Source organism: Bacillus sp. 7705b, from assembly GCF_002289525.1.
Taxonomy (GTDB): domain Bacteria; phylum Bacillota; class Bacilli; order Bacillales; family Bacillaceae; genus Bacillus; species Bacillus halotolerans.
The window spans coordinates 57,672-113,396 of the sequence record NZ_NSDH01000014.1 but is presented as its reverse complement, the minus strand read 5'-3'; the positions used below and the strand labels follow the sequence as shown (position 1 = coordinate 113,396).

Sequence of the window (55,725 nt, the reverse complement as noted above, 5' to 3'; positions counted from 1 at the left end):
AAGTGCCTTAACGCTTCTTACAACAAACGGCATTGTTGCCGGCAGCTTTACAGCTGTTGTCTTGAATGTGATATATAATATGTTTTCGAAAACTGAAAAAACAGAACAGAAAGCTGATGTCAATCAGCAAAAAACAGCAGTGTAAACTCCGCTTCGGTGGAGTTTTTTTGCATATAAAAAAGAAAGTTGCGGCACAATGTATGCTAAGAGGTGATCATATGGCGTTTGTTTTGTCGATCGGGACAAGTCTTCCTGAGAATGATGTGGATCAAGAAAAGGCGGCGGAGTTTGCCAGATATATGTTTCAGCATTCCTTTAAAGATATAGAACGGCTGTTAACCTCCTTTAAAAACGGGCAAATTGAATCGAGACAATTTGTGAGACCGATTGAATGGTATAAAGAAGGGCACAGCTTCGAAGAAAAAAATCAAATTTACATAGAGGAAACACTCAGGCATAGCGTCAGTGCTGTTCAAAAGTGTCTCGCAAATGAAGCCTATCTTCAAGAACCCATTCCTTATGAAAAAGTGGATGCTGTTTTTTTCGTCTCCAGCACGGGCCTTTCCACACCAAGCATTGAGGCGCGGCTGATGAATGAACTCCCGTTTTCTCCTTATACGAAGCGAATTCCGCTTTGGGGACTCGGCTGTGCAGGAGGGGCGAGCGGGCTTGCGCGCGCTGCTGAGTACTGCAAAGCGTATCCGGAGGCTTTTGTTCTTGTCATTGCTGCTGAGCTGTGCAGTCTGACATTTCAGCCTGAAGATAAAACGAAAAGCAATTTGATCGGCACATCACTTTTTGGGGATGGCATTGCAGCGGCATTATTATGCGGGGAGAAGGCGGACCGCCGGCTGACAAAGCTCCAGCTTTTGCCGAATATATCGGATTCGCAATCTGTATTGATGAAACAATCTGAAGATGTTATGGGCTGGGACTTTACCGATCATGGTTTCAAAGTCATTTTTTCAAGGGATATTCCGACTTTGGTTGAAAAATGGTTGAAGACAAATGTCCAGGCTTTTTTGAATGGACATCAGCTTTCATTCAGCGATATTACGGTCTTTCTGGCTCATCCAGGCGGAAAAAAAGTCATTGATGCATACATTAAATGTCTTGAACTGTCACCTGAGCAGCTTGCGTCTTCGCAAACTATCCTTAAAAAACACGGAAATATGTCATCAGCCACCATTCTGTATGTAATCGACCACCATCTGCAGAACGGAAGCAAAAACGAAGCAGAACGGGGGCTGATCGGTGCATTGGGGCCGGGATTTTCATCAGAATTGCTGCTGTTCAGCTGGGAAAAGGGGGCATAACTCATGTTTTGGATGCTAATCACTGTGCTCACTGCTCAAAGAGCAGCGGAAATGGCTGTGGCGAGACGAAACGAACAAAAGGTGAAAAAACAAGGTGCGATAGAGTTCGGAGAGGGTCATTATCCGTATATCATCACCATGCACATTCTTTTTTTTCTGTCTTTAATTGCCGAAGTACTATTGCTGCACAAACAGCCTTCAAACTGGTGGTCAGGCATAGCAGCGGCTATATTAGCAGTACAGGCGATTCGATATTGGGCGCTTTGTTCCTTGGGGGCATACTGGAATACAAAAATTCTTGTTGTTCCGGGTGTTGAACTTGTCAAAAAAGGGCCATACAAATGGCTGAAGCACCCAAACTATACAGTTGTCGTATTAGAAATCATCCTGATTCCGCTCTTGTATCAAGCGTACTTTACCATGTGTCTGTTTTCTCTTTTAAATGCCGTTATGCTGTCTGTCAGAATACGTGCAGAGGAGCAAGCATTACGAGAATATACAGCAAAATAGAGATTGAATATCATTCTCATCCATGTTAGAATGAACTTGAAAAAGATTCTCAATCAGGATGGTGAAGCAAATGACAATGCTGTTTTTGCTTGGGGCAGTTTGTACATATAGTGTATTAATTGGTTTTGTATTGAAAGGAATCTCTAATAAATCTGTTTAAAGAATCTGGAACTTGTAAAAAAGTTGCAGATTTTCTTTTATAGAAGCTGCCGTCTTCGGCAGCTTTTTTCTATTCTCATAAAGAAATTTGGGTCATTCTTGTGTAAAATGGAAGTGGGATTTATTCAGATCTTTCAAAAAAGATTCATAATTGAAACGGCACAAAGGGGTTCAGACTTATGACAGAACGCAGCAGACAAGAACTTTTGTACAAAACTGGGGCACTTTATGAACAATTGATTGAGAACCAGGATGAAAAAAGGGCGGCTAAACTGGCTTCAGTTGTTAAGAAAGCCGCAGATGAAGAAATTTATATCGCGTTTACAGGGCATTATTCAGCGGGGAAATCGTCATTGCTGAACTGCCTGTTAATGGAGAATATTCTGCCGACAAGTCCAATTCCGACCAGCGCTAACCTTGTTGTGATCAGAAACGGAGAAAAGCGTGTTCGTCTTCATACAACAGACGGAGCGTGTGCGGAGCTGGAGGGTGCCTATCATAAAGACAAGGTGCAGCAATATTGCAAGGATGGGGAGCAGATTGAAACTGTAGAAATTTTTGACCGGTATACTGAAATCGAACCAGGAGTTGCGTATATTGATACCCCCGGGATTGACTCAACAGATGAGGCTCATTTTTTATCGGCGGCATCTATTCTTCACCAGGCAGATGCGCTGTTTTATGTCGTACACTATAACCATGTCCACTCTGAGGAAAATGTACTGTTTCTTAGGTCAATCAAAGACAGCATTCCGAATGTCTATTTTATCGTTAATCAAATTGACAGACATGATGAGACTGAGACACGCTTTGAAGATTACAAAGCGCAAGTGGAGGAGATGCTTTGTCAAGAAGGAATTCCGAAGGATGCACTCTTTTTTACGTCGGTGACGGAACCGAATCACCCATTCAATCAAATCGGTATCCTGCGAAAAGAGTTAAAAAGAATTGAACAGCATTCAAAAAGAAATTTGCATTCCATTACTGAACAAAAAGTACAGAATTTACTGAGAGAGCACACAGAGATGCTCATGAAAGAGGATACGGACAGTCCAAGTTCTGGAGAACAGCTTGAAAAACAAGCGCGGCTGGTGGATTCCCTGCAGCTTCAATCAACCGAAGCAGCAAATAAACCGATTGAGGCAGAAAGCACGATGCAGGAGGAAGTCAATCGAATTTTAAGAAACGCTAATTTGACGCCTTTTGAAATGCGTGAACTGGCAGCAGCTTACTTAGAATCACGTGAACCCTCTTTTAAGACCGGTTTTTTCTTTTCTAAAGCAAAGACTGCACAGGAAAGAGAAAAAAGGAGAAATGAGTTTTTCTCGGATGTGAAAAAAAGAACGGAAGCTGAAGCGGATTGGCATATCATAGATATTTTGCATAAACACGCCAAGGGATTCGATATTCAATCAGCTGAAAGTGAGAAGCTGATCCAGGCCTATCGCACGCCGCTTCATATTGATATCATTGAACGCGCAGTCAAGCAAGGTGCAGCATTTTCTTCTGAATATGTCTTGCAATATACAAAAGATTTGGCGGAGCTGATCCGTAAAGAGGCGAAAGCTGAAGCGTCAGACATCATCAAAACACTTACCTCCACGGTAAAAGAGAGTACTTCTATAGAACAGGAATCGATCAATGGCCGGCTCGCGCAGGAATCGGAAAAGCTGGCTTATCTTCAAGAACAGGCCAGTCATGAACAACATGCCCGTGAGAAAGCCGACCGGATGTGGGCGATCTGGGAAGAGAAGTCTGCAAGCCCAATAAACATAGATCCGGACTGGTTTAGAACGAAGAAAAAAAAGGTCGAGGCTCCAGAACAGAAACAAAGCCAAGCACAGCATACAAAGCAGCAGACGCTAAAAACAGAAGTGAAAAGCGGGAAAGAGCTGCCGCTTCAAGAGCAGATAAAACGCTTTTACACACTGTCTGATCTATTGGGCGGATATCGTATGCTGTCAAAACAAACCTCAGCTTTTCGTGAAAGGATTAAAAGGCTGGAAGACCGAAAATTTACACTTGCTCTATTTGGCGGATTCAGTTCAGGAAAATCCTCATTTGCCAATGCGCTGGTTGGTGAAAGAGTGCTGCCGTCATCACCGACACCGACAACAGCAACGATTAACAAAATAACGAAACCGGTAAACGGCAAATCTCACAAAACAGCGGATGTCATGTTTAAGACGGAGGGTGACATAACAGCTGAAATCATGCAGCTCACAGGAATGCAAGAGGAACCACAAGGACGGTCATTTGCGGAAAAATGGAAAAAGGCAATCAAAAAAGAGCGTCTGCAAGAAGAACAAATCAACATGATCAGTCATTTCCTGCTTGCATATGAAAAATATCAGCAATATATTCAGGCCCAAAAGATATTAACGATTCCGCTCTCCGAATTAAAACCGTATGTAGCTGAGGAGACAACGGCTTGTGCTGTAAAGGAAGTGACCGTTTATTATAAAAGCCCGCTGACTGAAAAAGGGATTACGATCGTTGATACACCTGGAGCCAGCAGTCTGAATAAACGGCATACAGAACTTGCGTTTCAATATATCAAGGATGCCGATGCGTTTTTTTACATGACTTATTATCAGCATTCTTTCTCGAAAGGAGACCGCTCATTTTTACGGAAGCTGGGACTCGTGAAAGAATCGCTTAGCATGGATAAAATGTTTTTTGTCATTAATGCCGCTGATCTTGCGAAAGATAAAGCAGAGCTCGAAACGGTCACGGATTATGTCAGATCAGAGCTTTTAAAAGAAGGAATTCATGATCCGCAGCTCTTTTACGTGTCAAGTAAAGAAGAGCTCTTAGGAAAACCGGAAACGTATCATAATCAGTTCTCAAAAGCAAGAGCACATTTAGACCAGTTTGTTGAGGTCGATGTAAAGAAAGCGGCTGCGGCCCAGCTTAGCTCAGAAGCAGACAAACTATGTGAGACGGTCTTACAGCTTCATCAATCTCAGCATCAGTCCAAAGAAGAAAAGGAAGCGCAAAAAAAGCGCCTTCTGTTATCGTTTGAGCGGGCAGCTGCTGATATCAAGGAACGCCGCAATTCAGAAACCATTATTGAGAAAGTAAAAAAGGATACAAGGGAGCAGCTTTATCACATTACACAGCGTTTGTCCTTTTTTGCGAATGATTTGTTAAAATCTGCATATCATCCGGGTCTTCAAAATGGAGATTGGAAAAAGAATATCAGTGCGGCGATGAAAAGCGCATTACATGATTATCAATTTGAATATATTCAAGAGATCAAAACGCTCGACATTCGAATGAGCGGTTTCATCGAACGGCATATCACTGAAGAGTGGCTGGAAAGCTGTCAAAAAACATTGGAAGAAGACGGATATTTCTCCATTTATGCGGATGATCAGCTCTCTAACAGTATACAGCTCAAAGAAGTTGAACCTGAAATCGATGAACGTGCCTTTGAACAGGAGCAAAAACAAATCAAATCTCCGAAGCAGTTTTTTGAACAGAAAGGAAAAGCAGGCTTCATTGAAGCAGTGCGGACGAAGCTTATGAAAATAACGGAGGCCTGGATTAGAAGTGAAGAAGAAAGCCTTATATCTCATTATGCTGAATATGTCAGACACCAGCAGTATGGAATGGCGGAAAAAGCATTGGCGCAAATAGAGGGCCAAAGAGATACGTATGCAGAAGGATACGCAGAAGGGGAACATGTGAAAGAGATAGAAGATGCATATCAAGCATGTATTTCTTGGCAGAGAACAGGCGATACAATCAAAATGTAAAAATTCAGTTGGCTTGCATTTCAAGTCATGATAGACTAAATAGAAAAAGCGAGATGAACGATTGATGTCAGAGGTACATAAAGCAATTTCTGCACATTCTGCAAAACAGCACGAGCATATTAAAACATTTATGCAGCTTGAACACCTTCGTGAAATGGCGATTGAAGAAGCTGTTGCTAAATGCAAAAACGATGAGCCATTTTCAACAGATGCCATTAATGAAATTACAGAAAAGATGAATCAGCTGGCCAAGAAAGGCATCGTACCGACTAGACGTCTGGTATCAAAAGAAATGGTCAACGAATACGTCAGCCGCACATAAGCTGGATGATCCTGCCTCGAGTGTAGATCCTCCGTTACGCGCATACTATATGTATCCGACGTAAGGGGGGATTTATGTTGGGCAGAACAAAGCTGGGTAACAGAAATGCACAGGCCAATAACAATGCCAAAAAGAAAAACGGGTTTCAAACCCATTTCGACTCTTACGCAGGACGCGAAGCTGAAAAGCTGATTGCCAGCAATAAAAGACACAACGATTAATTTAACCGCAAACAGTATCTCTATACAGAGATGCTGTTTTTTATTTTCGCGGCACTTATGGTAAAATAGATCGACTGATAGAAAAAGGAGTTATCATATGAAAAATAAATTATTGCTTGTTGACGGCATGGCTCTATTATTCAGGGCATTTTTCGCCACAGCCGTGCATCGCAACTTTATGATAAATGACAGCGGGGTTCCGACAAACGGCGTTAACGGTTTTTTGAAACATTTAATCACAGCCGTGGAAACATTTCAGCCTACACATGTTGTATGCTGCTGGGACATGGGCAGCAAAACGTACCGGAATGATCTGTTTCAGGATTATAAGGCGAACCGAAGCCAGCCGCCGGTTGAGCTGATCCCGCAATTTGATCTGGCAAAGGAAGCGGCCGCTGAACTTGGCATCATGAATATTGGCCTTGCCGGGTACGAAGCGGATGATTGTATTGGAACACTTGCAGCTTTGTTTTCTGAAGAAACGGATATTACGATCGTAACAGGCGACAGGGATTTACTTCAGCTGTTAACGGACGAAGTAAGCGTTGCGCTGCTTCAAAAAGGAATCGGCAATTATAAAATGTATACAAAAGAAGTATTTTACGAAGAAACAGGTGTCCTGCCCAAGGCTTTAATTGACATCAAAGCGCTGATGGGCGATTCCAGTGATAATTATCCCGGAGTAAAAGGCATTGGAGAAAAAACCGCGTATAAACTGATTCGTGAATACGAAACAATTGACCGCTTGCTGGAGAATCTGTCTCTTCTTCCAAAGGGACAGCAGGGGAAAATTCAGCAAGGTTTAAGCGACTTGGAAATTTCGAGGAAGCTTGCTGAGATTAACTGCTCTGTGCCGTTAGCCTGTACGCTGACAGAAGCCGTTTTTACATTGAATATGGAGCAGGCGGCTGTCATGCTTCGCCGCCATCAGATCAAAGGAATAGAGCGTATGCTTGAAAAACTGAACGCTAGAGAGATCGTTTAAGATCTTCTCTAGCGTTTTGTATTGCTTTTTTTAGCTCTTTCCTCAAGCTCTGTTTTAGGGTCATTATGTGTATTTCCTTCTAAATCGCCTTGCGGGGAAACACCGCCGGTCAGCCGGCCCTTATCTTTCTTTTTCATGTTTGTTCACCTCATCAATAGGATGAACCATTCAGCTTGATTTAATTCTTATCATTCATCCGAATCGCTTCTTTTGCCAGCTGGTCGGCTTTTTGGTTTTGCTTTCCCGGAATCCATTTGATGAAAAAAAGAGGGAAGGCCATTTTTAATCGGATGATTTCTTCGACAAATGACTGAAACGCTTTATTTTTCACGATCTCCAGATCGGCTGCGCGTTCCACGATATCCGAGTCAGTTCGAAAGGAGACCGATTGATACCCGCGCGCTGCACACAGTTTCATGCCTTCAATTAACGCGAGAAATTCCGCTTCCTGATTGGTATGCATTCCAATTGGAATCGAGAAAGATTCTGCTTTTCCTTCATGTTTGATAAAAATGCCGATGCCGGAAGGCCCTGGATTACCGGCGCTCGCTCCGTCAACATAAATTTCTGTAGGCATCATGTACTCCTTTCGTCACTCGGAATCATTTTTTTCGCCGCATAAGCATAGGGCAGAGAAATCAGAGATACCGCAAACTTAATCAAATATGTAGAAATAAAAATATGTAGCCAAACATCCGCCGGATATGTACCGAAAAAAGCGACTCCGGTAAAAATGAATGTATCAAACAGCTGGCTGACTGCTGTACTGCCGCCGTTTCTCAGCCATAGAAGCCGATCGGAAGGAAATATCCTTCTAATTGCCGAATATACATAAACATCCAGTGTTTGGCTGAAGATAAAGGCAAGCAGACTTCCCAAAGCAACTCTCGGGAGAAAACCGAAAATCGTTTCCAGTGCTGTTTGTGAAATATCGCTCGAAGCGGGTTCGAAAAGCAGAACGCCCTGCATAACAAAAGTCAGTGTTAGGAGAGTCGAAAACCCGAGCCATACAGCTTTTCTCGCTTCAGCTGGCCCATATTTTTCATTCAGCACATCTGTAGCAAAAAAGATTGTGCCGTACATCACATTCCCGAGCGTTGCTGTTAAGCCAAACAGTTCAACCGTTTTGACGACTTGAAGGTTGGCACAGACTGTTGCAAAGCCGATCCACACAAATAAACCCATTTTGCCAAATCCTTTATAAAATAAAAGAACAATGATAAAATGAATGATCGCAAAAAAGATCCAAAAAGAGTTATTAAACAAAATGAAGAAGCTTCCTTTCCGGGTTAAGAATGGTTTGATTATAGCACAAGCCCGGCAACTAATGAATGGTAAGGTGATTATATTGAATCTCAGACCGCACATGAAAATAGAAGCAAAAGGGACAGGGCCTGTCTCGTTTTTGGGCGAAAACTGGCTGACTGTTCAGGAAGCACGTATGCTCGCGAGGGAACTCGGCCGTTTTCCTTATATGAAGGAACTTGAATTCGAAGATGAGAAGGGCGGCGTCTGGACGCTGAAGGAATTAGAAAAGCTGACTGAGGAGCTTGCGCATGAACCTGATGACATTACCGTTTATTTTGACGGCAGTTTCGATAAGGAAAGCCAGCTGGCCGGGCTCGGAATCGTCATTTATTATACATTGGGAGGGACGCGCCACCGCTTAAGAAAAAATAAAAGCTTCCGTCTGAAAACCAATAACGAAGCTGAATATGCCGCTCTTTATGAAGCGATAAGAGAAGTAAGAGAGCTCGGAGCTAGCAGAAATTCAATCACGATCAGAGGGGACTCTCTTGTTGTGCTGAACCAGCTTGACGGCAGCTGGCCTTGCTATGATCCCTCCCATAATGAATGGCTGGATAAAATAGAAGCGCTTCTTGAGTCACTAAAGCTGAGTCCGACATACGAAACGATACAGCGAAAAGAAAATCAGGAAGCTGATGGCCTCGCAAAAAAAATCCTATCTCATCAATTCGTAGAAAGCCACATGAAATTAGACTGTAACGGAGATGACAATATTGGATAAGAAAGCTATATATAAGGAACTGACAGAACTGCAAGATGAATATTGCAAAGACTGTTTTATTAAGAAGCAGTTTCGCAAGGAATTTGGCAAAACATACGCACATTCATTTTGTATCAATAAATGTACCGTGGGGGAAAAGCTTAAATCATATGGAGATGTCTTAACCAAGCACTAAAAAATAAAACCGCAGAAGCTGCGGTTTTATTTTTTAAATTCATCCAGCTGATGCTGGCAGGCATCTAACAGCTGCTGTTGCTGCTGTACAAATTCAGGATCATCAAGAGCTGCCAGTTCTTGAGACAGTGAAAGCTCCCTGGCGTCCTCGATGGCTTGGTATGCGGAATTGAGTAATGTTGAGCTTCGGCCTCTTGTGGCGGCGCCGGTCGTTTTCTGCGCTGTTTCCACCGCTAGCTCCAGCTGCCGTTTATCGGTAAATCCAGTCTGATCCTCTTCATGAAATTCTGAGTTCACAAAAAAACACCTCCGCAACTATTTTGCAGAGTTTTTTTAAATTTATGTGCCAAAATAGAAAATAAAATAAAAAATAAGCCGATATAACTATTGAACCTGAATGAGTAGGTCTGTTTTACTATTTGAGGTATCTTGGTAGAGAAGGGGAGCACAGCTATGGATGATAAAGACTTAAAATCGATCCTTCACAAAACATTTATAGAAATATACAATGATTTAGAAGAACTTGCGGATATTGCGAAAAAAGGAAAGCCGTCAATGGAAAAGCATATTGAAGAGATTGAGCAGAGGTGCAAACAAAACATTTTAGCGATCGAAATTCAGATGAAAATCAAATAGGAGAGGCATTTGCCTCTCCTCTATTTGTCAACTTATATTGAGTTTAGAGTTTTACAACATTAGAAGCTTGAGGTCCACGATTACCTTCGACAATTTCAAAAGAAACTTCTTGTCCTTCTTCTAATGATTTGTATCCTTCTCCTTCGATAGCTGTGAAGTGAACAAATACATCGTCTCCGCCTTCAACTTCAATGAAGCCGAATCCTTTTTCGTTGTTGAACCATTTTACTTTACCGTTTTGCATATTGCTTAATTCCTCCTAGTACTGTAGCACCTATGTGCTAAAAAAAATTTTGTATCATTTAACTTCGTTTCGTTGTTAAATGATGGTTCAACTATACACCATCTGGCAGCACGCGTCAAGTTGCGAAACTGCTTATTTTTGAAAAAAAGGGCAAGTTTCTCAAAAAAATGTAACCGCTTTTACGAAAAGATGAATGCGAATAAAAAGAGCACACGATTTTTCGTGTGCTCCTGCAAGAACATCAGTTAAGAAAGCGCCTTGGCTTTTTGTTTGGTCGTCATCATTTCTGATTCCTTCAAAATATCCTCCAAAATCACTTCAGAGGAGTGTGCCAAATGAAGACTCTTAATGTTTTTCTTCATTCGCTGTAAGGTATCTTCATCTGAAAGAAGGGAGGTGACAGACTCGAGAATCTCTTCATGCCGGTTCACGACAATGGCAGCTCCGCGGTCCTCAAAGAAATTTGCATTTTCTTTTTCTTGTCCGGGCACTGGTTTGTACAGAATGACAGGCACGCCGATAGCAGTGGCTTCTGTCAAAGTAATACCGCCTGGTTTTGTAATCATGCAATCTGTGACCCGGAAGAGCTCGTCAATTCGCTCTACATAGCCGAGAACCTTTAAGTTATCGCTGTTTTCTGCTTCAAGTGTGCTCAAGGATTCTTTTAAAGCCGTATTTTTTCCGCATACGACCACCACTTGCACCTGATCATCCATAACAAGGTTTTCGCACAGCTCTTTTACGTTCTTTAATACACCGTGTGCGCCAGCCATGATGAGCAGCACTTTTTTGTCAGGCGAAAGATCGTACTTTTTATAAATCGGCTCAACCGGCAGAGATTCTTCAAATTGAGGCCTGATCGGAATTCCCGTAATTTTCACGTTGCTGGGATGGGTCCCGATCTCAATCAGTTTTTCCTTCACATAATCTGTCGCCACATAATATTTATCCACATTTTCGTGAACCCAAATTTTATGAAGACAAAAATCAGTCATGACGTTGAAGGTAGGAATAACTCTTCCTGTTCTCCGTCTGTATTCGGGTACGACGATCATCGGAAATGTATTAATAATGATGTCGGGCTGATGTTCATCGACAAGTTCGCCCAATCGTTTATTTCCCATTTTAAAGTAAATATTAAATTTACGTTTATTATAGATTTTGTCAACTCCGTAATAAAACAAACGATAAAACTGTTTTCCGATTGAGAAGCTTTTTAAATAAAGGTACTGAGTTACCTCTGAAACAATCGGATTTGACTCTTGATACAAATTAGAAACTGTTACATGCTGAAAGCCGAGACGTACACATTGTTCATAAAGCGTTTTGGCTACCTGTACATGTCCATTTCCGTAATTTGCAGTCAAAATTAATACTCTTTTATTGGTATTCAAGTAAATTCACCTCAATGTAATCAACAACAAGCAAGCTTCATGCATCGTAAGGAGTTATTGTCTATACATAAACATAACACAAATACATAATCGAATTATTAATGCAGTGAAAAAATTAAACTAATTTTAAAAGATTCGGATTCCAGTATTTTAAATTTTTGTTATACGCATACTGAATCAGATGTATTTTATCATATTTTTTGCTCAGCGTATCACTTTAAAAAGAAAAATTAGTCCCATTCATAAGGAGTTTCTTGGTAAACATAATAATTAAGCCAGTTCATAAACAATAATGTCGCATGTGCTTTCCAGCGATTGACAGGTTCTTTGCTGTCTTCTGCGAAATAATGTTTCGGCGCCTCGACAGTCGAAAGGTTTCGTTCCAGATCTCTTTCATACTCTTGAAGCAACGTATTTGTATCATATTCAGGGTGTCCTGTTAAAAAGACTTGTTTTTCGTCTTTTGACACAATTAAGCAAACCCCAGCTTCCTTTGATGCAGTAAGAATGTTTAACTCGGGCACTGCTTGCAGTTGTTCCATATTTATATCTGTATGCCGGGAATGCGGCACGTAGTATAGCTCGTCAAAACCTCTTACCAATCTTTCGTGCTTGGAAAGAACAGTATGTTCAAACACACCAAAGATTTTTTTCGGCATTTCAGTTTTTTCCACGCCGTAATGATAATACAAACCTGCCTGAGCACCCCAGCAAATATGCAAGGTTGACGTGACATTCGTTTTGCTCCATTCCATAATCTCTTTGAGCTCTTCCCAATAAGAAACATCTTCAAACGCCAAATGCTCGATCGGCGCACCGGTGATGATCATGCCGTCAAATTTCTTATGACGGATATTGGAGAATGTCGTATAAAACTCATCAAGGTGTTCCCTTGCTGTATTTTTCGGTGTATGAGTGCTTGGGATTAAAAATGTAAAATGAACCTGCAAAGGCGAATTCCCAAGCAGTCTGAGCAGCTGAGTTTCCGTTTGGATTTTTTTCGGCATTAAATTTAAAATAATAATTTTCTGCGGCCGGATATCCTGATGAAATGCTCTGCTTTCATCCATTACAAAGATATGTTCACTCTCAAGCACCTGTTTTGCCGGCAGGTGTGTAGGTATATTAATAGGCAACGTGCCACCTCCATCATTTCCCCGTTAATTTTCTTCATTATAGGAATTTTCCCGCCAATTTTCAATCTATCTATAAGGGTTTGAAGGGGAACAGCAGAAAATACTATATAATAAACGCAAACATATGACTTTTGGTTTCACTGTAATGAGTTTTCCAGGTGTCATGCAATAAATAGAATAATAGCTCCTTCTCAAAAGATGTTTCTATTCATAAACAAATGATCCGATGAGGGAAGAACATCCGTTGAACACGATGTCTGTACAATTGATAAACCTAGAGCTTCCGTTTTGTTTTGAAACAGGAAAAAAGGTAAAATAATCACAGCACTCAGGTTCATTAGGAGGGAATTTCAATGTCTATATACAATATGAGGGTCCGCACCATTACAGGCAAAGACATGACACTTCAGCCATTTGCCGGAAAGGTGTTGTTGATTGTTAACACAGCCAGTAAATGCGGCTTTACTCCTCAATTTAAGCAGCTTCAGGAGCTGTATGATACATACCAGCCGGAGGGCCTGGAGATTTTAGGGTTCCCCTGCAATCAATTTATGAATCAGGAGCCTGACGATGAGAAAGGCATACAGGAATTTTGCAAAACAAATTATGGTGTTACGTTTCCCATGTTTTCAAAAGTCGAGGTGAACGGAAAAAACGCCCACCCGCTTTTTGTGTATTTGACAGAACATGCGAAAGGCATGCTCGGAACAAAGGCAATCAAATGGAATTTCACTAAATTTGTAGTGGACAGAAACGGAGAAATAGCCGGCCGCTATTCACCAAACACAAATCCGAAAGAGCTGGAAGACGTTATTGCGAAGTTATTAGGACATTAAAGAGGGTGTTTTGGTGCAGGATCGAAAACGGATGCAGACAGAGCAAATCAGGACATGGGTCAAATCTGTTCTGAACGGGGAAAGCTCGGGTCATGACTGGCTTCATGTGTCAAGAGTTGCAGAGCTTGCTTTATATATTGGAAAAAAGGAAAATGCGGATTTGTTCGTCGTTGAAGCGGCAGCCTTGGTTCATGATTTGATTGATGTGAAGCTGCCTGACGCAATCAGGCTTTCAGTCAGTGAGGTGGACGAACGGCTGGTTTCTTTAGGAGCCGGAAAAGATGAGGCTGAAAGAATTATTCACATTATTACTAGAATGTCCTTTCGGGACAGGGAAAAGCTCGGAAAAGAACCGCTTTCACTTGAGGGGAAAATCGTACAGGATGCTGACAGGCTGGATGCGATCGGCGCAGTTGGTATAGCACGGACGTTTATGTTTGCGGGAGCAAAGGGACATAGCCTTTATGGAAATGATAAGAGTGCCTATACCCACTTTTTCAGCAAGCTGCTGCTCCTAAAAGATATGATGAATACAGATACCGCAAGAGAAATGGCTGACGAGAGGCATAAATTTATGCTTCATTTTGTCAGTCAATTAGAAAAAGAAATTCCCGGAATTGATATTGAAACATCGTAATAGAAGGCGCGGGGCGACTATGTTAGAATAAGTCACAGATAGGCTATAGGAGGACAATCATGAAGATAAAATCAATTGAACCGACGCCAAGCCCGAATACAATGAAGGTCATCTTAACGGAAGAGCTTCCGGCGGGCAAAAGCAATAATTATAAACCGGATCAGGCAGAAGGCGCCCCGCCTGTTGTCGTGGAAATCCTAAATATTGAAGGAGTTAAAGGGGTATATCACGTTGCCGACTTTCTTGCGGTTGAACGGAACGCCAGATATGACTGGAAAGACATTTTACCGCAAGTCCGGACGGCATTTGGAATGGAGAGCGCTGAGAGTGCAGAAAACCGCTCAGATCAGGAGTCATTTGGAGAAGTGAAAGTTTTTGTACAGATGTTCAGCGGAATTCCTATGCAAGTCAAATTAACAGATGGTGAGCGTGAAGAGCGGTTCGGGCTTCCTGACCGTTTTCAGCAGGCGATCTTAAAACTCAGATCTGAAGCGTCAAATGTTGTGTTTGAACGAGCTTGGAAAGAACAAGGCGTCAGATTCGGCGATTTTACTGAAATCGGCCATGACGTGACAGAAGAGCTTCAGGCCGCTTACAGTGATGAAAGGCTGAAACGGCTAACGGAAGCAGCGATCCAAGGTAAAGGCGAAACGAAACAAACAGCACAGCGCAAAGCCTATAAAGTAACGCTTGACATGCTGGATGATGAGGACTGGAAGCGGCGATACGCACACTTGGAGCAGATGGATCCAAAAGAAGAGGACATCCCCGTTTTGCAAAAAGCATTGGATGATCCGAAGGTGTCCATTAGAAGACAGGCTGTTGTGTATTTGGGAATGATTGAATCACCTGATGTTCTTCCTCTATTGTATAAGGCGCTTGAGGATAAGTCTGTATCGGTGAGAAGAACGGCTGGAGACTGCCTGTCTGATATCGGCGATCCTCAAGCCATCCCTGCGATGATAAAATCGTTAAGCGACTCAAGCAAGCTGGTCCGCTGGCGCGCCGCTATGTTCCTTTACGAAGTCGGTGATGAAAGTGCAATAGAAGCTTTGCGGGCTGCTGAAGATGATCCGGAATTCGAAGTCAGCCTTCAAGTGAAAATGGCGCTGGAACGAATCGAACATGGGGAAGAGGCAAAAGGTTCAGTCTGGAAGCAAATGACAGAGAGCAGAAAAAAAGGCGAATAAAAAAGAAGATGAAGGTGCAGATCATGCACCTTTTTTGTTTGAATTCACTTTTTATAAAAATTATTTCGAATATTGTTGAAAAATAATCAAAAACTATATATAGTAAGTAACAATATTAATAGTTGGAGGGTTCCCATCGACAGAAAGCTATATAAATATAAAAACATGAATCAAACAACAGAGGAAAGGGCGGCCTGAAATCATGCGATTTAGCTAAAACGGCCCACAAATAAACTGAAAATTGTTAAAATAAAATTCAATCTAACAATTGAGACTATTTAGGAGGATCACCATGGCAGAATTACGCAGTAACATGATCACACAAGGAATCGATAGAGCACCGCACCGCAGTTTGCTCCGCGCAGCAGGTGTAAAAGAAGAGGATTTTGGCAAACCGTTTATTGCGGTTTGTAACTCATATATTGATATCGTTCCCGGTCATGTTCACTTGCAGGAGTTTGGGAAAATCGTAAAAGAAGCAATCAGAGAAGCCGGAGGCGTACCGTTTGAATTTAATACAATCGGTGTAGATGACGGAATTGCGATGGGGCATATCGGAATGAGATATTCGCTCCCGAGCCGTGAGATCATCGCGGACTCAGTGGAAACTGTTGTATCAGCGCACTGGTTTGACGGAATGGTCTGTATTCCGAACTGTGATAAAATCACGCCGGGAATGCTTATGGCGGCTATGCGCATCAACATTCCGACCATTTTTGTCAGCGGAGGACCGATGGCGGCAGGAAGAACAAGCGACGGCCGCAAAATCTCTCTTTCTTCAGTATTTGAGGGAGTCGGTGCTTATCAAGCTGGAAAAATCGGCGAAAGCGAACTTCAAGAATTAGAACAGTTCGGCTGCCCGACATGCGGATCTTGCTCGGGAATGTTTACAGCAAACTCAATGAACTGTCTGTCAGAGGCGCTTGGATTGGCTTTGCCTGGTAATGGAACCATTCTCGCGACATCACCGGAACGAAAAGAGTTTGTCAGAAAATCAGCTGCGCAATTAATGGAAACCATTCGCAAAGACATCAAACCGAGAGATATCGTTACAGTAAAAGCGATTGATAACGCGTTTGCGCTTGATATGGCGCTCGGCGGTTCAACAAATACTGTACTTCATACGCTTGCCCTTGCAAATGAAGCTGGCGTTGAATACTCTTTAGAACGCATCAATGAAGTCGCAGAGCGCGTGCCGCATTTGGCTAAGCTGGCGCCTGCATCTGATGTATTTATTGAAGATCTTCATGAAGCGGGCGGTGTGTCTGCAGCATTGAATGAGCTTTCCAAAAAAGAAGGAGCACTTCATTTGGACGCGCTGACAGTTACAGGTGAGACGCTTGGAGAAACCATTGCCGGACATGAAGTGAAGGATTATAACGTGATTCATCCGTTAGATCAGCCATTCACTGAAAAGGGCGGCCTTGCCGTATTATTCGGAAATCTGGCTCCGGACGGCGCTATCATCAAAACCGGCGGCGTACAGAACGGAATTACGAGACACGAAGGGCCGGCTGTCGTATTCGACTCTCAGGATGAGGCGCTAGACGGCATTATCAACCGGAAAGTAAAAGAAGGCGATGTCGTCATCATTCGTTATGAAGGGCCAAAGGGCGGTCCGGGTATGCCTGAAATGCTTGCACCTACATCACAGATTGTCGGAATGGGGCTTGGTCCGAAAGTAGCGCTGATTACAGACGGACGTTTTTCCGGAGCATCACGAGGCCTTTCAATCGGACACGTATCACCAGAGGCAGCAGAAGGCGGACCGCTTGCCTTTGTTGAAAACGGCGATCATATCATCGTTGATATTGAAAAACGCATCCTGGACGTTCAAGTGCCGGAAGAAGAATGGGAAAAACGGAAAGCGAATTGGAAAGGCTTTGAGCCAAAAGTGAAAACCGGCTATTTAGCCCGTTATTCTAAACTTGTAACAAGTGCCAATACGGGCGGTATCATGAAAATCTAGACATCATGATCACATTCTCTTGTTTTAAGATGTGAACATTTGAAATCCGGCTCTCTCTATAGTATCCTTTACTTCAGATGAAGGATAATAGAGGGGGCTTTTTTTATGTCAATGGCTTATGAAGAATATATGCGCCAGCTTGTCGTTCCGATGCGCCGCGAGCTGACTGGGGCCGGTTTTGAAGAATTAACAACGGCAGAAGAAGTGGAGAATTTTATGGAAAAGGCAGAGGGCACAACTCTCGTAGTCGTTAACTCTGTTTGCGGCTGTGCAGCTGGTCTTGCGCGTCCTGCGGCAACTCAGGCAGTCCTGCAGAACGACAAAACACCTGACAATACGGTGACAGTATTTGCGGGCCAAGATAAAGAAGCCACTGCAAAAATGCGGGAGTATTTTACAGGCCAGGAGCCTTCTTCACCGTCAATGGCTCTTTTGAAAGGCAAAGAAGTCGTGCATTTTATTCCGCGCCATGAGATTGAAGGGCATGAAATGGAAGAAATCATGAAAAACTTAACTGATGCCTTTGATGCACACTGCTAAATGCCCGTTTTCCGGGCATTTTCTTTTGGAGTATAGATCATGATTACAACAAGCTATAGACCGTCTGACCACACGATAAAGATCGCAAAAATGCTTTCGGAAGAGCTGGGTATACAATATTGCGACCGAAATAAACAAACGGTTGAAAATATGCTGAAGTCAGCTGAGCGTGATTTGCTCGTGATTGGAAAAGAGCGGTTCGAACTTTATACAAAACAAGGCGGTAAATTCTTTTTTCATCCGAATACAGCGATGTTCAGAGCTAAACGGTTTATGCGCGGCGAGCAAGAGCCAATGCTTCGGGCAGCCGGCTTAACGGCCGGAGATTCTTTTTTGGATTGCACGCTCGGTCTGGCTTCCGACGCTATTATCGCAAGTATGGCCGTTGGCGAAACCGGGTCGGTGATCGGGCTGGAAAAAAACAAGCTTGTGTCCGTTCTGGTGAATACGGGGCTCCATTCATGGGAAACCGGTATAGAACAGCTTCAAGCTGCCATGAGAAGAATACAAGTGAATCATGCGGATTGCTTTGACTACCTAAAGCAGCTGCCTGACAAATCAGTAGATGTCATTTATTTTGATCCGATGTTTCATGAGCCTGTAGAGTCGTCTGATGGCATCGCGCCATTACGAGAGCTGGCTGAGGATTCTGCATTGGCTGACGGCTGCATCAAAGAAGCGGTGCGGGCAGCCAGAAAAAGCGTTGTACTCAAAGACCATTGGAAAAGCCCGCGCTTTGACCAATTTGGTTTTAACGTATTGAAAAGAAAAACAGCGCTTTTTCACTACGGTGTTATTCAAATCGCAAGCGAAACAAGCCCGTGAAGAACCTCACGGGCTTGTTTCTAATCGGTGACTTCCATGACGACAAAGTATAATAATGTTAAAAGTGAAACCGTTGCAAACAAAGCGTCAATCATGCGGAAGGCCTCCTTTCATATTATATTGTAAGCGTTTTTATACACGCGGCAAAGCAACAAATCTCCTAAATTGACTTAGAGCTTCATATAGTACATGACTTGTAAGTTCGACCTATGATAAAATAAGAGAAACATGACAATAAAATAGAGAGGAATAAGCAGTCATGAAATTGTGGATGAGAAAGACCCTTGTGGTTTTATTTACCATCGTAACGTTCGGGCTCGTATCTCCTCCGGCTGCTCTCATGGCAGACAAGCCTTCAGGACAGCCGAGCAGTCTTGAGCAGAATGATTACACCGCTTTTTATGATGAGCATGATTTGTACGATGATTATGAATCGGAAGACAGGCGAGACCCCGAATTACTTTTTCAATCGTACAAGGAACAGCTCCTTGACAGCGCTGAAAATCAGTCCTTTTTGAAATTTGGCAGCAAAATTGCTCCGGTCATTGAAGATGACTATCGGAAAGAGATTCTGCCGAAAATCGAAAACGTCATATGTGACTTTTTAGCGACATTACAAGATGACGAAGCGTATCAAGATGTTGTGATTTCAAGCAAGCCTTCAGCGGGGAAAACGGAGAAAATCTTTCATGTTTACAATCGGACAACCGGAGAAGACCTCCTCAGGTTCCATGTGCGCAGAGATCACCCTCCTCATGACGGCTACTGGTTTAATTTTCATTATCATACAGCAGAAGATGGATTTCAATCACACCATGAGCTTGGGAGCATTTATTGGGACCGCAACACACCTCCCAACTGGATGAGTGCCTAAAGGAGATGCCATTAGATATGAAAAAGTACACAATGAATGAAATGGTCGATATAACAAAAGATATGCTGAACAAACGGGGCGTTATGATAGAAGATATTGCGCGTATTGTTCAAAAACTTCAGGAAAAATACAATCCAAATCTCCCGCTTAGTGTATGTATGGAGAATGTAGAAAAAGTACTGAACAAGCGTGAAATTATCCATGCTGTTTTAACCGGGCTGGCGCTTGATCAGCTTGCAGAGCAGAAACTGCTTCCTGAACCGCTGCAGCATCTTGTTGAAACAGATGAACCGCTGTACGGCATAGATGAAATTATCCCTCTTTCAATCGTTAATGTGTACGGCTCGATCGGTTTGACCAACTTTGGTTATTTGGATAAAGAGAAGATCGGAATTATTAAGGAGCTCGATGAAAGCCCTGACGGCATTCATACGTTTTTGGATGATATTGTGGCAGCACTTGCAGCCGCAGCAGCGAGCAGAATTGCCCATACGCATCAGGATCTGCAAGATGAAGAAAAGGAACAGGACGAAAAGCCTGTTGTCAGCTGACTTATAAAAAAAATCATTTCTGGGTTCAGAAATGATTTTTTATTGTGTTACACTACTATAAGACTACTTTTAAAGGATGAATAAAATGAAACAATATAAAGATTTATGCCGACATGTTTTAGATCATGGTGAAAAAAAGGGTGACCGTACAGGAACCGGAACAATCAGCACCTTCGGCTATCAAATGAGATTTAATTTACAGGAAGGCTTCCCGATGCTGACCACAAAAAAACTTCACTTTAAATCAATTGCGCACGAGCTGCTTTGGTTTTTAAAGGGTGATACCAATGTACGCTATCTGCAGGAAAACGGAGTGCGTATTTGGAATGAGTGGGCCGATGAAAACGGCGAGCTCGGACCTGTATATGGTTCGCAATGGCGTTCGTGGCGGGGAGCTGACGGAGAAACCATTGATCAAATTTCACGTCTTGTGGAAGATATTAAAACAAATCCGAACTCAAGACGCTTAATCGTCAGTGCATGGAATGTTGGTGAAATCGATAAAATGGCCTTGCCTCCGTGCCACTGCCTGTTCCAATTTTATGTATCTGACGGCAAGCTGTCCTGCCAGCTTTATCAGCGCTCAGCCGATGTTTTCCTCGGTGTGCCGTTTAATATAGCTTCTTATGCGCTGCTTACGATGATGATCGCGCATGTAACAGGGCTTGAGCCGGGCGAGTTTATTCATACATTCGGCGATGTTCATATTTATCAAAATCACATTGAACAGGTTAACTTGCAGCTGACCAGAGATGTCCGCCCGTTGCCGAAGCTTCGTTTTGCCAGAGAGGTTGATTCGATTTTCGGCTTTACGTTTGAAGACTTTATCATTGAAGATTACAATCCGCATCCGCATATTAAAGGAGCGGTCAGCGTATGATATCATTCATTTTCGCGATGGATGCCAACCGGCTTATCGGGAAGGACAATGATTTGCCGTGGCATTTGCCGAATGACCTTGCATACTTTAAAAAAATAACCTCAGGACATTCAATCATCATGGGGCGAAAAACATATGAATCAATTGGACGTCCGCTTCCGAATCGGAAAAATATTGTTGTGACATCTGCACACGAAATAGAATTCCCCGGTTGTACCGTCGTCAGTTCAATAGAGGATGTGCTCCAGATTGCCTCAGATACTGAGGAATGCTTCGTGATCGGAGGCGCACAGCTTTACACAGCGCTGTTCCCTTATGCGGACAGGCTGTATATGACAAAAATTCATCACCAGTTTGATGGAGACCGCTACTTTCCTGAATTTGATGAGAGCAAATGGAAACTTGTTTCTTCTGAGCAAGGGACTAAGGACGAAAAAAATCCGTATGACTATGAATTTTTAGTGTATGAAAAGAAGAATGTATCATCTGAAGCGGGAGGATTTTAATTGATTCGATACAGCTGTCTAGTGATTTACATTGTGTATATGCTGTTAAAAAATATAAAACAATTGTTTAATCAAAGAATGCTGGATCCGCGTCTGTCATACAAAAAACAGATGACACTCGTTTACGAGCAGCCAAAGGCGTTTTTAGAAGGCTGTATCGGCATTTCAGGATCTGTCGTCACCATTCATCAGCCAGAGCCGATACCGAGCGGTCCTGTTTTGTATGTGCATTCTCGTTTAGGATTGCCTGAAATTGCTTTGATTGCCGGGTATATTGAAGAACCAGCCGGATTTATCGCAAATCCCAAAGTGTTTCGTTTACCGATTATCGGACAATGGCTTGAACGGATGAATGTCATTCGAGAGAGCAGTTCAGAAATGGTATATGAAGATATTTTGACCCAATTAGAAAAAGGCCAAAGCATGATTCTTTCTTTAGATGGCTGTATCAATCCATTGGAACTTGCAGCCCGCTGCAGCCTTCCGGTTGTAATGGTGGAAACGAAAGGAACCGATGAACTGCTGAAGGGATCGCTTGTTAAACGCTTAAAGCCAGCAGATATAGAAGTGTCATTTTCCAAGGCTTATATACCGGCAAGTGAGAAGCAATTACGGGCCTAAAAAAGCGCAGTCACTGAGACTGCGCTTTTTCATTAGGATAAAAACGGCACTTTCACACAATAGAACAGCACGCAGAAAAACATCGCCGCACTCCCGCCTAAAACAAAGCTGTGCCAAATGGCATGATGGAAGGGGATCTTTCTCCAAATATAAAAGATCGTTCCGGCTGAATACAACAGACCGCCAAGCAAAAGAAGGCTGAATCCAGCTCCTGTCAGTGAAGCATATAAAGGCTTAACCGCGATAATCATTAGCCATCCCATTAATAAATACATCAAGGTAGATAAAATGATAAACCGTTTTACGAAGAAAATTTTGAATACGATTCCGCCAAGGGCAAGCGCCCAAACGATGATCAGCAGGGTGAAGCCGAGTGTGCCTTTTAACGGCCCAAGCAGAAAAGGGGTATAGGTTCCGGCGATCAACACGTAAATAGCGCTATGGTCAATAATCTCCAAAATATCTTTCGTCTTTTTGTGCTGAATGCTGTGAAGCAGGGTGGAGCTCAAATAAAGCAGCAGCATGGAAACACCAAATATGGTAAAACTGACGATATCCCATGCGGACCCGTAATTAGCCGCAAATATGATGAGAAACACTAATGCTGGTATGGATAAGAACACACCGATGCCGTGGGTAATGGCGTTGGCGATCTCTTCTTTTATTGTATACACGTACATTCTCCTCTCTTTAGCTGCTACATCATTTGTTTTTGCAGCGTTTCTAAAAAATTCAGCCCTTCTAAAGTGATTTTCGTGCCCGCACGTCCGCGGCTTTTTGTCACATACTCTTTCTTCTCCAAATAATCGAGACGGCTTCTGACCTGCTGCGGCGTTAAAGAGATTTGGCTGTTTTTGCTGCTTTCAGAGATAATCCGTCTGCTTGCCGGTTCGCCTTTTTCATTTAACACTTTTATGGTTTCCAAAATAAACAGAAACTCGGCTTTTTCCATTAAAGTCAGAAGCTTCGCTTTTTTCTTCGTCGTTTTTTCATTTAGCCCGTCCCGTATATACGGCGGCACGTCATACGGATGAATGGTTCCTCCGCTTGATACAGCCGCCATATAATCTGCAGTGTTTTTTAATTCTCTTACATTCCCATCAAAGGGATGCTGTTCAAGCAGCGGAAAGACTGAGGGGTCAATTAACAATTGCTGCCCCGATTCCGAAAGGAAATACTGGGTCAAAAGGGGGATATCGCTTTTTCGCTCGGACAGCACCGGCAATGTGAGCGTTAAAATGTTCAGCCTGTAAAATAAGTCCTGCCTGAATGTATTTTCAGCAACTTCTGTTATCGGGATTGCAGAAGCACAGATGATTCTCGGTTTTTCCCCATCTGAGTCAAGTGCATCTAGAAGCTTAGCTTGTACAGAAACCGGCATACTCCATACGTCATTAAGAAAAAGTGTACCTCGGGCGGCTTTTTGAAACGCACCCAAGGCATCATCAGCGCCAAAAAGCTCGTATGAAAGGTTTTCTTCTGAATGGGTGCTGCAATTGATACTGATCAATGGTTCGCCGTTTCTTGAAGAGCCTTGGTGTATGGCTTGTGCAAAATGATCCTTGCCTGTTCCGACCTTTCCTGTGATCAGGACAGGAAGCTCTGATAGGGCGAACTGCATGGCGACTCGTTTTGTTTCGAGAAATAGTTGATGCTCTCCAATTAGATTATGAAAAGTGCAAGGTCGAGGTGCGGTAATCATTTATTGGCTCCTTTTGGTTCTAATTGGTTCTATTATAGCATGCCTTTCAGATGAAAACATCTTTTATCTTTAAGAAACTTTTTTCTTAGGCTGCTGGATACAGGTCACGCAGATGTTATCACGGGTGGGGGGAACTTAGAATACGATCCATTTTTTTATTTACTAAATAAAAATAATTGTCTTATTATTTGAATATTCGTGTTATAATGGCATATTAAATAGGGATTTAAAACAAGAAAGGAATCTGTACATGAAACCGTTGCTTAAAGAAAACTCTCTCATCCAAGTGAAAGACATTTTAAAGGCTCATCAAAACGTGAAGGACGTTGTGACTCACACACCGCTGCAAAGGAATGACAGACTTTCTGAGAGATACGAATGCAATATTTATTTGAAACGAGAAGACTTGCAGGTAGTCAGATCTTTTAAACTCAGAGGGGCTTATAACAAAATGAAGCAGCTCTCTGACGAGCAGACTAAAAACGGAGTCGTGTGCGCAAGTGCCGGAAACCACGCGCAAGGTGTAGCGTTTTCGTGTAAACACTTGGGCGTTCACGGGAAGATTTTCATGCCTTCCACAACACCAAGACAAAAAGTGTCACAAGTTGAACTGTTCGGAAAAGGGTTTATCGATATTATTTTGACAGGTGATACTTTTGATGATGCGTATAAAAACGCAGTTGAATGCTGTGAGCAGGAACATCGCACCTTTATCCATCCGTTTGATGATCCGGATGTAATGGCCGGCCAGGGAACTCTGGCGGTTGAAATTTTAAACGATATTGATACAGAACCGCATTTTCTATTTGCAAGTGTCGGGGGAGGCGGGCTTCTTGCAGGGGTCGGCACGTATATGAAAAACGTGTCTCCTGAAACCAAAGTGATCGCAGTTGAACCGGCGGGCGCTGCGTCTTATTTTGAATCTAACAAAGCTGGACATGTCGTCACGTTAGATAAAATTGATAAATTTGTGGACGGAGCGGCTGTAAAAAAAATCGGCGATGAAACCTTTCAAGCGCTAGAAACCGTTGTAGATGACATACTTCTCGTGCCAGAAGGGAAGGTATGCACAGCCATTCTTGAACTATATAATCAATGTGCGATTGTCGCTGAACCGGCGGGTGCTCTTTCTGTCGCGGCACTGGATTTATATAAGGAAGAAATTAAAGGGAAAAACGTAGTATGTGTTGTCAGCGGCGGCAATAACGATATCGGAAGAATGCAGGAAATGAAGGAGCGGTCAATGATTTTCGAAGGCCTTCAGCACTATTTCATCGTCAATTTTCCGCAAAGAGCTGGTGCACTCCGTGAATTTCTTGACGAAGTTCTTGGGCCGAATGATGACATTACACGATTTGAGTATACGAAGAAAAACAATAAAAGCAACGGACCGGCCCTGGTCGGCATTGAGCTTCAAAACAAAGCTGACTATGGACCGCTGATTGAACGGATGAATAAAAAAGCGTTTCATTATTTAGAGGTAAATAAGGATCAAGATTTATTCCATCTGCTGATCTGATTTTTTCGGCACAACCGCGCAAAATGACAGACAGCCCGGCCGGCATTGTATATAATAGAAGAAAACAATCAAAAAATGAGGATTGATAGCTTGTTACTCAAAAGCCTAGAGTTCAAACGCAGCGACGGGATTCAGGTGAAAGTGACAGAAATACCTGTGTTAAAGGAAGATGAACATTATTTCTTTATGTTGAATCAGCATTTGCAGATCTACTTAAAAGAAGTGTTTTCATCAAAAAGCAGGGCAAAAGTGTATTCTTTCCGACAATATATGAAGCGCCGGATGAAATGGACTGATTATCAGGCTGTTTTTCATCAAGAGGTGTTAAAACACAACGCGTGATACGCCGTTTATTCCTGTGTGTCCCCTTTGCTATGCCGCTCGCAGGCGGACGAAGGGGCATGCAGGAATTTTTTTTGCGGGTATAGAATTAAACAAGATGTAAGAAGGTAAGCGCGGCATTAGTAAGCGCTTTAAGCTGGAAAGGGTGAAGGACATGAAGATGATCAAAGGGTTGGCGGCGGGGCTGATTTTTCTGCTTTTGTGTGCCTGCGGAGGACATCAGATTAAGGATCCGCTTAATTACCAAGTGGAGTCTTTTACTTTTAAAAACCAAGATGGCAAAAATGTTTCTTTAGACAGTTTAAAAGGAAAGGTTTGGCTCGCAGACTTTATTTTTACCAATTGTGAGACCGTGTGTCCGCCGATGACGGCTCATATGACAGATCTTCAAAAGAAATTAAAGGCTGAGAATATAGATGTGCGTATCGTATCCTTTAGTGTTGATCCTGAGAATGATAACCCGAAGCAGCTGAAAAAATTTGCGGCAAATTATCCTTTATCTTTTGATAACTGGGATTTTCTAACGGGATACAGTCAAAGTGACATCGAGACGTTTGCGTTTGATAGCTTTAAAGCGATCGTGAAGAAACCTGAAGGCCAGGACCAGGTCATTCACCAATCCACTTTTTATTTAGTAGGCCCTGACGGTAAAGTGCTGAAAGATTACAATGGAGTAGAAAATACACCATACGATGACATCATCGCTGATGTGAAAGCGGCTAGTAAACTCAAGTAATCTCGAAGACAAGGCATTTTCAAATCTCCTAAAACATGATACACTTTCCACTAGTAGAATGGGGAGGAGCAACAAGATTGAAACTGCGCATTTTTGCACTCATGGCCAGTTTGATTTTGCTTCTTACTGCATGTACGAGCATACGTACAGCATCTGAGGGAAAACAAAAAGCCCATGAACTGAAAACGAAGGAACACATTGTCATTGCCGCTGTCGGAGATTCGCTTACAGAAGGTGTCGGAGATCCTGAGGGCAAGGGATATGTCGGCAAGGTGGCGGATTCTATCCGGTCAAATGAGCAAGTCAAAAAGGTTGACGTTAAAAATTATGCCGTCAAAGGGAATCGTTCGGAGGATTTGTTAGAGAAACTAAAAGATAAAAACGTTCAAAAAGGCATAAAAGATGCAGATTATGTCTTTTTAACAATTGGCGGTAATGATCTGATGAAGGTCCTTCGTCAAAACTTTCTGCAATTAACCGTCGAACCGTTTCAGGAAGAGGAAAAGCCGTACGAAAAGCGTTTTAAAAAAATCATTTCAGAAATCCGCGCACTGAATAATCACGCAGAGCTGATTTATGTCAGCATGTATAATCCGTTTACATTTACTTTATCTGAATTACAGGAAATAAACGGGGTAGTCACTGATTGGAACAACATTGCTAAAAAAGAGCTGAAAAAAGATAAACATGCAAAAATCATTAATATAGAAGACTTGTTCAATCAAAAAAGTGACAGTAAACGAATTTCTGAGGAAGATGATTTTCATCCTAATGGAACGGGTTATTCCTTAATAGCGAAGCGGGTCTATCAAGCAATTGAAAAAGAAGGATTACCGAAAGAGTAGGGTGAAATCATGAATAACTGGAAACGACTGTTTTTTATATTGCTTGCCATCAATATTGTATTAGCAGTAGGATTTGTGACGCTGGTCATGCTGCCGGGCAAGCAAGCTGAGGTAGAGGATACCTCTAAAAGCGAGTACGGATTTCAAGTGACAAGCACAAAAGAATCCTTAGCTGCGTTTGTCAACTCATATTTAAACGAGAAAGCGTCAAATCAGCTTGATTACAAAGTGGGTATAGATGACGATGTCCATGTGGCAGGGAAAATCAAAGCATTTTCCACGTCAATTGACGCGTTTATCGCATTTGAGCCGACCGTGAAAAAGAATGGCGATGTCGAGCTGAATGTAACGAAATTTTCCTTAGGGAAATTGAGTATTCCTATTAGCTTTGTGTTAAATTATATGGACAGCTTCTATGAACTTCCATCCTTTGTGCATGTTCATCCCGGCGATAAAAGCATTGAGGTTCGTTTGTCTGAAATGCCATTAACGAACGGTATGTATGTCAAAGCAGATAAAATTAATTTAGAAAAAGATGAAATTGAGTTTTCCTATTACCATCCTAAACAATAGAGGTGACTGAAATGAAGCGGATTTACCAGTATTTCAGTTTGTTATCATTTACGTTTTCCCTTTACTTCGGCTGGCTGGCTTATCATCATCTGGCGGCTGAGGATATGGATCAAATGTACTTGAACATTTCGTACTGCGCATTGTTTTTGAGTGTGATGGTGTTTACATTTGGCATGAAAGACCGAAAAAAAACCGATAAATCATGAAAAAAAGAGACATGCTGCACCGTCTCTTTTTTCATGCGGCTGGACGAAAATATAAGAGAACAAGGAGAAGAAATGAAAGCATACGATTTTACGAAGGGAAACGTGCTGAGGCAGCTTATCCTGTTTTCGATGCCTATTATGCTGGGAAATGCTCTGCAGGTTTCTTTTCAATTCATAGACAGTTTATGGATCGGCAATTTGCTGGGGGCAAAAGCGCTTGGCGCGGCCGCGGTATCAAGCACGATAGTTTTAACCGTGCTGTCTTTTATTTTGGGACTTAATAATGCGACCTTAACCATTTTGTCTCAGCAAAAGGGAAAAGATGATGAGAAAGGAATGGCGTCTTATATAAATGCCTTTGTGGTTTTATTAACAGGCTTAAGCATCGGGTTCGGCGCAGCCGGTTTTTTCCTGTCAGAACCATTGCTGCGTCTTCTGCAAACGCCGGAGTCCATGATTCCGCTTGCCGAGATCTATTTGCAGATTCAATTTATCGGCATACTGTTTTTGTTTGGTTATAACTTTATCAGTACGGTTCTTCGGGCGCTAGGCGACAGCAAAACACCGCTGCGGTTCATCGCTTTTGCCGTTGTGCTGAATGCTGTGCTGGCACCGCTCTTTATTTCTGTTTTCCGCATGGGGATTGCGGGAGCGGCTTATTCAACTGTTTTGTCACAGGGCATTGCGTTTCTTTACGGTTTGTTTTATGTCATCAAACATCAGCTGGTTCCGTTTTCTATGCCAAGAGCACCTAAGTGGGAAGAGACTGCATTGATTCTAAAACTTGGTATTCCTGCCGGTCTGCAGATGATGGTGATTACAGGCGGAATGATGGCGATCATGAGCGTCGTCAACTCTTATGGAGAGCATGTGGTCTCTGGATTTGGCGCAGTGCAGCGGCTGGACAGCATCATCACACTTCCGGCTATGGCGGCCGGTACGGCGGTCAACAGCATGGCGGGACAAAATATCGGACTCGGAAACTATAAAAGAGTGGAATCGATTGCGAAGCTTGGTGTGATGTCTGTTTTTTCTTGCATGCTCGTAATTGCTATTATCATTTGGATATTCGGAAAATATTTAATGAGGTTATTTATTAGTGAGCCTGACGCGGTAGCGTTTGGTGAACAATATTTGCGGTGGATTGCGTTTTTCTATCCCTTTATCGGTATTAATTTTGTGCTGAACGGAATTGTCAGAGCTGCTGGGGCAATGATGCAGGTTTTGGTTTTAAATTTGATTTCTTTTTGGGTTTTGAGATATCCTTTCACGGCTCTGTTTTCAGCTTGGCTTGGACAGAAAGGGATCGGTCTCGGAATCGGTATGAGTTTCTTATTCAGCAGCTGTGCGGCGTTTTTGTACTACAGATACGGCCGCTGGAAAACGATGAAATTGTTTACTGAAAGATAAGAAAGACGCTGCGAAAAGCACATACCCTAAATGGGTATGTGCTTTTTTTACCGTTTTTTATCAAGTTTGCTGAAAAGCTCGATTAATGTGGCGAGTTCAGTATCCGTATAACAATCAAAGCGTTTAAAGAAATATTCAGTTTTTTTCTCATTGAAATGCTGAACGATTTTTTCACCTGCTTCAGTGATATGGATGCGGATGATCCGCCGATCTTCCTTCGATCTGATTCTCGTGATCCATTCTTTTTCTACCAGCGCGTCAGTCACTGCGGTAATATGGCTTGCCGATACTTCCAAAATGGGCGCAAATTCCGTCACTTTCTTAGGTCCCTGTTCACTTAGAATGCGCAAAATGGTAAATTCATTCCGCGAAAGCTCTTTATCTAGAATATCGTTGATTTCATTGCGTATTTGTTTAAAAACTTTACGGAGTAAAGTTTCCATATCATACATCATTTGTGTTCTTACTTTCAAATTTGTGAACCCCCATTACATAATTGCTAATACTCAAAACCTATAGATTTTTATTGAAAAGCAGAATCATTTTCATTCTATTTTTACATGCTATAATATAATAATACCACGTATTAACAAAGGAGGCACCAGTATGTCTGAAAAAAAAGAACTCGCCACATTTGCAGGCGGCTGTTTTTGGTGTATGGTCAAACCATTTGACGAACAGCCGGGAATTGAAAAAGTGGTGTCCGGGTATACAGGCGGCCATACTGAAAACCCTACGTATGAAGAAGTATGCAGCGAAACAACAGGGCATCGTGAAGCCGTACAAATCACGTTTGAGCCTGATGTATTCCCTTATGAAAAGCTGTTAGAGCTGTTCTGGCAGCAAATTGATCCGACAGATGCAGGCGGCCAGTTCGCTGATCGCGGCAGCTCTTACCGTGCAGCGATTTTTTATCATAATGAAAAACAAAAGGAGCTTGCCGAAGCATCAAAACAACGGCTGGCGGAAAGCGGCATTTTTAAAGATCCTATCGTGACAGATATTTTAAAGGCTGAACCATTCTATGAAGCAGAAGATTACCATCAGCATTTTTATAAAAAGAATCCAGGGCATTATCAGCGTTACCGGACAGGCTCCGGAAGATCTGGATTTATCAGTGAGCATTGGGGGGCGAAATAAATGACGCTAAATAAAGAAGAAAGAATAAAGTCATTAAACCGTATGCAATACGAGGTCACACAAAATAACGGAACGGAGCCGCCGTTTCAAAATGAGTATTGGGATCATAAGGAAGAAGGGCTTTATGTTGACATTGTGTCAGGAAAGCCTTTGTTTACTTCCAAGGATAAATTTGATTCCCACTGCGGCTGGCCAAGCTTTACAAAGCCGATTGAGGAAGAAGAAGTGGAAGAAAAACAGGATACGAGCCACGGAATGATTCGGACAGAAGTCAGAAGCCGAACAGCTGATTCCCATCTGGGACATGTATTTAATGACGGACCTGGACCTAGTGGACTTCGTTACTGCATTAATTCTGCGGCGCTGCGGTTTATTCCTAAGGATAAGCTCAAAGAAGAGGGATATGAAAGCTATCAGCACCTATTTGACAAATAAATGCAAGAAAAAACAAGCCTGCCTAATGGATAGACAGGCTTGTTTTATGCCTTTTTTTCTTTATGCAGGTCTTCAATAATTTGGGCAATTCTGTCTTTTGTAATAAGAGGAGCCTGATCAGACTGATATCCGGGCAAATTGACTTTGCGAAAATCAGGATGTTTTTCAGGTTCTGGGAGGATAGCATATAGGTTGCCCCATTCATATAGTGACTCTACTTCGTGGGGAGATGTCAATTCTTCGTGAAGCTTTTCACCTGGACGCTTGCCGACTTCTATTGCGGTCGGGCGCGGGAGACCGTGCTGCGCTGCGTATTCTTCAAATCCATGAATCAATTCCTCGAGTTTCAGTGATTCCATTTTAAAAATAAAAGTTTCTCCGCCTGTGGTTATAGCGGCTGATTGCAGTGTCAGTGTGGCCGCATCATTAATAGACATAAAAAATCTGGTCATGTTCTTGTCTGTGATGGTCAGCGGTTCACCTTCCATCATCTGTTCAAATAAAATAGGGATGACTGAACCTCTTGAGCCGAGAACATTTCCGAAACGGACGGAACAAAAAACAGTTCCTCTATTTTGAACGTGGCGGTTAGCTTGATGAAACAGCTTTTCAGATAACAGCTTAGTGGCACCCATTGTGTTTACAGGGGACACAGCTTTATCTGTACTGATATTGATGACATGCTGTACTCCATTGATTAGGGCGGCCTCCACCACATTCTGTCCGCCGATGAGATTGGTCTGGATCGCTTCAAACGGATTGTCTTCGCATGTCGGTACCTGTTTCAGCGCTGCTGCGTGAAAGACGATATCGACACCTGTCATCACCTGATTCACTCTCCGGTGGTCGCGCACATCTCCAAGTACAAATGAAAGCCGCTGATCCTCCGCATACTTTTGACTCATTACATACTGTTTACTGTCGTCTTTGCTGAATACAATGACCTTTTTTGGTGTAAGCAGCAAAAGGCGTTTGACAATTTGACTTCCGATTGAACCCGTTCCGCCAGTGACTAAAACTGTTTTGTTATGGAAAAATGGTTTTAGTTCTGCTGTTTGCTGTTTAGGCATGGCTTATCCTCCAACTCTCGTTTCTCTACCATGCATCATATGTTCAACATTTTAATCGAGTTAATGAAAGCAACCAATAAAACGAAATTTAGGGGAATGATGATGTCACAAAGTGTTCTTTTTTAATAGAAAATGAAGAGATTGGCTTAATCCAACTAAATAAACAGTGTACTAAATTTTCATATTATCTTTTTTCGCTCCATATAAACAGGTCCCATATGATCTTATCACGTCCATATAAAAAGCTTTCTTTTGAATCAGAAACACTACGAAAAAAAGGTTCGATTGTCTCACTATTCATCAACTACATATATTTTACAATAAGAAATGAAGGTTAAAATAAGGAGGCTGTAAAATGAAGTATCAAAAAACTATTCTGTTTAGTGCCGCTGCGGGTTTATTGCTTAGCCTATCTGCAAACTCGGTATCGGCTCATCAGGCTGATGAAGTGAATCATTTCAAAGTGACGGCAAAGGGAGAGACTGACCCGGTTGCTTCAGGAGATGACGCAGCGGATGATCCGTCCATTTGGGTTGATGCAAAGCATCCGGAAAAAAGCAAATTGATAACGACAAACAAGAAGTCCGGGTTAGTCGTGTATGATTTGGACGGCAAACAGATCAATTCTTACGAGTTTGGCAAGCTGAATAATGTCGATCTGCGTTATGATTTTCCGTTCAACGGCAAACAGATTGACATTGCCGCTGCTTCAAACCGGACAGAAGGAAAAAATTCGATCGAAGTTTACGCCATTGATGGGGAAAAAGGTGAATTGAAAAGCATCACAGACCCAAAACATCCTATTTCCACTGATATTTCTGAAGTTTACGGTTTCAGCCTGTATCACAGCCAAAAAACAGGGGCATTTTATGCGTTGGTAACGGGAAAGCAAGGAGAGTTCGAGCAATATGAAATTGCCGACAATGGAAAGGGATATGTAACAGGGAAAAAAGTGCGGCAATTCAAATTACATTCACAAACTGAAGGTCTCGTCGCAGATGACGAGTACGGGAATCTCTATATAGCGGAGGAAGACACAGCAATTTGGAAATTTAATGCTGAACCATCTGGAGGATCGCAGGGCAAAGTCATTGATCTTGCTTCTGGAAAGCATTTGACAGCTGATATTGAGGGCTTGACCATTTATTATGCGCCGGACGGAAAAGGTTATCTTATCGCCTCAAGCCAAGGCAATAACAGCTATGTGTTGTATGAAAGACAGGGAGGCAATCGGTATATTGCCAATTTTGAAATTACGGATGGCAGGAAAATAGACGGGACGAGTGATACTGACGGTATTGATGTTCTTGGTTTCGGGCTGGGGCCAAAATATCCGTACGGCATTTTTGTAGCACAGGACGGAGAAAATATAGAAAATGGACAAGCTGTCAATCAAAATTTCAAAATTGTATCATGGGAACAGATTTCTCAGCATCTAGGCGGAAAAGCTGACCTGAATAAACAGGTGAATCCAAGGAAGCTGAAGGACAGATCTGATGAATAAAGAAGCAGCCTATTTTCGGCTGTTTTTTTATGTGCACGAAAAAATCGTTCATATGAAATGAACGATTTTTCAAGAAAGCGCCAGATGAATGGCTTTCAGTTTTGCGGGAAGCTCATCAAATGTATGAGCAGGAACGGTCTCTTTGTAATTTAACGCCGCAGCTTTGTTTCGTTCCTCAGGATGATTGATATAGAAAGCGGCTTTTTCCTTAAAGTCGTTGATGCTGTGATAAGAAATAAAGGATGAAAAAGGATGTGCCGCGGGGAGATCCACTAGTTGAAATGCTTCGCATGCAGCGATATCAAAGGTGCGGTTATTAAAGCTTGTATTTTTAATGCGGCTTTTATTTTTGTTGAACGTAAAATGATACGGCCGATGCGGATTGATCACGATGTCTGCCCCGTTATAATAATGAACGGCCTGTTCAGGCGGAACCCATGTGCTGACTACATCTATATGCGGCTGTTTGAGTACTTTTTTAGGCAGGTACTTTCTCCATTCCTTTCCGATGACCCGAACGGTGTACGGGAGAAATGCCGCTTCTTTCACAAGCTGAACCCGATTAGGGTAAGGATAGCCGATGATAAGCAATTGTGAATGAAAGGAATGTTCGGTGTCCATTTTTTTAAACAGCCGATGATTAACAGGAATCGGAATATAATAGATATGCTGATAACCAAGCTCCTGATAATAGAGAGCAGCATTTTGGTCAATTGTTAAAACTGCGTCAGCGTGCTTTATCACCTGAAGACTGATATCAATATAAAATGGGTCTTCTGTCAGCCAAACATATACGGGAACACCCTTACCCTTTAACCAGGTCAGCCAGTCGTGAGGAACGTGAACTCCAACCATCATGAGTGCGAAATCCGGCTGAAACGTTTCAATGCGTGACAGCGATTCGGTGTCTGGTGTATCTGCAGACATGTATTCTGTCTGAGCGTGCCGAAAGCATTCTTCAGCCCAGCGGTCAAAATAACTGTATATTCCTCCATATCCCGACTGGATATACAAAACTTTCATCAGAGGTTATGAAAAGAATGTAACGCTTTCTACTTTATCTACATCAATCAATGTTGTCGCTTGACCTGGCGGAGTTACAGAGCTTTCCTGTGTGACAAATACGATGCCGTGGACTTGATCAAAAGCCACAAAGACAACCGGACCGATCATGTCACCGGAATCTGTCACAATGCTGATGGTAGTGCCAGGTGTAATTCTGGCAAAAATCCATCTTGCAGGAAGGGAAGGATCTAAAACAGATTCAGCAGTAACCGTTTCGCTTTCGTCAACTTTTTTATCAACAGCAGCTTCAAGTAATTCTTTAAGGTTATTATTCACGTTTTCTCCTCCTTCTGTTGCATTTGTAAATAAAGGGCTTAAAAGGCTTTTAATAATATCCTTTTTTAACTGCGCATTTTCACTGCTCAACACATACACCTCCTATTAATTATTGAACTCACGTTTAATCATATTCTTCTGATTGGCAATTGGTATGAGTCGAACGCCGTACCTGAGCTATTTTTCATATATTTAAGGAAAATGCTGATTTTCTTCTATGGATGGACATTGCCTATACCGCAATTGACAGCATGTTCATATTGTGAAACAGAGGGTAAGGGAGCGAGGGAAGTTTGGATTTAGAAAACAAAGTGAACCAAGAAGAAAATGACGACGAATTGCATTTTATTCTGTTTTTATTCATTCTGCTTATACGTCAAACAGCTTCAGACGGAAATCAATCTGGTCTCAAACGCCAGCTCGTAGTTGCCAAGAGCTTGGTGTCCGATTTCAAGAGTCAATCTGATCAATGGAGATACGCTTCAAAATGTTATCGTAAAAATCCCTGGCTGATTTGGTTATTTTTCAGAACCCGCTAAATCAAACGGGATCAAATGTTGCTATTGTAAGTTGAGGTGCTTTTTACATGTTGACAGAGGCTCTGCTTGCTGCGGAGCCGTTTTCATGTGTGACAATAGGAGGCTTGCAGAGATGGGGGACAAAGTTTCCATTATTTTAACGAGTTATAACAAACCTGATTATCTGCAAATGGCGATTGAGAGTGTCATCAATCAAACTCATAGCAATTGGGAGCTTTTTGTCATGGATGACCATTCAAATGAGAAAACGATTGCGGTGATTCACAAGTACCTTCATGACCAGCGCATTCGTTATAAAAACAGCTTCGTCCATCCTCAAAATCGATTAAAAACAACCCGTTATGCCACATTAATTAATAACGCTCTTCCATTTGCCGCCGGCGACTACATTTCTTATCTTACTGATGATACAGTTTATCATCCTGATCGGCTGAGCCGTATGGTGCAGACATTTTTGTGTCATCCTGAAGCACAGGCAGTCTATTCAAAACAAAAAGTTGTTCATGTAAACGAAAGAGGAGAGGAAATTTCCCATTTTTACAGAGATGCCAATGCAGTGCTTGATCAAGCCGCTTTTCAAGTCGATCATTGCTCTGTTATGCATCGCCGTTCGTTGCTTGATCGGATCAAAGATAAATATGGAAGCTATTGGGACGATGATATGATGCATTGGAATCACGGCGACTCAATTTTTTGGATTAGAGTAAACACATTTGCCCCGTTCCTGCCGATAAATGAAGTATTAGATACAACGTATAAGACCCCGAATTCCTTTCAAAACGCTTATCAGTTTCTGCCCGCCGATTTGATTGACGGCACGTTTGTAAAAGGATCTGATCAACATGTGTATTTTCTTGATCAAGGTGTGCGGCATCCTGTGGGGGAGAGATGGAGTTCAGTGTATCTGGATCGGACTGTTGTTATCCCCGATCCGTATTTATTTCAATATCATACGGGAAAATGTTTAAACATTCCGAATTATGTTTTGGTAAAAGAAGCTGACCAGCCTGCAGTATTTTACATTGACGCCGGTAAAAAAAGACGGATAGAAAGTCAGCATGCTTTTCAATTTTATCAATTTAAAAGAAAAGATATTTTGACGATTGAAAAAGAAATGCTCGAGGATCTGCAGGAAGGGCCGCCTATCACGCGGGACAGATCTGGGGTGATCGCAAATCCGCCTGGACGAAGGCTGTTTTTTATAGAACGCGAGCGGTTTCTATTTCTAAACGGTGTTTTTCATCCAATCAGCGAGCAAGTGGTGAGAAAATTCTTTTTGCAGCAGAAACCAATACCCGCTTCTTTCCGGAATATTCAGCAATTTCCAATTGGAAAGCCGTTTTATCCGGTGTACGATGAGATTATAAAGAAATTAAATATTGCAATCGAGTAAATGTATAGGTCATAAAAAGGAGACATTCATGACAGGACATTATTCAAAAACGGAGCATCAATATCTATCGTTAACGTCTGAATCGAAGTTGTTTGGTCATTACAGTGTATATAAAGATTCCAAGCTGCCGCAAATTTTTTCTCATAATTTTGTACAGCTTCATGATACATTTCCATTGGAGCGTATACCTGATTTTTTGCCGTCCGTACCGAAGCTGCTTAATGCGAATTATATCCATTTAAAAGCGTCTCCTCAGCATGCTTTTCCGCTCGTTTTGAAGCAGTCGCTTGTGAAAAGCGGTTTTGTGGTTGAAGATGAGCTGTTATACTGCATGAAGCTTGAAGACTGGAAGGGACAGACGGGACATCCTTTCACGGCATGGGGGACGGCAAAGAGTCTTAGTGACGGATCTTCTATCATGAAAATTTATGACTCGCTTTATATAGGAGAGGCAACCGCAGAACAAAAATTAGTGAGAAAATATCCTTTTTACAAAGCAGGTACGATTTTGCTTGTCGTTTGTTACAGCGATTCATCACAGAACATTCCGATTGGCTGCGGGGAACTTTTTATTGATTCGCAAGAGAAAACGGCTAAAATTGAAGAGGTGGCGATTTTGGATCAGTTTCAAAGAAGGGGCTTCGGCAGTATTCTTGTGGGTGAGATGCTGTCTATTGCCAAATCTTTAGGAATGGACGATGCTTATTTAGTGGCCTCAAATTCTGATGGCGTTACTCATTTTTATGAAAAGCTCAAATTTAAAAAATTTGAGCGGGTGCACACTGTTTTTCATTATTTCCTTACATAGATGGGCATTTGCACAAACCGTTTGGGACTTGGCCCGCATACAATGCCGTATATCGTGATAAGAAAGGATGAAAAACAATATGCATGGATATTGTCATGGATACGGTTACGGAGGATTTGGCTGCGGGACAAATACATTTGTATTGATTGTTGTCTTGTTCATTTTACTAATTATCGTCGGAGCCGCTTTTATTTGCTAGATGAAATAACACAAGAGCCTTTCGAAGTTCGGAAGGGCTCTTTTTTTGTGCGAAAAAAGATTTTATAGGGAGCGTCATGCCGCTATTTGGACACTCATACAATGTAGAAAAGGGATTTTTGAGGTGGAGCATGAGCAGTTATTTAATTAAGCCAGAACTTAATGCGGAATATCCGATTGTCAGTCATGCAAAGGGCACATATGTGTATGATCAGAACGGAAAAAAATATCTTGATGGCTCATCTGGTGCGGTGACATGCAATATCGGCCATGGGGTTGATGAAGTAACTGAGCAGCTGAAAGAACAGCTTGATAAGGTGTCTTTTGCTTACCGCTCGCAGTTTACGAGTGAGCCGGCCGAGCAATTAGCTGCTTTACTGGCCGAGCAGCTGCCGGGAGACTTGAATTGGTCTTTTTTTGTCAATAGCGGATCAGAGGCTATAGAAACGGCAATGAAAATCGCCATTCAATATTGGCAGGAAAAAAAGCAGACAGAAAAATCCATCTTTCTCTCACGATGGAGCAGTTACCACGGAATAACTTTGGGAGCGCTTTCATTGTCGGGATTTTATGAACGCAGGTACCGGTTCACCCATTTGCTAGAGCGTTATCCCGCTCTCTCAGCCCCGCATATATATCGGCTGAATCAAGAGGCAAAAAAAGATTTTGTTCAAACGGCTGCGGAGGAGCTGGAAACCGCTATAAAAAGAATCGGAAGTCAGTTTATTGCTGGCTTTGTGGCAGAACCTATTATTGGAGCCGCGGGAGCAGCAATCACTCCACCTTCTGGATATTATGAGAGATTGCAAGAGGTGTGCCGCTCACACGGCGTGCTGTTTATTGCGGATGAAGTGATGACCGGGCTTGGGAGAACTGGAAGGATGCTTGCGACAGAGCATTGGCATACCGTTCCTGATATCGCTGTGCTTGGAAAGGGACTCGGTGCCGGCTACGCGCCTATTGCAGCTGCAGTTGTGTCTGATACGGTTCTCCAAACGATAAAACAAGGATCAGGTATTATTATGAGCGGTCACACATACAGTGCTCATCCCTTTTCAGCCAAAGCCGCTCTCGAGGTTTTGCGTTATGTTATCAGACACGGCTTGATCAAACAGTCTGAAGAAAAGGGCTTCAAGCTGAAAAAGAAACTTGAAGAGATGATGCACCGAAGCGGCATCATTGGGGATGTCCGAGGCAAAGGGCTGCTGTTAGGCGTTGAATTTGTGGCTGATAAAAAGACAAAGCGAGTGTTTCCGCAAGATCGGTCGATGACCCAGCGTATCATCAGCGAAGCAAAAAAACGCGGGCTCATTGTCTATCCTTCCAAGGCTGGAATCGACAGCGGGGAAGGAGATGCCGTAATCATCGCTCCTCCATTCACAATCTCAGACGGAGAGATGGAAGAGCTTATATCAACTTTTTCGGAAACAGTTGCAGAAGTTGAAAAAAACTGAAAAGGGACTGAAATCAATATGGCACCATTTCAAAAAACGATCAGCATTGAATCGGCAATTGCAGATGTGCGTGATGGGTCGGTCCTTATGTTTGGCGGCTTCGGAGGAGTCGGCTCTCCTCCTTCTTTGATTGAAGCCATATTGGACAGCGGTGTGAAAGAATTAACTGTCATTTGCAATGATGCCGGATTCCCGGAGATTGGGATTGGACCGCTTATTGTCAATAAAAGAGTCAAGACACTGATTGCATCGCATATCGGTTCAAATCCTGTAGCCGGAAAACAGATGACAGACGGCACATTAGAGGTTCGATTTTCGCCTCAGGGCACGCTCGCAGAACGGATTCGCGCCGGCGGATCCGGCCTTGGCGGCATTTTGACCGATATCGGCATTGATAATCAAATGGTTTGTGAGAAAAAAGAGATTGTGTCTGTAGCGGGGAAACAATACTTGGTTGAAGAAGCGCTGACGGCTGATTTTGCCTTCATCAATGCCTGCATTGCAGATGAATTCGGCAATTTAACGTATGACAAAACAGCGCGCAACATGAATCCGCTTATGGCAATGGCCGCCAAAAGAACCTTTGCCGAGGCTGAGACGATTGTGCCGATGGGTGATATTGCAGAAGAAATGATTGTAACGCCTGGGGTTTTTGTTGAGGGGGTTGTGAGAAGCGAAGGGGTGAGGTGGAAATGGGCTTGGGAGTAACAGAAAGAGAGCAGATCGCCAGACGGGCTGCTTCTGAAATCAAACCAGGCATGATGGTGAATCTCGGTATCGGCATCCCTTCCTTGGTGCCGAACTTTTTGCCGCCTGACATGCAGGTTATGCTGCAGGCGGAAAACGGCGTACTCGGGATTGGCGAAAGTCCTGAAAAAGGGAATGAGGATGAAAATTTATGCAACGCCGCGGGATTCCCTGTCCGTGCTGTAAAGGGGGCATCTTATTTTGATACAACGATGTCTTTTGCCATGATCAGAAGAGGCATGATTGACATTACGATTTTAGGCGCTTTGCAGGTAAGCCAGTCGGGAGACCTTGCGAATTGGCTTGTACCCGGAAAAAAGGTGCCAGGCATGGGCGGTGCGATGGAGCTCGCCCAAAAAGCGAAAAAAGTGGTTGTCGTCATGAGCCATACCGATCAAAAAGGGAGGCCTAAATTAACAGAAGCCTGCACCCTTCCGTTAACAGCAGCAGGCTGTGTAGATATGATCATTACTGAAAAAGCAGTTCTTGCAGTTGGCCGGCATCATTTTATTTTAAAAGAACTGATGAATGGCTCAACAATTGACGAGGTGATCGGGCTGACCGACGCTGAAATAATGGTAGATATGCCTTTTTCTTAAAAGGGGGAGTGATGATGCAGGACATTGAAAGAAAAGTAATCGAATGGCTTGATCAGCATTCAGCCAAAGCCATTCGTCTTTTGAAAAGGCTGGTTGGAGAAAAAAGCACACTTGGCAAGGAATTTAACGCCCAGGCAGTAGTTCTTGAAAAGCTTAGGCAATTTCATATGGACATTGATGTGTGGGAGCCGAGCCTAAAACAATTAAAACAGCATCCTTATTTTATATCAGACCGTTCGGATTTTCATGAGAGCCCGAACATTGTCGCTAAAAAAACGGGAGAGGGCGGAGGACGATCTCTGATTTTAAACGGGCATATCGATGTTGTGCCAGAAGGAAATTTGAAGGAATGGAAGTATGAACCGTTTCAAGCTGCCGAAGTAAATGGTAAAATTTACGGCCGCGGCTCCACTGATATGAAGGGAGGCAATACAGCCCTTCTATTTGCATTAGAAGCTCTGCACGCCTGCGATGTCAAACTGAAAGGTGATGTATTGTTTCAAAGTGTTATAGATGAAGAGTGCGGCGGCGCCGGAACACTTTCTGCCATTATGAGAGGCTACCGTGCGGACGGGGCGCTAATTCCGGAGCCGACCAATATGAAGCTTTTTATTAAACAGCAGGGCTCGATGTGGTTTCGGATCACGGTTAAAGGATTAGCGGCACACGGAGGCACACGGTATGAAGGTGTCAGCGCCATTGAAAAAAGCATGCATGTCATTACAGCCATTCAAGAGCTTGAAAAAGTCCGCAATGCAAGAATTTCTGACCCGCTTTATAATCATATCCCAATCCCCGTTCCAATCAATATTGGCACCATCTCAGGCGGAACATGGCCGTCCTCGGTAGCAGACCGCGTCGTCATAGAAGGAAGGTGCGGAATTGCTCCTCATGAAAAGCCTGAAGCCGTGAAAATGGAATTGGAAAACTGGCTGAAAGATTTACAATACCATGATGAATGGTTTAAACGCCATCCAATTCAAGTGGAATGGTTCGGGGCTCAATGGCTGCCGAATGATTTGCCTGATGGCCATCCTTTACTATCAGTTTTGCAATCAGCCTATCAAAAAATAAAACAAACAGAGCCGATCATCGAAGCGTCGCCTTGGGGGACAGACGGCGGCCTTTTGTATCATGCGGGAGATACTCCTGTTATCGTTTTTGGACCGGGAGAGACGAAAACGGCACATCAGGCAAACGAGTATATTGAGGTTGAAGCCATGTTAGAATCAGCTAAAATTATTGCTCTTTTTGTGATGGATTGGTGCGGGCTTCATACAGACGGGGAGGATGCTGATGATCAAAACGGTAAAGAATAGCGGTGTTACGGCTGTCATAGACAATGACCGCTTTAATAAACGAATTAGAGTCATTCGTTATGAAGGCGCTATTCAGGAAGCCTTGTCTGATATTATGACAGCGGCTGAAGAGGAGGGTGCCGAAAAAATTATTGTGTACACTAAACAGCATGACGAGGCAGAGCTGGCTAAACAATTGTTTACGCCGGAGGGCTTTCTCGAAGGCTACTATCTCGGCCATCGCGCTGCCGTTATGGTCCGTTATCTCACAGAAAAACGAAGACAAACAGATACCTATTTATCCGAGCAGGAAATGATAGAGCTATTATATAAAATGAAGCCTCAGTCACAAATCGAAGACAGGTCTCCTTTTACAATGAGAAAAGCAGAAACAAACGACATGTATCAGTTATCTATGCTGTATAAAAAAGTATTCCGCACGTATCCGACTCCTGTGTTTGATCCCGCCTATATTGAAAAGACGATGAATGAGCATACGCTTTATTATGTCATGCTTGAAGATGACCGTCTGATTAGCGCGGCGAGCGCAGATATCAATCCTGAGCTGGGGCATGCCGAAATGACGGACTGTGCCGTGCTTCCCGATTATCGGGGCCGTTCGCTGACAAGTATTTTAATAGATGCATTAGAAAAAGAAATGAGAGAGCAAGATATCTTTCAAGTATTTTCACTCGCCCGCGCTGCATCTTTTGGCATGAATGCTGTCCTGTATCATTCCGGGTATCAGTATGGCGGAAGGCTGATCAATAATTGTTATATAGGAGAAGGGCTCGAAAATATGAATATCTGGTGCAAGCGCCTGTAAGTCAAAAAGAAATGCACGAGGAGGAATTTCATTTGACAAACAAATGGTATAAACCGAAACGGCATTGGAAGGAGATAGAGTTATGGAAGGATGTTCCGGAAGAAAAATGGAATGATTGGCTGTGGCAGCTGACCCATACTGTAAGAACATTAGATGACTTGAAAAAAGTGATTAACCTGACCGAAGAAGAAGAGGAAGGCGTCAGAATTTCTACTAAAACGATCCCCTTAAATATCACACCCTATTATGCTTCCTTAATGGATCCCGACAACCCCAGATGTCCGATACGGATGCAGTCTGTGCCGCTCTCTGAAGAGATGCACAAAACAAAATACGACCTGGAAGACCCGCTTCATGAGGATGAAGACTCTCCGGTACCCGGTCTGACACACCGTTATCCCGACCGAGTCCTGTTCCTTGTCACGAACCAATGCTCCATGTACTGCCGCTACTGCACAAGGAGGCGTTTTTCCGGTCAAATCGGAATGGGTGTCCCTAAAAAGCAGCTTGATGCCGCGATCGCCTACATTCGGGAGACACCCGAGATCCGGGACTGCCTGATTTCAGGCGGGGACGGGTTGCTGATCAATGATCAAATTTTAGAATACATTTTAAAAGAGCTGCGCAGTATACCCCATCTGGAAATTATCAGAATCGGCACAAGAGCGCCTGTCGTTTTCCCTCAGAGAATCACCGATCAACTGTGCGATATTTTAAAGAAATATCATCCGGTCTGGCTGAACACCCATTTCAACACAAGCATCGAAATGACGGAGGAATCCGTTGAGGCTTGCGAAAAGCTGGTGAACGCAGGTGTGCCGGTCGGAAATCAGGCCGTCGTGCTAGCAGGCATTAATGATTCGGTAACAATTATGAAAAAGCTTATGCATGACTTGGTGAAAATCAGAGTCCGTCCCTATTATATATACCAATGTGATCTCTCAGAAGGCATCGGACATTTCAGAGCTCCGGTTTCAAAAGGGCTGGAGATTATTGAAGGGCTGCGAGGCCATACTTCAGGCTACGCGGTACCAACCTTTGTCGTTGACGCACCAGGCGGTGGCGGGAAGATCGCACTGCAGCCAAATTATGTTTTATCGCAAAGTCCTGACAAAATCATCTTGAGAAATTTTGAAGGAGTCATTACCTCTTATCCGGAACCTGAACATTATATCCCTAACCAGGCTGACGCCTATTTTGAGTCTGTTTTTCCTGAAGCTGTCGACAAAAAAGAGCCAATTGGACTGAGTGCCATCCTTGCCGACAAAGAGATTTCTTTCACACCGGAAAACGTGGCCAGAATCAAAAGGAGAGAAGCATATACAGCGAAGCCAGGGCATGAAACTTTAAAGGACCGGCGGGAGAAAAGAGACCAGCTAAAGGAAAAGAAATTTTTAGCCCAGCAGAAAAAAGAAAAAGAGGCAGAAAGCGGGGGGAATTCTTCATGAAAACATGCGAATGGTGCGGTGTGCCTGAGGCGCAGCCTGGCACGAACACGGTTTATTGGGAGCTTCCTGACGGCACACGAGCCATAGAGCTGACAAACATCCCCGCGATGATTTGCTCTTCTTGCGGAATGGCCTACCAAGAGGATTCGACGATAAAGGATATTGAGGATCAGCTGTTTTTAATCAACACAAAAAAACTCCCTGAAAGTCTGACGTATCAACAGCTCATGGAAACGGAAAGGATATTAAAACGCAACTATTTTGATTTTTCCTGAATGATGTTTCGTTATTCTTTTGTTGTAATTTTACACTTGCACTGTATAATAGAACAACAAAAGACAGACACCAGGAGGGGAAACCCATGAAATCCTTTTATCACTATTTATTGAAATACAGACATCCTAAGCCGCAGGACAGCATCAGCGAGTTTGCCAATCAGGCGTATGAGGATCACAGCTTCCCGAAAACATCAACCGATTATCACGAAATCAGTTCATATTTGGAGCTGAATGTTGATTATCTGGACACGATGGCTACGTTTGATGAAGCTTGGGAAAAATACGAGGCCGAGGTGCACGGCAAATAACCACATGTTTAAATCCGCAGATTTGCTGCGGATTTTTTTGTGCGCATACACATACCATAATTGGATACTTCCAATGGTTTTCATGCCCATGCGAATTGGTGTAACCCAGCATACGATAGCGTATGAGAAATGTTGCGGCGAGGGGGAGACACCGTGAAGCAAAATAAACCGAAATTCCAAGTAGGGGATATCGTAGTCGTCATTATGTATGGGACAGTCGGCACAATCACAAAAGTGCACCAAATCGATAAGCACTATCTTTATGAAGTAAACCACAATGAAGTCTTATATTTTGAATCGTCCATTCAATTATATAAAGATTATGAAGGCGTCATTGTCGATATGGAAAAACTTGATATTGAATATGAATTCCTCATTGGAGATGTCGTTTATGTAAAAGATTATGGAAAAGAACTCTTTCGCATTATCGGCCACAGAACAGAAATTTGGAGATATTTAGAAGATGGCTGGGAAGATATTATTTATGAGCTGACTCGTTTAAAGGATGGAGAGTGGCTTGAAACGGAGGAAGAGGATCTCACGCTGGTACTCAGAAAGTATGAAATGGACCAGTTTGTGCATCAGCTTTTGTTTGTCCACTATGTCGGAGAAACTGCCCATGAGATCGGCGAAGATATTGTACCGTCTGCTCTTCTTCAGTTTGAAGGCGAAGATGAAGATCAAGATACCCTGCGCATCCTGGCTGTATCAATTGTTGATGAGCTTTTGGATATTTACAACGATTACAAAATTCTGTACGAAATGTTTAAAGATGAAGAATATAAAGATATGATGATGTTTGTGCTGGAAAGTTTAAAAGAACACTTCAGTTAGTTTGTGAACAAGCGGATGACCACATATAAAAAGTAAGGCAGACAGCCCCAAATCATGACATGCGTCATACCTTTGAGCGTTTTTTCCATTATGATATCAAATCTTTCTCCGTCCAGTGCTTCCATCATTTTAGCAATCATTTGTCAGCCTCCTATGGCTTGTTTTTTTATTCAATGTATATGAATGAAAGAATTGTTTAGAACACCGGGTATAATTCATCCCGTTTTTTCATAAAACATAAAAAAGGAGGCGGTACGGTTATGAAAGAAATAGATCTTGTGATTGACACGGAAGAAATCGCTGAATTTTTTTACAGAGAGCTTGCAAGACGGGGCTACATACCGAGTGAAGATGAGCTGTTTGAAATCGCCGATATTACCTTTGATTATCTGATAGAAAAATGTATGATAGATGAAGAGCTGGATGAAGATTGTTAAGGCTTGAAACCGGAGCGGCCAGCTCCGGTTTTTTATTCGGCTGATATGAATTTTTGAGAAATAAAGGAGGGAAAATCTTGTACAAGCCAGTCAGTCTGTTTCTTCTCTTTCTTTTTTTAGCCGCGGTTATTCATACATCTGCTGTTCAATCAGCAGATGAAATGATCAGTAAGGTAGCCGCAGCTATCCGTCAGCCTTGGCTGAACGATGTGATGATTTGGGTGACACATCTTGGTGCTACTTCCTTTTTACTGCCACTTATCGTAGTCATTGGGGCAGGGCTGTTTTTTTACAAGAGAACCTTGGACGGTCTTTTGATGCTCTTCATATTCGGTGCGGATCGTCTGTTAAACAAAATATTAAAAGAGTGGATCGAACGGGCAAGGCCGGATTTTGAACCGCTCGTTCATGAGTCGTCCTTCAGCTTTCCGAGCGGCCACTCCATGAACGCTGCTTGTGTTTATCCTGTAATCGCCTACTTTTTAGTGAAACACATCCCGTTTTTGTCAAAGCATAAAAAAGCGGTATACATAATTGCCGGTACTGTCGTTATTTTGGTTGGTGCCAGCAGAGTCTACCTCGGCGTGCACTTTTTAACTGACGTTTTAGGAGGCTTCAGTCTCGGCCTGCTGCTGTTTTTCCTCGTAAAAAGGTTTTGACGAAAAGTTTCATTCGTTTCGACAAAAGTAGAGAGAGGAAAAAGAGGGCGAAACGCCAATATGTTATAGAAATAAAAGGGAGGGATCTTGATGATGTTATCCGTGTTTAAAAAGAAGTCTTGTTTTTACGATGTGACAATATTTCAAACACCCCGGTTTGGTGAAAAAAAAGGCTACAGAGCCGTCTATCGAACTGAACTGAACGGGAGCAATCATCAAGACGTGCTAAAAAGAGCATTCTCTTTGTTTAATGTATTCGATACTGTTCCAAGTGATTATGATGCGAGATTTATGGCCACAGGGGATGTGATTTTGATTGATGAAGGCAGAAAAGGGAAAACATATTATAAACTGCTTCCCGCCGGATGGAGGAAAATCAATCGTCTGATTGTGCAAACAACATAGCGAAAGAAAACTGCGGATATCCGCAGTTTTCTGTTTTTTTAAGGTTTTCGTTTGGCCGCGGAATGCTCTTTTTCGTGCGCCTCTTCAGCCGCGATAACGTCTTTAGCAGGTATGTGGTTGTTCTTTTTTTGTCCGGTTATTCGGTTACGCTGTTTTTTACCCATGTTTCATCCCTCCTTTTGCCGTTAGGTTCTCATATAAGCGGCTCAATTATCCCGATTTTCTCTAATGGCGCCTAAAAATACCTCGGATCATTTTCTTTTTTCGGAACATTCCTTTATAATCAATGCTGAAGTTTGTCTCATCATGACATCCGTTGTAAAATGAACGGACTGATCGTTAATTTTGGTTTATAGGAGGATATGAGATGAGTGTACATATCGGTGCGGAAAAAGGACAAATTGCGGATACGGTACTATTGCCGGGGGACCCTTTAAGAGCAAAATTTATCGCTGAAACGTATCTTGAAAATGTGGAATGCTATAATGAAGTCAGAGGCATGTATGGATTTACAGGTACATATAAAGGCAAAAAAATCTCTGTGCAGGGCACGGGCATGGGCGTTCCGTCCATTTCAATTTACGTCAATGAATTAATTCAAAGCTATGATGTGCAAAACTTAATAAGAGTAGGCTCTTGCGGCGCCATCCGTAAAGATGTCAAAGTGCGCGACGTCATTTTGGCCATGACTTCTTCTACTGATTCACAAATGAACAGAGTCGCTTTTGGAAGTATCGATTTCGCGCCTAACGCAGATTTCGAGCTTTTGAAAAATGCCTATGACGCCGCTAAGGATAAAGGCGTACCGGTGACGGTAGGCAGTGTATTTACTGCTGACCAGTTCTACAATGACGATTCTCAAATTGAGAAGCTTGCCCAATACGGTGTGCTCGGGGTAGAGATGGAAACAACCGCTTTGTATACATTGGCAGCGAAGCACGGTAGAAAAGCGCTGTCCATCCTGACCGTGAGCGATCACGTATTAACAGGAGAAGAAACAACAGCAGAAGAGCGTCAAACCACTTTTCATGATATGATAGAAGTGGCTTTACATTCTGTATCAAAATAAAATAAATGAAGAGGCGTGCTGGGTGCCGGCAGCCTCTTCTTTATGGATACGGAAACGATTGATAAAAGGAAGGTAATGTGATTATGAAAAAGTCCGGTAAATGGTTCTCGCTGGCCGCCGCTCTGAGTGTGACGGCAATTGTCGGAGCCGGCTGCAGCATGTCAAATGGGGATGCTCAAAAGGATACGAAAACCACTGCAGAATCAAAACAGACAGAAGAAAAAACAGCTGACAGCAAAAAAACAAATACGCAGGACAGTGAGTTCTTATTGGAAAGCAAGTTTTTCAATAACATTAAAAAAGTGGACGGCCTGGAAACCATTCAAAATCCAAAAAATATCCTCGCCCTTGTCAATAAGCAATACGCACTGCCAGGAGACTATGAACCTAGCGATCTAGTTATCCCTGATGTCGAGTTTTCTTTTAAAGAGAAAATACAAAAGCGATACATCAGAAAAGAAGCAGCAGACGCATTAAAAACGATGTTTGATGCTGCGAAAAAGGATGGCTATGAGCTGGCAGCCGTGTCAGGATACCGCTCGTATGACAGACAGCAGGTTATCTTTAAAAATGAAGTAAGCTTAAAAGGGGAAAAGAAAGCAAGAGAAGCTGTCGCATATCCGGGTGAAAGCGAACATCAAACAGGTCTGGCAATGGATATTTCCAGCCGAAGCAACGGTTTTGAGCTAAATGAGGCGTTCGGCAGCACCGAAGACGGAAAATGGGTGCAGAACAATGCTTATAAATACGGTTTTATCATTCGCTATCCTAAAAACAAAGAAGACATCACGAAGTACGAATACGAACCATGGCATTTGCGTTATGTAGGCAAAAAGGCTGCAAAGGTTATCCATGAAAATGACTTAACATTAGAAGAATACTTTGAAAAAGTGAAGAAGATATAAAATAAAAACCCGCTTACCATTGGTTAAGCGGGTTTTTCCATTAAAAAAAGAATAAACCGGCGAGCGCCACACCTGTAATCAGCCCAAGGCCAATACCGTATGCGGCTCCATATCCATATCCGTAGCCGCCCCAATATCCATAGCCAAATCCGCCTCTTGGGCCCCCTGAAGTAACTGGAGCAATAAAGACCTTGCTGTTGGTTACCCGTGTAATTCTGCCCACGTGGACTCTGCCGTTTCTTTCTGTAATTCTAGCAACTTTTCCTTGGTGCTGCCGGCAGATATGATAGTATTTTTCCAATATAATTCCCTCCTAATCCGTCTTTCTATCAGCTTATGATAGATAAACAAAAAAGGTTGGACGAAAAGAGGGGGTGAAGCGCCGTTTTACTTGTATGCGATAAAGATACAATGACCCATATACTCGCTGTATGCCTGCATGAGGTCATAATGGGACTGAAGCGTTTCATAGTAGATAGGAGCGATTGCTTGCGATACATCCATTTCAGTCGTCGGTTCAAATTCCATATCTTCCGGCAAAAGGGTGATCGTTTCTGTTTTCTGAAATCCATGGGAACGAATCGAGTCTATCCACTCCGATTCGTCATAAAGCTTTGTAAAACCGTAAAAGTCCATCATTTGCTTCTTTTCGCGCGGAGGCATCGGCTTTTTAAGCGCCGCTTCAATACCGATCAGCATTCCACCCGGCTTCAATACTCTATTAATTTCTTGAAGGGAGGATGTCAGATGGGAAAAACTGAGGACGGATTCGGACAGGACGCAGGAAAAGGACGCCGAAGAAAACGGAAGATGTTCCAGCTCTCCAAGATATGCAGGGATGGCCAGCCCTTCATTTGCAAATCTTTTTTTCGCCTTCTCAAGCATGACAGGGTCTTTATCAACGACTGTGACAGGATAAAGCAAATGTCCTAAATAAGCCGCAGTTTGCCCCGTCCCGCATCCGGCATCAAGAATCGGCTGATCAGGCGGAGGTGCCGCTTTTTGCAATACGGCTTTTGAAAAAGCAAGCCCGCCTGGATGTGCACCTGAGACACCGAATAAGGACAGCATTTCTAAATATCGGCTCAAAATGGTATCCTCCTTTTTCGTTATTATATGTCGTGAAAAGACATAGGTTTATGAAACGATAAAGAAGGGCGGATCTCTATATTTTCTGCTCCGAGTTGACGAATAGGAAATCGTCCATGATAATAATGTAAGAAGAAAAGGTGGTGTTTAATTGAAACGGCAATTGAAACTGTTTTTTGTTGTGCTGATCACTGCGGTTGTCGCTTCGGCGCTGACTTTATTTATTACGGGCAATTCAAGCATTCTGGGCCAGAAATCAACAAGCGCAGGAGATAGTAAGTTCGATAAATTAAATAAAGCGTATGAGCAAATCAAAAGTGATTATTACAAGAAAACAAATGATGACAAATTAGTAGACGGAGCAATTAAAGGAATGATTGAGTCTCTGAACGATCCTTACTCTACATATATGGATCAAGAGGAAGGAAAATCATTCGAAGAAAGCATTTCTGCATCCTTTGAAGGAATAGGAGCGCAAGTAGAGGAAAAAGACGGTGAAATCCTTATTGTTGCGCCAATCAAAGGTTCACCTGCTGAAAAAGCCGGAATCAAACCGAAGGATCAAATCCTGAAAGTAAACGGTAAAAGCGTAAAAGGCATGAATGTAAATGAAGCCGTCGCTTTAATCCGCGGCAAAAAGGGCACAAAAGTGAAGCTTGAGCTGAACAGAGCGGGAGTGGGAGAGATTGATCTTTCCATTAAGCGCGATACGATTCCTGTTGAGACCGTCTATTCTGAGGTGAAAGACAACAATATCGGTGAGATCCAAATCACTTCTTTCTCTGAAACAACTGCTAAAGAGCTGACAAATGCGATCGACAGTTTAGAGAAAAAAGGTGTCAAAGGCTATATTTTAGACTTGAGGGGCAATCCGGGCGGCTTAATGGACCAGGCGATTACAATGAGCAATCTGTTTATTGATAAAGGTAAAAATATTATGCAGGTTGAGTACAAAAACGGCTCAAAAGAAGTCATGAAAGCGGAAAAAGAACGAAAAGTCACAAAGCCGACTGTCGTTTTAGTAAATGACGGAACAGCGAGCGCTGCAGAAATCATGGCCGCTGCCCTTCATGAATCGTCAGGCATTCCGTTAATTGGAGAAACCACATTCGGAAAAGGCACAGTGCAAACCGCAAAAGAGTATGAGGATGGCTCAACAGTCAAACTGACAATGGCCAAATGGCTGACTGCTGACGGTGAGTGGATTCATAAAAAAGGCATCAAGCCGCAATTGAAAGCAGAACTTCCTGATTACGCGAAGCTCCCTTATTTAGACGCTGATAAAACGTACAAATCAGGCAATACAGGCACTGAAGTCAAAGTCGCTCAGCAAATGCTGAAAGCACTTGGCTATCAGGTGAAGGTAAACAGTACGTATGATCAAGATTTTGTATCAGTCGTCAAACAGTTCCAGAAAAAAGAGAATCTGAAACAAACAGGCGTGCTGACTGGCGATACTACAACAAAACTAATGACAGAACTTCAACAAAAGCTGTCAAATAATGATACGCAAATGAAAAAAGCAATTGAAACGCTGAAAAAAGAAATGTAAAAAAGCCATACGCGGCTACCGCGTATGGCTTTTTTTTAAGCACCCTTCTGATTCGGATTCGGTTCAGTTTTTTTACCAAATAAACCTTCTTTGACTGGATTTGAACCTGCTCTTTTTACAAACAGCGGATTGAGAATGATTACAGCGATGATATTGGCGGACAATCCCCAGAAACCTTCATAAATGCCGTGTGCAGATTGAGTGATATACACAATAAACGTAACCGCAAGGCCGGCTAATAATCCGATCACTGTCGCCTCTCTCGTTTGGTTCTTCCAGAATAAGCTGACGGCAATCGCGGGGAAGATCTGCACCATACCGGAAACGCCTAAAAGCTGAAGTGTTACTAAGGCAGTCGGGAACAGCATTCCAAATAGAAGAGCAAGACCGATCACGACAAACACCATGGAACGTGTAATAAGGGTCAGTTTGCTTTGTGACACATTTGGATGGATCAAGTCACGGTATAAGTTATTGGCAAATAAATTCGATGCTCCGATAGCCATGATCGAACAAGGGATCAATGAAGCTAGGGCGATAGTGGCATATGCAAAACCTTGTGCCACGCCGCCGTAAGACGTCTGAATCAGATGCAGCAGCGCCAGTCTTGGATTTGTATCTTCCGGCAGCACAAGAAAAGCGATAAAACCAAGGAAAATAACTAAGATTAAAACGATGTTATAAAGCGGCAAAAACATGCTGTTTTTTCTAACTGCATCGGCACTTTTCGCCGTAAATACACCTGTAGCGGCATGCGCCCACATAAAAAGTGCCAAGGCGGATACAATAGATGCTGTAATAAACCAAGGGATGCCTTTTGGGCCCTCTGTCGGTATCGTCAGCATTTGCGGCGCTTCCTTCACCAATGTATCAATCATCGGCGTCCAGCCGTTGAAATGAATAAGAGGGAGGGAAACGACCATAAACAGCATAATCACCCATACTAAAATATCTTTAATAATGGCTGTAAAAGTAGGCCCTTTAATCCCGCTGAAAAACGTGTAAAGAGCAACTAGAATAAATGAGATGATGACAACAAACTTTACGTTGATATAGCCGGTTCCCGCCACCTGAAGCGTATCTTGAATTCCGCTAAGCTGAAGACAGATATATGGGATAAGCATCAGGACACCGACAATTGCAACGAGACTTGCCAACAGCTTGCTGTCAAAACGTTCCCGCGCATAATCAGCGAGAGTTGTTAATTTGTGAATTTTCGCAACTTTCCAAAGTTTCGGCAGGAAGAAATAGGCGATAAAATAAGCCAATACGGAGTAAGGAATTGCAAAAAACGCAACACTTCCGCCTGTGTAAGCCGTACTGGTCAGGCCTAAGAAAGTATATGCCGTGTAAAGGTCAGCGCCAACTAAAAACCAAACGAGAAGGCCTCCAAAACGTCTGCCGCCGACAGACCATTCTTCCACCGAGGTTCGCGATGATTTGTCTCTCCCGGCGAGAAATCCGATACAGACAACAGTTAATACGATAATAGCCGTAATCATAAGTGCAGTGAGATTTCCTTGCATCATTCAATTCCTCCATCTTTTTTTTGCACCAGGTAAATGCCAAACGAACATACCGGCGTAATGATAATCCACAGCAGCAGCCAAAAATGGAAAAAAGGAAGGCCGAAAATAATCGGTTCGATTCGATTCACAAACGGCAAAAGTGCAAGCTGAATGAATGGTAAAATGATGAGTATAACAATAAGTGCTTTTTTAACCATTTACTTTCCTCCTGAAAGATGATAATGCTCACTATAATAGCAGTTGTAAGATAAGATCACAAGATAATTATTAGAAAAAAATGATTTTTTCAATTATTTAATTAAATCACATGGTTTGCATCCTGCACATTATAGGTTTAAAATAATAAATATCTCGAAATCAAGATAATTTAGGAGTGAAAAGATGAAAACAGAAGGATTGCATCATGTCACAGCATTTGCCAGAGATCCGCAAGAAAATTTGCGATTTTATACAGAAGTGCTCGGGCTTCGGCTTGTCAAAAAAACAGTGAATTTCGATGACCCGGGAACATATCATTTTTACTTTGGGAATCAAAATGGAGATCCAGGGACCATTATTACCTTTTTCCCGTTCCAAGGAAGCGGGCAGGGGACGGTAGGGAAAGGCCAAGCCGGCCGAATTTACTTTTCAGTCCCTAAAGGCTCTCTGGCTTTCTGGAAGGAACGCCTTCAAAATAATGGACTGAATGCAGAGGAGAAAATGCTATGCGGGGAACACGCTCTGATCTTTGATGATACAGAAGACCTTCCGTTAGCAATCATGGAAGACGGCGAAAGCGGAAAAAGCGAGTGGACACCTGACGGCATTTCAGAACATGAAGCCATCACCGGAATGAGAGGCGTGCTGCTGTACTCCTATGATCCGCAAGCAACGATTCAATTGTTAGAGGAAAGCTTCGGATACAGCAAAGTAGCGGAAGAAGATCAGATCGTTAGACTGAAATCCGCAGCGGCTGTCGGAAACGTGATTGACGTTCATTTGCAGCCGGAAAAAAGAGGCGTCGGAGGTTATGGAACAGTTCATCATATAGCGTTTCGGACAACGAGTGAGGAGCAGGCTAAATGGCAGCCGCTTATTGCTGAAAAACATCTCCCTTCATCAGAAATTCTGGACAGGGAGTATTTCACATCAATTTATTTCAGGGAAAAAGGCGGCATTTTATTTGAAATTGCCACAGATGAACCAGGCTTTATGACAGATGAAACGTTTGATGAGCTGGGGACATCCTTAAAGCTGCCTGAATGGCTGGAGCAACACCGCAAACAAATTACAGATATTTTGCCTGAATTGTAGGAGGGGACATGATGAAGCATATTTTTGAAAGAGGGACATCTGATAACGTCTTACTGCTGTTACATGGAACCGGAGGAAATGAACATGATCTCCTTTCATTGGGCCGTTTTATAGATCCGGATGCTCATTTGCTGGGTGTCAGGGGATCAGTGCTCGAAAATGGAATGCCGCGCTTTTTCAAACGCCTCAGCGAAGGTGTATTTGATGAAAAGGATCTTGTTGAGCGGACAAAAGAATTGAAAGATTTTATCGACGAGGCGGCACAAACGCATCAGTTTGACCGGAGCCGAGTGATTGCAGTCGGCTACTCAAACGGCGCAAATATCGCAGCGAGCCTGCTTTTTCATTATGCGGATGTTTTAAAGGGGGCTATTCTGCATCATCCTATGGTGCCGATACGGGGGCTTGAGCTTCCCAATATGACAGGGCTTCCTGTTTTCATTGGGGCGGGAAAATATGATCCGCTTTGCACAAAGGAAGAATCGGAAGAGCTTCACCGCTGTTTGCTTGACAGCGGGGCATCTGCTTCAGTTTTTTGGCAGGATGGGGGCCATCAGCTCACACAGCATGAAGCTGAACAGGCTCGCCAATGGTACAAAGATACGTTTCAATAAAAAAACCTTAGTCCGTGTTTATCCGGACTAAGGTTTTTCTTAGATTTACAGCCAAGTTGATACTTTTGATAGAGGCAAGCGGTTGCTTTGGTGTGCAGGTTTCACTGCTTTCCCGATAGAAATAAGCATAACCGGAACATAGCGCTCGCTGATATCAAATTCCTTTTGGAACTGCTCCTTATTAAATCCTCCGATTGCGCAGGTATCATAACCTTTCGCTTTTGCGGCAATCATAAGCTGCATAGCAGCCAATGAAGCATTTAAGAAAGCGGAATCGCGTGCGAACTGTTCACTTTGGTAAGCA

Annotated in this window: 71 protein-coding genes and 2 pseudogenes (2 of these 73 running past the window's edge); 53 read left to right on the top strand and 20 right to left on the bottom strand. The window is 42.8% G+C overall.

Annotated elements, in window-relative coordinates:
• From pbuX to CJU60_RS05045, 8 genes are all read left to right on the top strand, one after another.
• Window positions 1–145: the end of a xanthine permease PbuX gene (gene pbuX / locus CJU60_RS05080; RefSeq protein ID WP_095713145.1), read on the top strand. The gene continues 1,172 nt to the left of window position 1, outside the view; 145 of the gene's 1,317 nt are visible here — the last part of the coding sequence; its start codon lies beyond the left edge, outside the window; its stop codon occupies window positions 143–145.
• Window positions 146–218: 73 nt separating this feature from the next.
• Complete coding sequence (locus CJU60_RS05075) at window positions 219–1,316, top strand: type III polyketide synthase (protein WP_095713144.1); 1,098 nt, start codon at window positions 219–221, stop codon at window positions 1,314–1,316.
• Window positions 1,317–1,319: 3 nt separating this feature from the next.
• Window positions 1,320–1,826, top strand: coding sequence for an isoprenylcysteine carboxyl methyltransferase family protein (locus CJU60_RS05070; protein ID WP_024121809.1), 507 nt, complete (start codon window positions 1,320–1,322; stop codon window positions 1,824–1,826).
• Window positions 1,827–1,896: 70 nt separating this feature from the next.
• Entirely contained in the window at window positions 1,897–1,986 is a 90-nt protein-coding gene (gene fbpC / locus CJU60_RS05065) for a Fur-regulated basic protein FbpC (RefSeq protein ID WP_100069434.1), read from the top strand.
• Between the two features lie 178 nt (window positions 1,987–2,164).
• On the top strand, window positions 2,165–5,746 hold the full coding sequence (gene dynA / locus CJU60_RS05060; protein ID WP_095713143.1) for a dynamin GTPase: 3,582 nt from the start codon (window positions 2,165–2,167) through the stop codon (window positions 5,744–5,746).
• Window positions 5,747–5,810: 64 nt separating this feature from the next.
• Window positions 5,811–6,068, top strand: coding sequence for a YpbS family protein (locus CJU60_RS05055; protein ID WP_024121807.1), 258 nt, complete (start codon window positions 5,811–5,813; stop codon window positions 6,066–6,068).
• Between the two features lie 74 nt (window positions 6,069–6,142).
• Window positions 6,143–6,289, top strand: a complete 147-nt coding sequence (locus CJU60_RS05050) for a hypothetical protein (protein WP_003230761.1) — start codon at window positions 6,143–6,145, stop codon at window positions 6,287–6,289.
• 97 nt (window positions 6,290–6,386) lie between these two features.
• The gene (locus CJU60_RS05045; RefSeq protein WP_095713142.1) at window positions 6,387–7,274 is read left to right on the top strand and encodes a 5'-3' exonuclease; all 888 of its coding nucleotides are present in this window, start codon (window positions 6,387–6,389) and stop codon (window positions 7,272–7,274) included.
• 8 nt (window positions 7,275–7,282) lie between these two features.
• On the opposite strand, the gene sspL is transcribed toward CJU60_RS05045, so the two are convergent.
• Genes sspL through CJU60_RS05030 form a run of 3 tightly spaced genes read right to left on the bottom strand, consistent with a single transcriptional unit; the run spans window position 7,283 to window position 8,540 of the window.
• The gene (sspL, locus tag CJU60_RS05040) at window positions 7,283–7,411 is read right to left on the bottom strand and encodes a small, acid-soluble spore protein L (RefSeq protein ID WP_010334670.1); all 129 of its coding nucleotides are present in this window, start codon (window positions 7,409–7,411) and stop codon (window positions 7,283–7,285) included.
• A gap of 41 nt (window positions 7,412–7,452) precedes the next feature.
• A complete protein-coding gene (locus CJU60_RS05035; protein WP_024121805.1) occupies window positions 7,453–7,851 on the bottom strand; it encodes a reverse transcriptase-like protein in 399 nt (132 codons plus the stop codon).
• Window positions 7,851–8,540, bottom strand: a complete 690-nt coding sequence (locus CJU60_RS05030) for a queuosine precursor transporter (RefSeq protein WP_024121804.1) — start codon at window positions 8,538–8,540, stop codon at window positions 7,851–7,853. Before CJU60_RS05030 ends, CJU60_RS05035 begins: the two co-directional genes overlap by 1 nt.
• Before the next feature lie 82 nt (window positions 8,541–8,622).
• Between CJU60_RS05030 and CJU60_RS05025 the strand changes: the two genes are divergently transcribed.
• Both CJU60_RS05025 and CJU60_RS05020 read left to right on the top strand, forming a co-directional pair.
• The gene (locus CJU60_RS05025; protein WP_095713156.1) at window positions 8,623–9,303 is read left to right on the top strand and encodes a ribonuclease H family protein; all 681 of its coding nucleotides are present in this window, start codon (window positions 8,623–8,625) and stop codon (window positions 9,301–9,303) included.
• The gene (locus CJU60_RS05020; protein ID WP_024121802.1) at window positions 9,296–9,478 is read left to right on the top strand and encodes a zinc-finger domain-containing protein; all 183 of its coding nucleotides are present in this window, start codon (window positions 9,296–9,298) and stop codon (window positions 9,476–9,478) included. The genes CJU60_RS05025 and CJU60_RS05020 overlap by 8 nt, the downstream gene beginning before the upstream one ends.
• A gap of 26 nt (window positions 9,479–9,504) precedes the next feature.
• On the opposite strand, the gene CJU60_RS05015 is transcribed toward CJU60_RS05020, so the two are convergent.
• Window positions 9,505–9,774, bottom strand: coding sequence for a DUF2564 family protein (locus CJU60_RS05015; RefSeq protein WP_024121801.1), 270 nt, complete (start codon window positions 9,772–9,774; stop codon window positions 9,505–9,507).
• A 156-nt stretch (window positions 9,775–9,930) separates the two neighbouring features.
• Here CJU60_RS05015 and degR point away from each other — a divergent pair, with 156 nt between their 5' ends.
• A complete protein-coding gene (gene degR / locus CJU60_RS05010; protein ID WP_010334663.1) occupies window positions 9,931–10,113 on the top strand; it encodes a transcriptional regulator DegR in 183 nt (60 codons plus the stop codon).
• A 43-nt stretch (window positions 10,114–10,156) separates the two neighbouring features.
• Here the strand turns inward: degR and cspD are convergent, their stop codons facing one another.
• From cspD to metA, 3 genes are all read right to left on the bottom strand, one after another.
• Window positions 10,157–10,357: a cold-shock protein CspD gene (cspD, locus tag CJU60_RS05005; RefSeq protein ID WP_003153604.1), complete on the bottom strand. Its 201-nt coding sequence runs from the start codon at window positions 10,355–10,357 to the stop codon at window positions 10,157–10,159.
• A 245-nt stretch (window positions 10,358–10,602) separates the two neighbouring features.
• Window positions 10,603–11,751 (bottom strand): diglucosyl diacylglycerol synthase, encoded by a 1,149-nt coding sequence (locus CJU60_RS05000; RefSeq protein ID WP_095713141.1) that lies wholly within the window; start codon window positions 11,749–11,751, stop codon window positions 10,603–10,605.
• A gap of 230 nt (window positions 11,752–11,981) precedes the next feature.
• Window positions 11,982–12,887 (bottom strand): homoserine O-acetyltransferase MetA, encoded by a 906-nt coding sequence (gene metA / locus CJU60_RS04995; RefSeq protein ID WP_024121799.1) that lies wholly within the window; start codon window positions 12,885–12,887, stop codon window positions 11,982–11,984.
• A 353-nt stretch (window positions 12,888–13,240) separates the two neighbouring features.
• Here metA and CJU60_RS04990 point away from each other — a divergent pair, with 353 nt between their 5' ends.
• From CJU60_RS04990 to CJU60_RS04940, 11 genes are all read left to right on the top strand, one after another.
• Window positions 13,241–13,723 carry a glutathione peroxidase gene (locus CJU60_RS04990; RefSeq protein WP_095713140.1) on the top strand — a complete coding sequence of 161 codons (483 nt, stop codon included), beginning with the start codon at window positions 13,241–13,243 and terminating at the stop codon, window positions 13,721–13,723.
• Window positions 13,724–13,754: 31 nt separating this feature from the next.
• Entirely contained in the window at window positions 13,755–14,360 is a 606-nt protein-coding gene (locus CJU60_RS04985; protein WP_095713155.1) for an HD domain-containing protein, read from the top strand.
• Between the two features lie 59 nt (window positions 14,361–14,419).
• Window positions 14,420–15,550 (top strand): conserved virulence factor C family protein, encoded by a 1,131-nt coding sequence (locus tag CJU60_RS04980; RefSeq protein WP_024121796.1) that lies wholly within the window; start codon window positions 14,420–14,422, stop codon window positions 15,548–15,550.
• A 292-nt stretch (window positions 15,551–15,842) separates the two neighbouring features.
• Entirely contained in the window at window positions 15,843–17,519 is a 1,677-nt protein-coding gene (ilvD, locus tag CJU60_RS04975; RefSeq protein WP_024121795.1) for a dihydroxy-acid dehydratase, read from the top strand.
• Between the two features lie 105 nt (window positions 17,520–17,624).
• Complete coding sequence (gene brxA / locus CJU60_RS04970) at window positions 17,625–18,059, top strand: bacilliredoxin BrxA (protein WP_024121794.1); 435 nt, start codon at window positions 17,625–17,627, stop codon at window positions 18,057–18,059.
• A gap of 39 nt (window positions 18,060–18,098) precedes the next feature.
• Entirely contained in the window at window positions 18,099–18,884 is a 786-nt protein-coding gene (locus CJU60_RS04965) for a class I SAM-dependent methyltransferase (protein ID WP_095713139.1), read from the top strand.
• A 259-nt stretch (window positions 18,885–19,143) separates the two neighbouring features.
• On the top strand, window positions 19,144–19,758 hold the full coding sequence (locus tag CJU60_RS04960) for a YpjP family protein (protein WP_095713138.1): 615 nt from the start codon (window positions 19,144–19,146) through the stop codon (window positions 19,756–19,758).
• 17 nt (window positions 19,759–19,775) lie between these two features.
• A complete protein-coding gene (locus tag CJU60_RS04955) occupies window positions 19,776–20,309 on the top strand; it encodes a phosphatidylglycerophosphatase A family protein (RefSeq protein ID WP_003230797.1) in 534 nt (177 codons plus the stop codon).
• Between the two features lie 85 nt (window positions 20,310–20,394).
• Window positions 20,395–21,189 carry a thymidylate synthase gene (locus tag CJU60_RS04950; RefSeq protein ID WP_024121791.1) on the top strand — a complete coding sequence of 265 codons (795 nt, stop codon included), beginning with the start codon at window positions 20,395–20,397 and terminating at the stop codon, window positions 21,187–21,189.
• Complete coding sequence (dfrA, locus tag CJU60_RS04945) at window positions 21,186–21,695, top strand: dihydrofolate reductase DfrA (protein WP_095713137.1); 510 nt, start codon at window positions 21,186–21,188, stop codon at window positions 21,693–21,695. Before CJU60_RS04950 ends, dfrA begins: the two co-directional genes overlap by 4 nt.
• Window positions 21,696–22,316, top strand: coding sequence for a lysophospholipid acyltransferase family protein (locus CJU60_RS04940; RefSeq protein ID WP_095713136.1), 621 nt, complete (start codon window positions 21,696–21,698; stop codon window positions 22,314–22,316).
• A 32-nt stretch (window positions 22,317–22,348) separates the two neighbouring features.
• Here CJU60_RS04940 and trhA read toward each other — a convergent pair whose 3' ends face one another.
• Window positions 22,349–22,990: a PAQR family membrane homeostasis protein TrhA gene (gene trhA / locus CJU60_RS04935; RefSeq protein WP_044155470.1), complete on the bottom strand. Its 642-nt coding sequence runs from the start codon at window positions 22,988–22,990 to the stop codon at window positions 22,349–22,351.
• Between the two features lie 23 nt (window positions 22,991–23,013).
• The gene (locus tag CJU60_RS04930) at window positions 23,014–24,018 is read right to left on the bottom strand and encodes a sigma 54-interacting transcriptional regulator (RefSeq protein WP_095713135.1); all 1,005 of its coding nucleotides are present in this window, start codon (window positions 24,016–24,018) and stop codon (window positions 23,014–23,016) included.
• Window positions 24,019–24,268: 250 nt separating this feature from the next.
• Between CJU60_RS04930 and ilvA the strand changes: the two genes are divergently transcribed.
• From ilvA to CJU60_RS04895, 7 genes are all read left to right on the top strand, one after another.
• Window positions 24,269–25,537 (top strand): threonine ammonia-lyase IlvA, encoded by a 1,269-nt coding sequence (gene ilvA, locus CJU60_RS04925; RefSeq protein ID WP_095713134.1) that lies wholly within the window; start codon window positions 24,269–24,271, stop codon window positions 25,535–25,537.
• 90 nt (window positions 25,538–25,627) lie between these two features.
• Window positions 25,628–25,879, top strand: a complete 252-nt coding sequence (locus CJU60_RS04920) for a DUF2535 family protein (protein ID WP_024121785.1) — start codon at window positions 25,628–25,630, stop codon at window positions 25,877–25,879.
• 154 nt (window positions 25,880–26,033) lie between these two features.
• Window positions 26,034–26,615: an SCO family protein gene (locus tag CJU60_RS04915; protein WP_095713133.1), complete on the top strand. Its 582-nt coding sequence runs from the start codon at window positions 26,034–26,036 to the stop codon at window positions 26,613–26,615.
• Window positions 26,616–26,692: 77 nt separating this feature from the next.
• The gene (locus CJU60_RS04910; protein ID WP_095713132.1) at window positions 26,693–27,460 is read left to right on the top strand and encodes an SGNH/GDSL hydrolase family protein; all 768 of its coding nucleotides are present in this window, start codon (window positions 26,693–26,695) and stop codon (window positions 27,458–27,460) included.
• A 9-nt stretch (window positions 27,461–27,469) separates the two neighbouring features.
• Window positions 27,470–28,033: a YpmS family protein gene (locus CJU60_RS04905; RefSeq protein ID WP_024121781.1), complete on the top strand. Its 564-nt coding sequence runs from the start codon at window positions 27,470–27,472 to the stop codon at window positions 28,031–28,033.
• An 11-nt stretch (window positions 28,034–28,044) separates the two neighbouring features.
• Window positions 28,045–28,239, top strand: coding sequence for a protein YpmT (ypmT, locus tag CJU60_RS04900; protein WP_044155479.1), 195 nt, complete (start codon window positions 28,045–28,047; stop codon window positions 28,237–28,239).
• 72 nt (window positions 28,240–28,311) lie between these two features.
• Window positions 28,312–29,649, top strand: coding sequence for an MATE family efflux transporter (locus CJU60_RS04895; RefSeq protein WP_095713154.1), 1,338 nt, complete (start codon window positions 28,312–28,314; stop codon window positions 29,647–29,649).
• A 47-nt stretch (window positions 29,650–29,696) separates the two neighbouring features.
• Here CJU60_RS04895 and CJU60_RS04890 read toward each other — a convergent pair whose 3' ends face one another.
• Window positions 29,697–30,122 carry a MarR family transcriptional regulator gene (locus CJU60_RS04890; RefSeq protein WP_024121778.1) on the bottom strand — a complete coding sequence of 142 codons (426 nt, stop codon included), beginning with the start codon at window positions 30,120–30,122 and terminating at the stop codon, window positions 29,697–29,699.
• Window positions 30,123–30,255: 133 nt separating this feature from the next.
• Between CJU60_RS04890 and msrA the strand changes: the two genes are divergently transcribed.
• Together msrA and msrB are read left to right on the top strand one after the other, a co-directional pair.
• Window positions 30,256–30,789: a peptide-methionine (S)-S-oxide reductase MsrA gene (gene msrA / locus CJU60_RS04885; RefSeq protein ID WP_024121777.1), complete on the top strand. Its 534-nt coding sequence runs from the start codon at window positions 30,256–30,258 to the stop codon at window positions 30,787–30,789.
• Window positions 30,790–31,224, top strand: coding sequence for a peptide-methionine (R)-S-oxide reductase MsrB (gene msrB, locus CJU60_RS04880; protein ID WP_024121776.1), 435 nt, complete (start codon window positions 30,790–30,792; stop codon window positions 31,222–31,224). It abuts the gene before it with no gap.
• 44 nt (window positions 31,225–31,268) lie between these two features.
• Here the strand turns inward: msrB and CJU60_RS04875 are convergent, their stop codons facing one another.
• Window positions 31,269–32,294, bottom strand: a complete 1,026-nt coding sequence (locus CJU60_RS04875; RefSeq protein WP_095713131.1) for an SDR family NAD(P)-dependent oxidoreductase — start codon at window positions 32,292–32,294, stop codon at window positions 31,269–31,271.
• Between the two features lie 355 nt (window positions 32,295–32,649).
• Between CJU60_RS04875 and CJU60_RS04870 the strand changes: the two genes are divergently transcribed.
• Entirely contained in the window at window positions 32,650–33,798 is a 1,149-nt protein-coding gene (locus CJU60_RS04870; protein ID WP_024121774.1) for a phytase, read from the top strand.
• Between the two features lie 69 nt (window positions 33,799–33,867).
• On the opposite strand, the gene CJU60_RS04865 is transcribed toward CJU60_RS04870, so the two are convergent.
• A complete protein-coding gene (locus CJU60_RS04865; RefSeq protein ID WP_024121773.1) occupies window positions 33,868–34,821 on the bottom strand; it encodes a spore maturation protein CgeB in 954 nt (317 codons plus the stop codon).
• Between the two features lie 6 nt (window positions 34,822–34,827).
• Window positions 34,828–35,229 carry a spore crust protein CgeA gene (gene cgeA, locus CJU60_RS04860; RefSeq protein ID WP_024121772.1) on the bottom strand — a complete coding sequence of 134 codons (402 nt, stop codon included), beginning with the start codon at window positions 35,227–35,229 and terminating at the stop codon, window positions 34,828–34,830.
• A 203-nt stretch (window positions 35,230–35,432) separates the two neighbouring features.
• On the opposite strand from cgeA, the pseudogene cgeC reads away from it, so the two are divergent.
• From cgeC to CJU60_RS04790, 13 genes and pseudogenes are all read left to right on the top strand, one after another.
• Window positions 35,433–35,713: pseudogene (cgeC, locus tag CJU60_RS04855) on the top strand (spore maturation protein CgeC).
• 77 nt (window positions 35,714–35,790) lie between these two features.
• The gene (locus tag CJU60_RS04850; RefSeq protein ID WP_095713130.1) at window positions 35,791–37,071 is read left to right on the top strand and encodes a spore maturation glycosyltransferase CgeD; all 1,281 of its coding nucleotides are present in this window, start codon (window positions 35,791–35,793) and stop codon (window positions 37,069–37,071) included.
• Window positions 37,072–37,099: 28 nt separating this feature from the next.
• The gene (locus tag CJU60_RS04845; protein ID WP_095713129.1) at window positions 37,100–37,879 is read left to right on the top strand and encodes a spore maturation N-acetyltransferase CgeE; all 780 of its coding nucleotides are present in this window, start codon (window positions 37,100–37,102) and stop codon (window positions 37,877–37,879) included.
• A 67-nt stretch (window positions 37,880–37,946) separates the two neighbouring features.
• Complete coding sequence (locus tag CJU60_RS04840) at window positions 37,947–38,078, top strand: YjcZ family sporulation protein (protein WP_373271217.1); 132 nt, start codon at window positions 37,947–37,949, stop codon at window positions 38,076–38,078.
• A gap of 130 nt (window positions 38,079–38,208) precedes the next feature.
• A complete protein-coding gene (locus CJU60_RS04835) occupies window positions 38,209–39,531 on the top strand; it encodes an aspartate aminotransferase family protein (protein ID WP_095713127.1) in 1,323 nt (440 codons plus the stop codon).
• Between the two features lie 18 nt (window positions 39,532–39,549).
• On the top strand, window positions 39,550–40,239 hold the full coding sequence (locus tag CJU60_RS04830) for a CoA transferase subunit A (protein WP_044155490.1): 690 nt from the start codon (window positions 39,550–39,552) through the stop codon (window positions 40,237–40,239).
• Entirely contained in the window at window positions 40,224–40,877 is a 654-nt protein-coding gene (locus CJU60_RS04825) for a 3-oxoacid CoA-transferase subunit B (RefSeq protein WP_024121766.1), read from the top strand. The genes CJU60_RS04830 and CJU60_RS04825 overlap by 16 nt, the downstream gene beginning before the upstream one ends.
• Window positions 40,878–40,885: 8 nt before the next feature.
• A complete protein-coding gene (locus CJU60_RS04820; protein ID WP_095713126.1) occupies window positions 40,886–42,196 on the top strand; it encodes a peptidase in 1,311 nt (436 codons plus the stop codon).
• Entirely contained in the window at window positions 42,174–43,001 is an 828-nt protein-coding gene (gene ablB / locus CJU60_RS04815; RefSeq protein ID WP_095713125.1) for a putative beta-lysine N-acetyltransferase, read from the top strand. Before CJU60_RS04820 ends, ablB begins: the two co-directional genes overlap by 23 nt.
• Window positions 43,002–43,033: 32 nt before the next feature.
• Entirely contained in the window at window positions 43,034–44,449 is a 1,416-nt protein-coding gene (gene kamA / locus CJU60_RS04810) for a lysine 2,3-aminomutase (RefSeq protein ID WP_095713124.1), read from the top strand.
• Window positions 44,446–44,724, top strand: a complete 279-nt coding sequence (locus CJU60_RS04805; RefSeq protein WP_095713123.1) for a YokU family protein — start codon at window positions 44,446–44,448, stop codon at window positions 44,722–44,724. The genes kamA and CJU60_RS04805 overlap by 4 nt, the downstream gene beginning before the upstream one ends.
• Window positions 44,725–44,810: 86 nt before the next feature.
• Window positions 44,811–45,035, top strand: coding sequence for a YozE family protein (locus tag CJU60_RS04800; RefSeq protein WP_010334616.1), 225 nt, complete (start codon window positions 44,811–44,813; stop codon window positions 45,033–45,035).
• Window positions 45,036–45,188: 153 nt separating this feature from the next.
• Window positions 45,189–45,869, top strand: coding sequence for a hypothetical protein (locus CJU60_RS04790; RefSeq protein ID WP_010334614.1), 681 nt, complete (start codon window positions 45,189–45,191; stop codon window positions 45,867–45,869).
• Here the strand turns inward: CJU60_RS04790 and CJU60_RS04785 are convergent.
• Entirely contained in the window at window positions 45,866–46,009 is a 144-nt protein-coding gene (locus CJU60_RS04785; RefSeq protein ID WP_095713121.1) for a hypothetical protein, read from the bottom strand. The two genes, CJU60_RS04790 and CJU60_RS04785, sit on opposite strands and share 4 nt — an antisense overlap.
• Before the next feature lie 120 nt (window positions 46,010–46,129).
• On the opposite strand from CJU60_RS04785, the gene CJU60_RS04780 reads away from it, so the two are divergent.
• The 3 genes and pseudogenes from CJU60_RS04780 (at window position 46,130) to yodL (ending at window position 47,370) form a co-directional block, all read left to right on the top strand.
• Entirely contained in the window at window positions 46,130–46,306 is a 177-nt protein-coding gene (locus CJU60_RS04780) for a YozD family protein (protein WP_010334612.1), read from the top strand.
• A gap of 77 nt (window positions 46,307–46,383) precedes the next feature.
• Window positions 46,384–46,996 (top strand): annotated as a pseudogene (locus CJU60_RS04775) (phosphatase PAP2 family protein).
• 59 nt (window positions 46,997–47,055) lie between these two features.
• Window positions 47,056–47,370, top strand: a complete 315-nt coding sequence (gene yodL, locus CJU60_RS04770; RefSeq protein WP_038954208.1) for a shape determination protein YodL — start codon at window positions 47,056–47,058, stop codon at window positions 47,368–47,370.
• Window positions 47,371–47,408: 38 nt separating this feature from the next.
• On the opposite strand, the gene CJU60_RS04765 is transcribed toward yodL, so the two are convergent.
• A complete protein-coding gene (locus tag CJU60_RS04765; RefSeq protein ID WP_024121758.1) occupies window positions 47,409–47,534 on the bottom strand; it encodes a hypothetical protein in 126 nt (41 codons plus the stop codon).
• Window positions 47,535–47,737: 203 nt separating this feature from the next.
• Between CJU60_RS04765 and deoD the strand changes: the two genes are divergently transcribed.
• Entirely contained in the window at window positions 47,738–48,439 is a 702-nt protein-coding gene (deoD, locus tag CJU60_RS04760) for a purine-nucleoside phosphorylase (RefSeq protein ID WP_024121757.1), read from the top strand.
• Window positions 48,440–48,522: 83 nt separating this feature from the next.
• Window positions 48,523–49,344, top strand: coding sequence for a M15 family metallopeptidase (locus CJU60_RS04755; RefSeq protein ID WP_095713120.1), 822 nt, complete (start codon window positions 48,523–48,525; stop codon window positions 49,342–49,344).
• Window positions 49,345–49,384: 40 nt separating this feature from the next.
• Here the strand turns inward: CJU60_RS04755 and CJU60_RS04750 are convergent, their stop codons facing one another.
• Window positions 49,385–49,645: a hypothetical protein gene (locus CJU60_RS04750; RefSeq protein WP_024121755.1), complete on the bottom strand. Its 261-nt coding sequence runs from the start codon at window positions 49,643–49,645 to the stop codon at window positions 49,385–49,387.
• Between the two features lie 86 nt (window positions 49,646–49,731).
• Entirely contained in the window at window positions 49,732–50,433 is a 702-nt protein-coding gene (locus tag CJU60_RS04745; protein ID WP_095713119.1) for a class I SAM-dependent methyltransferase, read from the bottom strand.
• 151 nt (window positions 50,434–50,584) lie between these two features.
• Here CJU60_RS04745 and ctpA point away from each other — a divergent pair, with 151 nt between their 5' ends.
• Entirely contained in the window at window positions 50,585–51,985 is a 1,401-nt protein-coding gene (ctpA, locus tag CJU60_RS04740; RefSeq protein ID WP_095713118.1) for a carboxy-terminal processing protease CtpA, read from the top strand.
• A 35-nt stretch (window positions 51,986–52,020) separates the two neighbouring features.
• Here ctpA and CJU60_RS04735 read toward each other — a convergent pair whose 3' ends face one another.
• On the bottom strand, window positions 52,021–53,511 hold the full coding sequence (locus CJU60_RS04735; RefSeq protein ID WP_024121753.1) for a sodium:solute symporter family protein: 1,491 nt from the start codon (window positions 53,509–53,511) through the stop codon (window positions 52,021–52,023).
• Window positions 53,511–53,711, bottom strand: coding sequence for a DUF3311 domain-containing protein (locus tag CJU60_RS04730; protein WP_044155515.1), 201 nt, complete (start codon window positions 53,709–53,711; stop codon window positions 53,511–53,513). The genes CJU60_RS04735 and CJU60_RS04730 overlap by 1 nt, the downstream gene beginning before the upstream one ends.
• Before the next feature lie 184 nt (window positions 53,712–53,895).
• Between CJU60_RS04730 and CJU60_RS04725 the strand changes: the two genes are divergently transcribed.
• Window positions 53,896–54,807 (top strand): ring-cleaving dioxygenase, encoded by a 912-nt coding sequence (locus CJU60_RS04725; protein WP_095713117.1) that lies wholly within the window; start codon window positions 53,896–53,898, stop codon window positions 54,805–54,807.
• An 11-nt stretch (window positions 54,808–54,818) separates the two neighbouring features.
• On the top strand, window positions 54,819–55,421 hold the full coding sequence (locus tag CJU60_RS04720; protein WP_024121750.1) for an alpha/beta hydrolase: 603 nt from the start codon (window positions 54,819–54,821) through the stop codon (window positions 55,419–55,421).
• Between the two features lie 45 nt (window positions 55,422–55,466).
• On the opposite strand, the gene CJU60_RS04715 is transcribed toward CJU60_RS04720, so the two are convergent.
• Window positions 55,467–55,725, bottom strand: partial view of a nitroreductase family protein gene (locus tag CJU60_RS04715; RefSeq protein ID WP_095713116.1) — the 3' portion only. It continues 350 nt past the right edge of the window; the window shows 259 of its 609 coding nt (coding positions 351–609); the start codon falls outside the window, past its right edge; its stop codon occupies window positions 55,467–55,469.

Coding starts and splice junctions, on each gene's coding strand:
- CJU60_RS04990 (WP_095713140.1), top strand. CDS start 13,241: ATGTCTATATACAATATGAGGGTCCGCACCATTACAGGCAAAGACATG.
- ypmT (WP_044155479.1), top strand. CDS start 28,045: ATGAAGCGGATTTACCAGTATTTCAGTTTGTTATCATTTACGTTTTCC.
- CJU60_RS04840 (WP_373271217.1), top strand. CDS start 37,947: ATGAAAAACAATATGCATGGATATTGTCATGGATACGGTTACGGAGGA.
- ilvA (WP_095713134.1), top strand. CDS start 24,269: ATGAAACCGTTGCTTAAAGAAAACTCTCTCATCCAAGTGAAAGACATT.
- msrA (WP_024121777.1), top strand. CDS start 30,256: ATGTCTGAAAAAAAAGAACTCGCCACATTTGCAGGCGGCTGTTTTTGG.
- CJU60_RS04980 (WP_024121796.1), top strand. CDS start 14,420: ATGAAGATAAAATCAATTGAACCGACGCCAAGCCCGAATACAATGAAG.
- deoD (WP_024121757.1), top strand. CDS start 47,738: ATGAGTGTACATATCGGTGCGGAAAAAGGACAAATTGCGGATACGGTA.
- CJU60_RS04865 (WP_024121773.1), bottom strand. CDS start 34,821: ATGAAAGTTTTGTATATCCAGTCGGGATATGGAGGAATATACAGTTAT.
- CJU60_RS05045 (WP_095713142.1), top strand. CDS start 6,387: ATGAAAAATAAATTATTGCTTGTTGACGGCATGGCTCTATTATTCAGG.
- dynA (WP_095713143.1), top strand. CDS start 2,165: ATGACAGAACGCAGCAGACAAGAACTTTTGTACAAAACTGGGGCACTT.
- CJU60_RS05055 (WP_024121807.1), top strand. CDS start 5,811: ATGTCAGAGGTACATAAAGCAATTTCTGCACATTCTGCAAAACAGCAC.
- CJU60_RS05050 (WP_003230761.1), top strand. CDS start 6,143: ATGTTGGGCAGAACAAAGCTGGGTAACAGAAATGCACAGGCCAATAAC.
- dfrA (WP_095713137.1), top strand. CDS start 21,186: ATGATATCATTCATTTTCGCGATGGATGCCAACCGGCTTATCGGGAAG.
- CJU60_RS04785 (WP_095713121.1), bottom strand. CDS start 46,009: ATGATTGCTAAAATGATGGAAGCACTGGACGGAGAAAGATTTGATATC.
- CJU60_RS04905 (WP_024121781.1), top strand. CDS start 27,470: ATGAATAACTGGAAACGACTGTTTTTTATATTGCTTGCCATCAATATT.
- fbpC (WP_100069434.1), top strand. CDS start 1,897: ATGACAATGCTGTTTTTGCTTGGGGCAGTTTGTACATATAGTGTATTA.
- CJU60_RS04845 (WP_095713129.1), top strand. CDS start 37,100: ATGACAGGACATTATTCAAAAACGGAGCATCAATATCTATCGTTAACG.
- brxA (WP_024121794.1), top strand. CDS start 17,625: ATGTCAATGGCTTATGAAGAATATATGCGCCAGCTTGTCGTTCCGATG.
- CJU60_RS04720 (WP_024121750.1), top strand. CDS start 54,819: ATGAAGCATATTTTTGAAAGAGGGACATCTGATAACGTCTTACTGCTG.
- ablB (WP_095713125.1), top strand. CDS start 42,174: ATGATCAAAACGGTAAAGAATAGCGGTGTTACGGCTGTCATAGACAAT.
- CJU60_RS04850 (WP_095713130.1), top strand. CDS start 35,791: ATGGGGGACAAAGTTTCCATTATTTTAACGAGTTATAACAAACCTGAT.
- yodL (WP_038954208.1), top strand. CDS start 47,056: ATGATGTTATCCGTGTTTAAAAAGAAGTCTTGTTTTTACGATGTGACA.
- CJU60_RS04735 (WP_024121753.1), bottom strand. CDS start 53,511: ATGCAAGGAAATCTCACTGCACTTATGATTACGGCTATTATCGTATTA.
- degR (WP_010334663.1), top strand. CDS start 9,931: ATGGATGATAAAGACTTAAAATCGATCCTTCACAAAACATTTATAGAA.
- CJU60_RS04800 (WP_010334616.1), top strand. CDS start 44,811: ATGAAATCCTTTTATCACTATTTATTGAAATACAGACATCCTAAGCCG.
- CJU60_RS04805 (WP_095713123.1), top strand. CDS start 44,446: ATGAAAACATGCGAATGGTGCGGTGTGCCTGAGGCGCAGCCTGGCACG.
- CJU60_RS04955 (WP_003230797.1), top strand. CDS start 19,776: ATGAAAAAGTACACAATGAATGAAATGGTCGATATAACAAAAGATATG.
- CJU60_RS04835 (WP_095713127.1), top strand. CDS start 38,209: ATGAGCAGTTATTTAATTAAGCCAGAACTTAATGCGGAATATCCGATT.
- CJU60_RS04965 (WP_095713139.1), top strand. CDS start 18,099: ATGATTACAACAAGCTATAGACCGTCTGACCACACGATAAAGATCGCA.
- CJU60_RS04915 (WP_095713133.1), top strand. CDS start 26,034: ATGAAGATGATCAAAGGGTTGGCGGCGGGGCTGATTTTTCTGCTTTTG.
- CJU60_RS04895 (WP_095713154.1), top strand. CDS start 28,312: ATGAAAGCATACGATTTTACGAAGGGAAACGTGCTGAGGCAGCTTATC.
- CJU60_RS04755 (WP_095713120.1), top strand. CDS start 48,523: ATGAAAAAGTCCGGTAAATGGTTCTCGCTGGCCGCCGCTCTGAGTGTG.
- CJU60_RS04870 (WP_024121774.1), top strand. CDS start 32,650: ATGAAGTATCAAAAAACTATTCTGTTTAGTGCCGCTGCGGGTTTATTG.
- ilvD (WP_024121795.1), top strand. CDS start 15,843: ATGGCAGAATTACGCAGTAACATGATCACACAAGGAATCGATAGAGCA.
- sspL (WP_010334670.1), bottom strand. CDS start 7,411: ATGAAAAAGAAAGATAAGGGCCGGCTGACCGGCGGTGTTTCCCCGCAA.
- msrB (WP_024121776.1), top strand. CDS start 30,790: ATGACGCTAAATAAAGAAGAAAGAATAAAGTCATTAAACCGTATGCAA.
- CJU60_RS04950 (WP_024121791.1), top strand. CDS start 20,395: ATGAAACAATATAAAGATTTATGCCGACATGTTTTAGATCATGGTGAA.
- CJU60_RS04825 (WP_024121766.1), top strand. CDS start 40,224: ATGGGCTTGGGAGTAACAGAAAGAGAGCAGATCGCCAGACGGGCTGCT.
- CJU60_RS04875 (WP_095713131.1), bottom strand. CDS start 32,294: ATGCCTAAACAGCAAACAGCAGAACTAAAACCATTTTTCCATAACAAA.
- CJU60_RS04765 (WP_024121758.1), bottom strand. CDS start 47,534: ATGGGTAAAAAACAGCGTAACCGAATAACCGGACAAAAAAAGAACAAC.
- CJU60_RS05070 (WP_024121809.1), top strand. CDS start 1,320: ATGTTTTGGATGCTAATCACTGTGCTCACTGCTCAAAGAGCAGCGGAA.
- CJU60_RS04725 (WP_095713117.1), top strand. CDS start 53,896: ATGAAAACAGAAGGATTGCATCATGTCACAGCATTTGCCAGAGATCCG.
- CJU60_RS04730 (WP_044155515.1), bottom strand. CDS start 53,711: ATGGTTAAAAAAGCACTTATTGTTATACTCATCATTTTACCATTCATT.
- CJU60_RS04780 (WP_010334612.1), top strand. CDS start 46,130: ATGAAAGAAATAGATCTTGTGATTGACACGGAAGAAATCGCTGAATTT.
- cspD (WP_003153604.1), bottom strand. CDS start 10,357: ATGCAAAACGGTAAAGTAAAATGGTTCAACAACGAAAAAGGATTCGGC.
- CJU60_RS04960 (WP_095713138.1), top strand. CDS start 19,144: ATGAAATTGTGGATGAGAAAGACCCTTGTGGTTTTATTTACCATCGTA.
- CJU60_RS04830 (WP_044155490.1), top strand. CDS start 39,550: ATGGCACCATTTCAAAAAACGATCAGCATTGAATCGGCAATTGCAGAT.
- CJU60_RS05035 (WP_024121805.1), bottom strand. CDS start 7,851: ATGCCTACAGAAATTTATGTTGACGGAGCGAGCGCCGGTAATCCAGGG.
- CJU60_RS04930 (WP_095713135.1), bottom strand. CDS start 24,018: ATGATTACCGCACCTCGACCTTGCACTTTTCATAATCTAATTGGAGAG.
- CJU60_RS05075 (WP_095713144.1), top strand. CDS start 219: ATGGCGTTTGTTTTGTCGATCGGGACAAGTCTTCCTGAGAATGATGTG.
- CJU60_RS04985 (WP_095713155.1), top strand. CDS start 13,755: ATGCAGACAGAGCAAATCAGGACATGGGTCAAATCTGTTCTGAACGGG.